The sequence below is a fragment of the Streptomyces sp. CB01373 genome, from assembly GCF_002803075.1.
Taxonomy (GTDB): Bacteria; Actinomycetota; Actinomycetes; order Streptomycetales; family Streptomycetaceae; genus Streptomyces.
Map to the genome: position 1 here is coordinate 1 of NZ_NNBK01000013.1, position 57,671 is coordinate 57,671.

Here is a 57,671-nt window from a genome sequence, read left to right on the forward strand (position 1 = left end):
TTTCTCGACCTGACTCCCAGTCAGCGGGGTTTGTCTTTGCGGCTGTTGGGCCGTTCCGACGTCTCAAACCTTAGCGGACTCTCTCGGCGATTCCCAATCGGGCCCTTCGGGCGCCGATCAAGATCGACGAGTCCCACTCGAAATTGAATTCGGGCGCGCCGAAAACAATCCCGGACGGGAGATCATGCTGGTGGTTTGGGTGCCGCTGCTGCGGCGGATGTGTCGTCGTGGAACCCTTACGGCTCCGCGGCAACCCGGAGAACATTACGGATCCGGCAGGCGACTGTCAAGCGTCCCGGCCAGGGGTTCTCACAGCGTTCTCAGTCGAGGTCGCTGAGCCGTCCGCCGGCGTCCGGCTGGGCGTGCTCCACGCGGCGAAGGAGCCTGATCAGGATCTCGCCGAGGGCCGTGCGCTCGGCCGGGGACAGGTCCTGGAGGAGGTCGCCCTCGAAGACTGTGGCCAGTCGCATGACCTCGAGCCACTTCTCGCGGCCCTCCGACGTCAGCTCCACGATGACGCGGACGCGGTTGGCCTCGTCGCGCTCCCGGGTGACCAGCCCCTCGGCGACCATCCGGTCGATGCGGTGGGTCATCGCGGCGGGAGTGAGGCCGAGACGCTTGGCGAGGTCACTCGGGCCCAGACGGTAGGGAGCGCCGGACAGGACGAGGGCCTTCAGCACCTCCCAGTCGGCGTTGCTGATGCCGAGCGCCGCGGTCTGCCGGCCGTAGGCCACGTTCATCCGGCGGTTCAGCCGGGACAGCGCGGAGACGATCTGCTCGACCTGGGGGTCGAGGTCCTGGAACTCGCGCTGGTAGGCGGCGATCTGCTCTTCGAGCGCAGGCTCCGTGCCGATGCCGTCGATGCCGCCGGGGGTGTCGCCCATGTTCGCAGTATGGCACGGGACTGCTTGGCATTGAAGTCCTTCCAGGTGTACTGTTTAGCTTCGAACTTTAGCTTCGAAGTCTTCAGTTCTAACTACTGACCACTTCAAGCAACCTCCTGTCCACTACTTGCTACCTGCTTCAGAGAGGGTGAACGTGACCAGGGCGATGGGCGCAGCGATGCGCCGGATCCACGTGGGCAACGCACTCAGCGCGTTCGGGCTCGGCTTCACCGTTCCCTACCTGTACGTCTATGTGGCGCAGGTGCGGGGTCTGGGAGCCATGACGGCGGGGATCGTCCTCGCCGTCTTCGCCGTGGCCGCGCTGATCGTGCTGCCGTTCGCCGGTCGGGCGATCGTGCGGCGCGGCCCGCTGCCGGTCCTGCTCGCCGCCCTGGTCACGGCCGCGCTCGGCGCGCTGAGCCTGGGACTGGCAGGCGGAGCCGGAGCCGTGCTGCTGTCGGCGGCGGCGCTCGGCGCGGGGCAGGCTGTGATGCAGCCGGCGCTGGCGACGCTGATCGTGGACTGCTCGACGGCGGAGACGCGGTCGCGGGCGTTCGCGATGCAGTTCTTCCTGCAGAACCTCGGGCTGGGCGTGGGCGGCCTCATCGGCGGGCACCTCGTCGACACCACTCGGGTCTCCTCCTTCACTCTGCTGTTCGCGATCGAGGCGGCGGTGTTCCTGCTGCTGGTCGTACTGATGGCGACGGTGCGGATGCCGCGCTCCCCGCGGATCGCCGACGATCCGGCAGAGGCGGGAAGGACGGCGGGGACCGGCTGGCGGCAGCTCGTCGGGAACCGAGCGATGGTGCAGCTGTGCGGGCTGGGCTTCGTGCTGTTCTTCGCCTGCTACGGGCAGTTCGAGTCGGGCCTGAGCGCGTACGGCGTGGAGGCCGCCGGCATCGACACCTCGACGCTCGGGACGGCACTGGCCGCGAACACGCTGATGATCGTGGTGGCGCAGTTCGCCGTGCTGAAGTTCGTGGAGCGCCGTCGCCGGTCGCGGGTGATCGCGGCCGTGGGGCTGATCTGGGCCGTGGCGTGGGCCGCGGCGGCGTACGCGGGGCTCGGGCACGGCAGCCGGGCGATGGCCACGGCCGCGTTCGTCTCGACGTACGCCCTGTTCGGGCTCGGTGAGGCGATGCTGTCGCCGACGGTCGCGCCGCTGGTGGCGGACCTCGCTCCGGAGGGGATGGCAGGGCAGTACAACTCGGCCTTCGCCCTGGTGAAGCAGCTCGCGCTGGCGCTCGGCCCGGCCGCGGGCGGCCCGCTGGCGGCCTCGCTGCCCGGGCCGTACGTGGTGACGTTCCTGGTGTTCTCGCTCCTGATCACCGTCCTGGCGCTGCGGCTGGGCCGTGGGCTCAGTGCGGCGCAGGACCATCCGTGGGCCGCGCGGAGCCGCGTGGTCGCCCGGGGCGGGGTGGCCGCGGAGCCGGTGGGCGCCGAGGCGTGAGCCGGCGCCCGTCCGCCGGGGTACGGACCCCCGCACCCCGGCGGACGGTCCGGGTCAGCGCGGGCCCCGTCGGCCCGCCGGCCCCGGCAGGGTGAACTCGCACCAGACCGCCTTGCCGCCGCCCGGGGTTCTGCGCGCACCCCAGCTGGTGGCGATGGTGGCGATGATGGCGATGCCGCGGCCCGACTCGTCGCCCGGGTCGGCGCGGCGGCGCCTGGGGAGGTGGTCGTCGCCGTCCGTGACTTCGACGATGAGCCGGCGGTCGGTGCGCCTGAGCCGCAGCCGCATGGGCGGGGTGCCGTGCTGGAGCGAGTTGGCGACCAGTTCGCTGGCGGCGAGGACGCCGAGGTCGTGCAGCTCGGGCGGGAAGCGCCAGCTGGCGAGGACGCCCGTGGCGAACGCACGCGCGCGTGGGGCCGCTTCCACTCCGCCGAGCAGTTCCAGTGCCGCGTTGCGGAACAGTTCGCCGTCCGGGCCGGTGCGGGCGGGGTGCTGGAGGACGAGGACGGCCACGTCGTCGTCGTGGTCGGCCTGGACACCGGCCGAGCGGACCAGTCGGTCGCAGACCACCTGCGGGGAGCCGGTGGCGCCGGCCAGCGCGCGTTCCAGCGCCGCGATCCCCTCGTCGAGGTCCTCGTCGCGGCGTTCCACCAGGCCGTCGGTGTAGAGGACCGCGGTGGAGCCGGGGCCCAGCGGGACCGAGCCGGAGGCGTGCACCCATCCGCCGGTGCCGAGCGGCGGGCCGGTGGGTTCGTCGGCGCGCAGCACGGTGCCGTTCTCGTCGCGGACCAGGATCGGCAGGTGCCCGGCGGAGGCGTACACCAGGCGGCCCTCGTTGGGGTCGTGGACGGCGTAGACGCAGGTGGCGATCTGGTTGGCGTCGATGTCCGCGGCAAGGCCGTCCAGGAGTTGCAGGATCTCGTGCGGGGGCAGGTCCATGCGGGCGTAGGCGCGGACGGCGGTGCGCAGTTGGCCCATGACCGCGGCCGCGCGCACCCCTCTGCCCATCACGTCGCCGATGACCAGTGCCGTGCGGCCGCCGCCGAGGGTGATGACGTCGTACCAGTCGCCGCCGACCGCGGCCTCCGTGCCGCCCGGCTGGTAGGTGGCGGCGATGCGCAGGTCGTCGGGCTGCTCCAGCACCTGGGGCAGGAGCGAGCGCTGGAGGGTGACGGCGGTCTCGCGCTGCCGGCGCTCGCTGGCGCGCAGGCGTTCGGCGGCGTCGGCGTGGTCCGTGACGTCGGTGGCGAAGACCAGGACTCCGCGGCCGTCGCGGTCGTCGCCCTTCGGTTCGGCGACCGGGGTGCACGTGAACGTGTACGAGCGGCCGTCGGGTGCCTTGCGGGACTTCAGGGTGCGGGGCCTGCCGCTGCGCAGCACCTGGTCCAGGAGCGGGAGCAGGCCCAGTTCGCGCAGTTCGGGCAGGGCCTCGCAGGCGGGTCCGCCGAGCGGGCGTACGCCGAAGGCCGCCGCGTAGGCGTCGTTGACGTAGGCGATGCGGTGGTCGGGGCCGTGGACGAGGGCGACAAGGGCCGGGACGCGGTCGAGGACCTCACGTGCGGGGAGTTCGTCGACGGCGGGCACCGGCGCTGTGTCGTCGGTCAGTTGTTCGGCGCGGGCCGCGGGTACGGTGCCGTCCGCCCGCCCGTCCGCGACGGTCGCGAGATCGGGCCGCGCCGCCGCGCGGCGCTGCGTTCCGGTGATGCCGGGGAGCCGGGCGCTCCAGCGCGTGAAGTTCACGAATCCTTGCCTCGTGTCGTCGTCTCAGGCCGGCTCCGGGCCCGGGCCGGGGGTCAGGGGCCGCGCGGCGGTGACCGCACATTCTTACCGTTCCCGGGGTGCGGGGCAGCGGGAATGCGTCATCCGTGCCGGGAGGGCGGCTGCCCGTCCTCGGCCGCGGGCCGGTTGGGCGGTGTGGCCGACCGCGCCGGCATCCGTGGGACGCCGGGGCGTGCGGCGGAGTTCCCCGGTCCGGTCAGGACGACCCTTTCGGGTTGATGTTCGGGTCGAGAGGATGCTTTCCACCGGCAGCGAGTTCGAACTCTGCCCGGGGATGTTCGAGTGAACCCAGGGAGACGATCTCCCGTTTGAAGAGTCCCGCCAGCATCCATTCGGCGAGCACCCGGGTCTTGCGGTTGACCGTGGGCACCCGGCTGAGGTGGTAGGCGCGGTGCATGAACCAGGCGGGATAGCCCTTCAGTTTGCGCCCGTAGACCTGCGCGACGCCCTTGTGCAGTCCGAGCGAGGCGACCGAGCCGGCGTACTTGTGCGCGTACGTCTCCAGGGGTTCGCCGCGCAGCGCGTGGCTGATGTTGTCGCCCAGGGCCCGGGCCTGGCGGACCGCGTGCTGGGCGTTGGGAGCGGTCAGGCCGCCCGGCTCGCCGGAGGTGACGTCGGGTACGGCGGCGGCGTCGCCCGCGGCCCAGGCGTGTTCGACGCCCTCGACGGTCAGCTGGGCGGTGCACTTCAGGCGCCCGCGCTCGTTCAGCGGCAGGTCGCTGGCGGCGAGGATCGGATGCGGTTTGACGCCCGCGGTCCATACGACCGTTCGGGTCGGGAAGCGCTGCCCGTCACTGAGGACGGCGACGCGGTCGGCGCACGATTCGAGGCGGGTGCGCAGCAGGACCTGGATGTTGCGGCGGCGCAGTTCGGTGACCGTGTAGCGGCCCATCTCCTCGCCGACCTCGGGCAGGATGCGGTCCGAGGCCTCGACGAGTATCCACTTCATGTCCTCGGGCTTGACGTTGTGGTAGTAGCGGGCGGCGTAGCGGGCCATGTCCTCCAGTTCGCCGAGCGCCTCCACGCCCGCGTACCCGCCGCCGACGAAGACGAAGGTGAGGGCGGCGTCGCGGATCGCGGGGTCGCGGGTGGAGGAGGCGATGTCCATCTGCTCGAGGACGTGGTTGCGCAGCCCGATGGCCTCTTCGACGGTCTTGAATCCGATGCCGTAGTCGAGCAGCCCCGGGATGGGCAGGGTGCGCGAGACGGAGCCCGGGGCGAGGACGAGTTCGTCGTACGCCAGCTTCTCGGTGCCCCCGGTCTCCTCCGTGGCGAGGGTGGTGAGGGTCGCGGTGCGGTGCGCGTGGTCGACGGAGGTGGCCTCGCCGACGATGATGCGGCACCGGTCGAGGACGCGGCGCAGCGGTACGACGACGTGCCGGGGGGAGATCGCACCGGCCGCGGCCTCGGGCAGGAACGGCTGATACGTCATATAGGGATCGGGGGTGACGACCGTGATCTCCGCCTCGCCCCGGCTGAGCTCCTGTTTCAACCGCCGCTGCAGGCGCAGGGCCGTGTACATCCCGACGTAGCCGCCGCCGACAACGAGAATGCGCGCACGTTCCTTCACCATCCCATGACGCACCCGACTCTCTCGTTTGTCCACAGCCCCGGCGAATTGTGTGACCGTCGGCCAGCGGCGCGGGGTTGGCCGAAACAGCGGTGTGCGAGGGAAGCGCGCAGGTCAGTAGGTGTACGCCGGGGGATGGAAGGGGGCGCAATACGGGCGTATGGGGCTCGTACTCCGATCGGGGGGCGCTCCGTGCGGAACCTGCCCCTTCTGAATTGACTGCCTCTCAACTATGTTCGTGTGTCGACGGGGTGTGGGGGATGTGATCCGGGCGAGCCCGCCGAGTGGCACCTGATCTCGGGGGCAGGCCCGATCGTGCGTGATCCCGTTCCGCGCGCTCCGGAATCAGGGACGGGGAGAGTCTCCGGGGGGAGACGTCATTACCGGGGGATCACTTATGCACATTCAGGGCACTCACTGGTCCACCGCGTCAGCCACGGCGCCCGGTGGCGGCGCGATGGGCACCGCGGCGGGCAACGCGCGCGGGGACGAGCCCCGGCCGGGCCGGACGGCGCCGCTGCGCGTGGACGCACAGCGCAACCTCGAACACGTGCTCCGGGCGGCCCGCGAGGTCTTCGGCGAGCTGGGGTACGGCGCGCCGATGGAGGACGTGGCGCGGCGCGCGCGGGTCGGCGTCGGCACGGTGTACCGGCGTTTCCCGAGCAAGGACGTCCTGGTGCGGCGGATAGCCGAGGAGGAGACCTCCCGGCTCGCCGACCAGGCGCGGGCCGCGCTCGGCCAGGAGGACGAGCCGTGGTCGGCGCTCTCCCGCTTCCTGCGGACGTCGGTGGCCTCCGGTGCCGGGCGGCTGCTGCCGCCGCAGGTGCTGCGGGTCTCGGTCACCGAGGACCGGGCCGACCCCCGGGTGCCGCAGCAGCGCGTCCAGCCGGGCTCCGGGGAGCTCAGGCTCGTGCCCGACACGGCGGGGCCCGCGTCCGGCGCGGCGGAGGACGACGCGGGGGCGGCGGCGCTGCTGGAGGTCGTGGGCCGGCTGGTGGAGCGGGCGCGTGCGGCCGGCGAACTGCGGCCGGACGTCTCGGTGTCGGACGTGCTGCTGGTCATCGCGACGGCGGCGCCCGCGCTGCCGGACGCGGCGCAGCAGGCCGCCGCTTCGGCCCGGCTGCTGGACATCCTGCTGGACGGACTGCGCTCGCGGCCCGTGTGAACCGTGCCCCCCGCGTGAACCGTGCCCGGTGGGCCTCCCCGTACGGGTGAGGACGGTAACGAAACGCGACGGAGCCCCACGGACGAGTGGAGGATTCCCGCGGCCGGGGCCCGGTGGGGGTCGGTGTGGCAGTCTGACCCGGTGTTCGGGACGGTCTGGCCGACAACGGGGGCGTTTGCGCGATGAGCGTTGACGGGCGGGGTGACGGCGTCGGTGACGGCGGGTCGCGGGCGGACGGGCCGGATGCTCCGCAGGTGCCGGCCCAGGGCGGACCGCCGGGTGCCGCGCGCGGCACCGGGCGGGCCAAGGGTGGTTCCCGGGCACAGGAAGGCGTACCGGCCCAGGGCGGTTCACCGGCGCGGGACTCAACCGCGCAGGGCGGTGTACCGGCACAGGGCTCGACGGCGCGGGGCGGCGTACCGGCGCAGCGCGAGCGGTTCGGGAAGAGCACGGTGTCGCCTGCGTCGGGGCCCCTGTCCTCGGCGGACCTGCCGCCGTCCGACGCCGAGCTGATCGGACGGGTGCGCGCGGGCGAGGACAGCGCGTACGAGGAGTTGTACCGGCGCCACGCCGATGCCGTACGCCGGTACGCGCGCACGTGCTGCCGGGACGCCCACACCGCCGACGACCTGACCGCCGAGGTGTTCGCCCGGGTGCTCCAGGCGGTGCGCGGCGGATCCGGTCCCGAGCACGCCGTACGCGCCTATCTGCTCACCACCGTCCGGCGGGTCGCCGCGCAGTGGACCAGCACCACCCGGCGCGAGCAACTGGTCGACGACTTCGCGGTGTTCGCCGCCCGGGCCGCGCGGGTCGCGGAGCTGTCGGACGACGCCGCCGGCTCCTTCGGAACGGGTCTGGACCTCGGCGCCGATGTGCGCGCGATGCACGAGGCCGAGCAGTCGATGGCCATGCGGGCCTTCCGCTCACTGCCCGAGCGGTGGCAGGCCGTGCTGTGGCACACGGAGGTCGAGGACGAGTCGCCGAGCGCGGTCGCCACGCTCTTCGGGCTGGACGCCAACGGCACCCGGGTGCTGGCCAGCCGGGCCCGGGAGGGGCTGCGGCAGGCCTACCTCCAGGCCCACGTCAGTGCCTCCCTCACCGACGACGAGGAGTGCGCCCGGTACGCCGACCGGCTCGGCGGCTACGCCCGCGGCAAGCTGCGCACCCGTGCCGAGCGGGGGCTGCGCAAGCACCTGGAGGAGTGCGCCAGGTGCCGGCTGGCCGCCACCCAGATCGCCGAGGTCGCCGGCGGTATCCCGGCCGTGGTCCCGGTCGCCGTCATCGGCTGGTTCGGCGCCGCCGGGTACGCCAAGGCGCTCGGCATCGTCGCGGGCGGCGCGGGAGCGGCTGGCGTCGCGGGTGCCGCGGCCGGGGGCTCCTCCAGTGGCGGGGGCGCGGTGGCCTCCGAAGGGCTGGGCGCTTCGGTGAAGGCGGGGATCGCGGCCGGTGTGGTCGGCGTCGCCGCAGCGGCGGTCGCGCTCGCGCTGGTCGGCCAACAGGCCCCGGTCGGCAAGCCGGAGGCGCGGCCCGCCCCGTCCGCCCCGGTCGTCGAGGCTCCTCAGCCGCCGGCGCCGACGCCTTCTCCTCCGCCCGCGCAGGCCCCGGCGCCCGAGCCGCCGAGGTCTGCCCCGAAACCGGCCCCGACGCCGACACCGAAGCCGACACCGAGCGCCGTGAATCCTCCGGCACTTCCCGCCGCGGCAGCACCGACCCCCGCAGCGTCCCCCGCACCGGCGTCACTCGCACCGGCGCCCAGGCCGTCACCGACGCCCACCCCGGCGCCCACCCCGACCAAAGAGCCCGCGCCCACCCCCATGCCGACGCCGGCTCCCCCTCCCGAGCCCGAGCCCGAGCCGGTCGTCTACCCGTGGAACGAGCTGAAGTACGACCTCACCGGAGACGGCACCCGCCCCGAGATGCGGATCGGCGCGAGCAGTTGGGTGTGGCAGCGCCGCAGCCTGTCGATCGCCGGCCGGCGGTACGCGCACGGGGTGACCGTGCACGGCAGGTCGTCCGTCACCGTCGACCTCAACCGCGAGTGCTCCGCCTACGACGCCGTGGTCGGTGTCGACGACCTGACGGCCGGGCTCGGCCGGGTCTCCTTCTCGGTGTACGCCGACGGGGTCCCCTTGTGGAACTCGGGGACGATCGCGGGAGGCGACCCGGCCGTCGCCGTCCATGTGAGCCTCGTCGGCCACCGGACCGTACGGCTGGTCGTCGAGCCGCACAGCGCCTTCGACACCGCGGCCCTCTCCGACTGGGCCGAGTCCCGGTTCACCTGCCGGTAGGGGTCGGCCGGCCGCCGGAGGCCAGCGCACCCCGCTGCGGGGCGATGCCCGACGGTACCGCGCGGGCACGCGCGGGCGTGCCGGTCCAGCAGGTGCCGCGACGGGACAGCAGGCGCCGCAGCCACAGCTCGAGGGAGACCAGCTCCGCCAGGCCGTCCAGCGGCAGCGGTTCGCCCTGCGAGGCCGCGCGCAGGGCCTTGCGGACCACCCGCGCCTCGACCAGGCCGGCCTCGGCGAGCAGGGGGGTGGCGAACAGGTCCACCAGGTCGTTGACGGCCACGCGCAGGCCGGTGCGGGACGCCGCCGCGGCCGAGGCGTGCGAGGGAGCGCCCCAGCCGGGGGGCAGGTCGCCCACTCCCGCGCCCTGGAGCACCGTGCGCAGAATCGCCGCGCGGGCACCCGGCTGCACCCGCAGGGCCTCCGGCAGGGCCCGGCAGGCACGGACGACCTGGTTGTCGAGGAAGGGCGTGTGCAGCCGCTGGGAGCGGACCTCGGCCGCCTGCTCCAGCACCCGCAGGTCCGCCGCGTGCCGGGCGAGGGCGGCACGCGCGCGGTAGTCGCCCGGCCGCTGCCCGGGACCCACTCCCGAGCGGTGGGTCGCGCCTTGCAGGCGAACCGATACTTCAGCCAGCGCCTCTCCGGTCAGCCACCGGGCCGCGGGCCCGGGTCTGGCCCAGGTGAGTGCGGCCAGGGAGGCCCCGACGGTGCCCGCGGGCTCGTCGAAGCGGCGGTGCAGCAGCCGTTCGGCGAGCAGGTCGAGCCCCGCGCGGTAGGGCGTGCGCGACAGCCGTCGCGCCGCGCCGTACACGCGCGCGGGGACCATGACCGATCCGTCGGCCTTGGCGAGCGCGGCGACGGGCCGGACCAGATGGCGGCGCTTGCGGTCCATCAGCAGGTCGGCCAGGCGCGCGGGGTGGGCGTCCAGGACCTGCCGGGCGCCGTGGCCGGTGAAGTGGTCCGCGCTGCCCGCCGCGAGCCGTGCGCGGTGCCGTGCCGCCGCGACCAGGGACGGGCCGGGTTCGTCGGTGAGGGGGCCGTCCAGCTCGGCGTAGGGCAGCACGTCCTCGCCGCCGGTCACCACCACGTGGTGCAGACGGGGGTTGGCCGCGAGGGTCCCGGCGCGTTCCAGTTCGGCCTCGCGCCCGGTGGCCGTCAGGTCGTTGAAGGTGACCGCGAGCAGACGCTCACCGGCTCCCGTGCCGTGGCCAAGGAGGGTGCCGGGCCGGCCCGGCAGCCCGGCGGCCAGCAGCGCGAGCGTGCCCGAGGCCGGTCCGCCGGACAGGTCGGCCCCGATGCCCGGCACCGGCATCCCTCGGGCCGCGCGGCGCTCGGCGGGGCCCATGCCGGGCACCGGGCCGGGATCGATGTCGGGTACGTGCCGCGGCGCGGACAGCCGGGCGCGGACGGCTTCCACCAGCGCGTCGCGCACCGCGTCGACCGCGCTGTCCGGGTCGGCCGGCGGCGCGGCCACCGCGAGCGAGGCGACCGGTTCGTAGCCCGCGACCTCACGCGCTCCCGCACGCAGGATCAGCGCGTGGCCCGGCGGAATGCGCCGTACGCCCTCGTAGGGCGTGGAGTCGTCCAGCGCGGCCGGTACGTCGGGGGCGGCCAGCAGGGCGGCCAGATGCCCGAAGTCGAGGTTGGCCTCGACGAGGTCGGCCAGCGGCAGCGCGGCCGTCGCGTACGCCGTGCCGCCGGCCCACGGGGTGTGGAACACCGGGCGGGCGCCGGCGAGGTCGCCGCAGACGGTGACGCGGCGGTCCACCTGTACGACGGCGGTGTAGCTTCCCGGCCAGGCCGTCAGATGCCTGAGCGCGCCACCGCGCGCGGCGAACAGACCGAGCCGCAGCTGTTCGTCGGAGGCCCCGCAGATGCCGAGCACCGCGATCCTCGTCCGGGCGTCGGCCTGCACCACGCGGATCTCGTCCGGGCGCCAGTCGCCGACCGCCCACAGCGGGTCGGGGTCGCCCCACAGGAGCTGGGAGCCCACCGGGTGCAGGGTCTGGCCGTCGTGTCCTGTGGCGCCCGCGGAGCCGATCCCGATGGCGCCCGCGGCGGTGCTGCTCCATCCCACCAACCACCGCATCGAAGCCTCCACCGCCTGTGGGCAACCAGTGCACCGCAACGAACCGGGTCACCATGCTGCCACGAAGGAGGCGCGCCGGAGGGGAGGCGGAGCCGCCTTGGGTGGGGTGTACGCGCCCCCGTGCGCCTGGCCCGGTGGTGGCGAACGCCCGTACCGTGCAAGGTCGCTGCGACTCGAATGCGCCCCCTGATGCGCTCCCCGCGACACCCTTCGCGCCCTCAACTTCCATGGTGGGGGCGGTAATTCGGCATTGGCACACAGGGTCGATTTTCGGCCAATTCCGCACCATGGGGGCACGCGTGCGCACGCTCCGTACTCGCACTGCGCGTCACGCGGACAACACGCAGTCCGGGAGGCGGAGTTCGCCCCCCGGACCGTTCCGCCACCCGCGGGGATGAAGGCGGCGGTGTCCCCCAGCCCACTGGATCCAGTACAGCGGGCCGACCCACGCAGGACCATGGAACCGCTCCCCCGGTGGCCGGAGTAGAGCGCACGGACGGGCGCACGGCCACACAGCAGGTGCACGCCGCAACCCTGCGTGCAGGGCCCGCACTTGAGTGCGGGCCACAATCCCGCCATCCGGAAGAATGCCCCTTAACGCTTGGGATGCGGCGAACTACGCTGGGTTTACGAATGCCGCGTGGTTATGCCAGCGCGACAGCCGTCTGTGTCGAGGGGTGGCGCATGTCCAGGGAGCAACGCGGGCCGAACGAAAAGCTCGGCGCCGTTCTCGCCCTCGCGGGAATCAGCAACGCAGGCCTCGCGCGGCGCGTCAACGACCTCGGCGCCCAGCGCGGGTTGACGCTTCGCTACGACAAGACCTCGGTGGCGCGCTGGGTCTCGAAGGGGATGGTGCCGCAGGGTGCGGCGCCGCACCTCATCGCGGCCGCCATCGGGCAGAAGCTCGGCCGCCCGGTGCCGCTCCACGAGATCGGCCTGGCGGACGCGGATCCCGCACCCGAGGTGGGCCTCGCCTTCCCCAGGGACGTGGGCCAGGCGGTGAAGTCGGCGACGGAGCTGTACCGGCTCGACCTCGCCGGCCGCCGGGCCGGCTCCGGCGGCATCTGGCAGTCGCTCGCCGGATCGTTCGCGGTGAGCGCGTACGCGACGCCCGCCTCGCGCTGGCTGATAACCCCGGCCGACAGTTCGGTGGCGCGCGAGGCGGGCCCTGCGGAGGCCTCCGGCGCACCGGTCAAAGTCGGCCACAGCGATGTGCAGAAGCTGCGGGAGGCCGCCGAGGACGCCAGGCGCTGGGACTCCAAGTACGGAGGCGGCGACTGGCGTTCGTCGATGGTGCCGGAGTGCCTGCGCGTGGAGGCCGCGCCGCTGCTGCTCGCCTCGTACTCCGACGAGGTCGGCAGGGCGCTGTTCGGCGCCTCGGCCGAACTGACCCGGCTCGCTGGCTGGATGGCCTTCGACACCGGTCAGCAGGAGGCCGCCCAGCGCTACTACATCCAGGCGCTGCGCCTGGCCCGCGCCGCCGCCGACGTACCCCTCGGGGGCTACGTGCTGGCCTCCATGTCCCTCCAGGCGACCTACCGCGGCTTCGGCGACGAGGGCGTCGACCTCGCGCAGGCCGCCCTGGAGCGCAACCGGGGCCTGGCCACCGCCCGCACCATGAGCTTCTTCCGGCTCGTCGAGGCACGCGCCCACGCGCGCGCGGGCGACGCCCAGGCGGCCGGCGCCGCCCTCAAGGCGGCCGAGGGCTGGCTGGAACGGTCCCGCGACGGGGACAACGACCCGTCCTGGCTCGGCTTCTACGGCTACGACCGGTTCGCCGCCGACGCCGCCGAGTGCTACCGGGACCTGAAGGCACCCCGTCAGGTCCGCCGCTTCACCGAGCAGGCGCTGTCGAAGCCGACGGAGGAGTTCGTCCGCTCCCACGGCCTCAGACTGGTCGTCTCGGCCGTCGCCGAACTGGAGTCCGGCAACCTGGACGCGGCCTGCGAGCAGGGCGTGCGGGCCGTGGAGGTCGCCGGGCGGATCTCCTCCGCGCGCACCACGGAGTACGTCAAGGACCTCCTGCACCGGCTGGAGCCCTACAGCGACGAGCCACGCGTGGTCGAGCTGCGCGAACGGGCCCGCCCGCTGCTGATGACCACCGCCTGAACCTGCCCGCTCCCCGCGCGCGGCAGGACACCCCGGCCGCGCGGTACCACCGCCTCGAGGGCATTGTCAGTGGCGCAGTGCACTATCGAGGCGGGAGGTGGAGCAGGTGCGGCCGGACATCGCTTACGACTGCGACGTGCTGGTGATCGGAGGTGGCATCGTCGGCCTGTCGACGGCGTACGCGATCACGCGCGCCGCGCCGGGCACCCGCGTGACCGTGCTGGAGAAGGAGCAGGGCCCGGCCCGGCACCAGACGGGACGCAACAGCGGGGTGATCCACAGCGGGATCTACTACCGGCCGGGCTCGCTGAAGGCACGGTACGCGGCGGGGGGCGCCGCCGAGATGGTCAAGTTCTGCGCGGAGTACGGCATCGCGCACGAGGTGACCGGGAAGCTGATCGTGGCGACCGGACGGGACGAGCTGCCCCGGCTGCACGCGCTGGTGCAGCGCGGCCGGGAGAACGGCATTCCGGTGCGCGAGCTGGGCCCCGCGCAGATCGAGGAGTACGAGCCGGAGGTCCGCGGACTGGCCGCGATCCACGTGGGGACGACGGGGATCTGCGACTTCACGGCGGTGGCACGGCAGCTTGCGCGGGCCTCCGGCGCGCGGATCCGGTACGGGGCCAGGGTGGTGCGGGTGGACCGCCGGCCGGAGCTCGGGGTCGCCGTCCTGACCGGGCGCGGTGAGATCGTCCGCGCGCGTGTGCTGGTCAACTGCGCGGGGCTGTACTGCGACGAGGTGGCACGGATGACCGGGGACGACCCGGAGGTGCGGATCGTGCCGTTCCGCGGGGAGTACTACGAGCTGGCGCGGCCGGAGCTGGTGCGGGGGCTGGTGTATCCGGTGCCCGATCCGGCGTTCCCGTTCCTCGGGGTGCATCTCACCCGCGGGGTCGACGGCGGTGTGCACATCGGGCCCAACGCGGTGCCGGCGCTGGCCCGCGAGGGCTACGGATGGGGGACCGTACGGCCGCGGGAGCTGGCGGGGACGCTGGGCTGGCCCGGGTCGTGGCGGATCGCCCGCCGCCACTGGCGGTACGGGGCCGGGGAGCTGCGGCGGTCGGTGTCGAGGGCCGCCTTCACCCGGGCGGTGCGCCGGCTGGTACCCGCGGTGCGGGAGGACGACCTGGTGCCGGCCCCGGCCGGGGTGCGGGCGCAGGCCGTCCTGCGCGACGGCACGCTGGTGGACGACTTCCTGATCAGGGAGGGCGCCCGGACGGTGCACGTGCTCAACGCGCCCAGTCCCGCGGCGACCGCCTCGCTGCCGATCGGGCGCGAGGTGGCGAGGCGGGCCCTGGCCGTGCTGGCGGCGGCATGAAGGGCACGCCGGGCCCCGTCGGCCTTGAGGACCGCTTCGTGCCGGGCCCCCGTAAAATCGTTCCCACTGTGACTGACTCGCTGAACACCCCCCAGGCTCCCGCCCCCGGCGAGCTGCCCCGGCACGAGCCCGGCGTGTCCCTGCGGCACACCCGGGCCAAGGGGGAGCCGCGTTTCCCCGACGGGCCCAGGGCCGATCCGGCCGGCTCGCACTTCGAGCGGCGGATCCGCAGCTTCCAGCCACGCCGGAGCCGGGTGACCGCGGGCCAGGCGGACGCGTTGCAGCGGCTGTGGTCCACCTGGGGGCTGGACATCGACGGGCAGCGGGTGATCGACCTCGCCGAGCTGTTCGGGAACGCCCGCCCGGTGGTGCTGGAGATCGGCTTCGGAATGGGCGAGGCCACCGCCCGGATGGCGGCCGCGGACCCGGACACCGACATCCTCGCCGTCGACGTGCACACGCCGGGCCAGGGCAACCTGCTGAGCCTCGCCGACCGGCACGGACTCGGCAACGTCCGCGTCGGCAACGGCGACGCCATCATCCTGCTGCGCGAGATGCTCACCCCCGACAGCCTCGGCGGGCTGCGCGTCTACTTCCCCGACCCCTGGCCGAAGAAGCGGCACCACAAGCGGCGGCTGATCCAGCCGGAGTTCCTGACGCTGGCCGCCACCCGGCTCAGGCCCGGGGCGCTCGTGCACTGCGCGACGGACTGGGAGCCGTACGCCCAGCAGATGCTCGACGTGCTGACCGCGCACCCGGACTTCGAGAACACCCGGCCCGACGGCGGTTTCGCGCCACGTCCGGGCTTCCGTCCGCTGACCCGTTTCGAGGGCCAGGGACTGGAGAAGGGTCACGTGGTGAACGATCTGCTGTTCCGCCGCGTACCCCGGCCGGAAGACCAGCAGCCGCAGTGACCTCGTGAGGGCCGATGCCGTGGACACCTGCCCCCCGTACCCGACACCTCCCGGCGACGCCCCCGGCGGCCCGTCCCGCCACGCGCACTGGTGGCAGCGGCGATGGGTCAGGTACGGCGCCCTCGTCACCCTGCTGGCGCTGTCCGGGCTCGTCATCCTCGCCCTGGTGCGCCGGCAGACCGGCACCGAGGGGTTCCTCGTCGGGCTCGGGCTCGCGGTGCTGCCCGTACCGCTGCTGACGGCCGCCTTCCGCTGGCTGGACCGGGTCGAGCCGAGCCCCTGGCGGAACCTGGTGTTCGCGTTCGCCTGGGGCGCCTGCGCGGCGGCCCTGATCGCGATCGTCGCGAACAGTTTCGCCACACACTGGATAGCCACGGCGACGGCCGACGCCGACGGCGCCGACACCCTGGGCGCGACGGTGATAGCGCCGGTCGTGGAGGAGTCCGCGAAGGCCGCCGCCGTCCTGCTGGTCTTCCTCTTCCGCAGACGCGACTTCACCGGCATCGTCGACGGGGTCGTCGTCGCCGGCGTGACCGCGACCGGCTTCGCGTTCACCGAGAACATCCTCTACCTCGGCAACGCCTTCGGCACCGACCAGCTCACCGGCGACCGTGGCATCGCCTCCGTCACGGCGGCGACCTTCTTCGTCCGCGTCATCATGTCGCCGTTCGCGCACCCGATGTTCACCGTGCTCACCGGCATCGGCTTCGGCATCGCCGCCATGTCCGGGGACCGCCGCCGCCTGCGGCGCCTGCTGCCGCCGCCGGCCGGGCTGCTGCTCGCGATGGGCATGCACGCCCTGTGGAACGGCTCGACGACCTTCGGCGAGTACGGCTTCTTCGCGGTCTACGCCGCCATCATGGTGCCCGTCTTCGGGCTGCTGACCTGGCTGGTCGTGTGGACCCGGCAACGCGAGCTGAGGACCGTGCGCGAGGAACTGCCCGCGTACACGGCCGCGGGATGGCTCAACCCGGCCGAACCGTTCGCCCTGGCCTCCATGCGGGCGCGCCGGCTGGCCCGCGACCACGCGCGGCGCCACCTCGGCAGGCAGGCGGCGCGGACGGTCGCCCAGTACGAGGCGTACGCGACCTCGCTGGCGTTCCTCCGGCACCGCGGGCGCCTGGGCCGGGCCGGGGCCGACTTCACCGTACGGGAACGGGAACTGCTGCACGAGCTGTGGCGCAGACGGGAGGTGGCGCAGCCCGCCCTGGACCACGCGGCCAGGATGACGACGCCCATCGCCGCGCCACCCTGGCCGGGGTACGCGGTGCACGGGGCCTACGGGACGTACGGGGTGCACGGGGCCTACGGGGTACATCCGCGGCCCCCGGGGTACGGGTCGTACGGGCCGGCGACGCCGTATCCCTACGGTCAGGCGGTGCCGTACCCCTCGTACAACCCGTACCGGACCCCGTCCTAGCGACCCCCGGGGACGGGAGTCACGCCGACGCCCGCGTCAGCTTGCCGAGCTCCTCCTCCGTCAGCCGCAGCTGCGCGACCCCGAGCAGCGCCGGGAGCTGTTCCACCGTCCGCGCCGAGGCGATCGGGGCGGCCACCGTCGGCTGTGCGGCGAGCCAGGCCAGGGCCACCGTGGCGGCCTCGGCGTCATGGGCGCGGGCGACCTCGTCCAGGGCCGTGAGGACCTTCTGGCCGCGCTCGGTCTCCAGGTGCTTGGCCGCGCCCTGCGCCCGCGCGCTGTCCACCGTCGTACCGGGCCGGTACTTGCCGGTCAGGAAGCCGGAGGCGAGCGCGAAGTAGGGGACGGCGGCCAGCCCCGACCGCTCGGCGACGCTCTGCAGACCGCCTTCGTAGGTGTCGCGCGAGACCAGGTTGTAGTGCGGCTGAAGCGCCACGTACCGGGCCAGGCCCTCGCGCTCGGAGAAGTCCAGGGAGGCCTGGAGCCGCTCGGCGGAGATGTTGGAGGCGGCGATGTGCCGCACCTTGCCCGCCCTGACCAGCTCGTCGAGCGCGCCGACGATCTCCTCGACGGGGACTTCCGGCTTGTCGAAGTGCGTGTAGTACAGGTCGATGTGGTCCGTGCCCAGGCGCCTGAGGGAGGCGTCGGCCGCGGCCTTGATGTTGGCGGCGCCCAGCCCCTGGTAGTCGGGGTGCTGGCTGACCTTGGTGGCGATGACGACGTCGGAGCGGTTGCCTCGCTCCTCGACCCACCTGCCGATGATCGTCTCGGACTCGCCGCCCTGGTTGCCGTCCACCCACGCGGAGTAGGAGTCGGCGGTGTCGACGAAGTTGCCTCCGGCCGCCGTGTAGGCGTCGAGGACGGCGAAGGACTGCTCCTGGCCGGCGGTCCAGCCGAAGACGTTGCCGCCGAGGGCGAGCGGGAAGACCTCCAGCTCGGACGAGCCCAGTGTGCGTAGAGAAGTCATGCATGACATCAACAAACGTGCCGGAGCAGCCCATTCCGGACAGGCCGCATCCGGCCGCAAAGGTTGCGCAAACAGGCCCCACGGCTTCGTCGGCGGTGGGGCCGGTCCGTGTCCGTCAGGGGGTGAGACCCCTGTCGCGCAGCCACGCCGTCGGGTCGATCCCGGTGGACTGGCCGCCCGGGTGGACCTCCAGGTGGAGGTGGGGCCCGGTGACGTTGCCGGTGGCGCCCACGCGGCCGATCACGTCGCCCGTGCTGACCTGCTGGCCGACGCTGACGCTGATCGAGGACTGGTGGCAGTACCAGAGCTCGGTGCCGTCGTCGAGGGTGAGGATCGTGCGGTAGCCGTAGGCACCGGCCCAGCCGGCCTCGGTGACGGTGCCGGTGTGGATCGCCTTCAGCAGGGTGCCCGTCGGCGCGGCGAAGTCGAGGCCGGTGTGGTAGCCGGAGGACCACATGGAGCCGGCCTGGCCGAAGGTGGAGGTGAGCGTGTACGAGGAGGTGGGCAGCGTGTACTGCTTGGCCAGCTCGGCCAGCCGCGCCTCCTCGGCCTTCCGCGCGGCCTCCTCGTCCGCCTTCTTCTTGGCGGCGGCGGCCTCGGCCTCGGCCGTCTCCCGCGCCTTCGCGGCTTCGTCGGCGGCCTTCTTGGCGGCGGCGGCCTGGGCATCCGCCTGGGCCTTGGCCTCGATCTGCTCCTGCTGCTGCTCGGCCTGCGCCATGATCCGGTTGCGCAGCACCTCGCCGGCGTCCGAGGTGCCCTGCTCGGTCTCGGTGGCGGTCACGCCGATGCCGCTGAGCGCGGTCGCCGAGCCCTCGGGGGCGGCGTCGGAGTTGTCCTCGAACAGGGAGCCCACGGAGGGCAGGTCGGGCAGCGAGATGGACACCGGCGGCTTGGCGCTGTTGGCGCTGGCCATGCCCCCCGCGCCGACGGCGGCGATGACGCCGACGCCGAGAACGGTGGAGCTGCGGGCGAGCCCGCCGCCGCGCTGCTTGGCGACGCGGTGCCGGCCGCGGACGGGACGGATGGACTCCGCGCTCGGGTTCCATTCCTCCCAGGGGCCCTCATCGGCGCGTCGGCTGTCGTAGCCGAAGGTCTCGCCGTGTTGGCGGCTCGGCGCGAACGGGGCTTCCGGAGCAGGCGGGTTGGACGCCACGAAGGCGCACTCCTTTCCTTCCGCATCGCCTACCGGGTTAGCTGACGGGTTCGGAGCGGGAAGGTCTCCTACGCGCGTAAACAAGCCGTGTTCATACGGCGCTTACGCTCGATTCACCCCAAGTAGGTGGTTCCCCGGTTCCCTTGCGGGATTCGGCGTGCGCGCACGGAGCCGCCTCTTGTGACGGCTGGGACGACCGTGCTGCGTTATCGAACGTTAATAGACTCGGGCCCCTGATTCCAAGCCGTTCGGCTTGATCACTCAACCTTCCGGCCCGACCTTACGGTCCATGAGCACCGAAAACCGGGCGAGTTGACCGCGCTTTCCGGAGCTCTTGAGACGAGGACCCGTGGAGGCGCGAAAACACTCAGGGCCGGAATCCATGAATCGGATTCCGGCCCTGAGCCTTCAGTAGCGGGGACAGGATTTGAACCTGCGACCTCTGGGTTATGAGCCCAGCGAGCTACCGAGCTGCTCCACCCCGCGTCGTTGTGACACCAGTATATGCCATCCGGAAGGCCGCTCGCACCAACCTCTCAGCCGAACAGATGCCGGTTGGGTTCCGTGGCCCTCTCCTCGAACTCCGGCACCACGACGACGACCGCGCCAGCGGCCGCCAGCACCCCGGTGCCGTCGGCTCCCTCGACGAACGTGTCCGGCTCCCGCCACGCCGTCACCACGCGCCGCACCCCGGCGTCCAGAATCAGCCGGGCGCACGGACGCGGCCGGGAGGCGCGGCGGGCGCACGGCTCCAGGCTGCTGTACACCGTGGCGTCCGGCAGCCGCGGATCCGCCGGGTCGACCTTGGCCAGCGCCGCCTCCTCCGCGTGCACGAACGGGTCGTCCCCCTCCCGCGAGTACCCGCGGGCGAGTTCGGTCCCGTCGGCGGCGACCACCACGGCGCCCACGCTGAACGCGGTCCGGGACGGCGGGCACTGGGCCGCCAGTTCGCAGGCGATCCGGAGCCAGTGCCGGTCCGCGGGAGCGGCGCGGCCGGCGGTGCCGGGAGCGGTGGGCTCGTAGCGCACGAGGACGACGTCCTCGATGGTCCGCGTCTCCATCAGCCGCAGCCGCCCGCCCTGGTAGGTCCCCGGCCCGAACAGCCGGGGCGCGTCCGGGTCCCCCACGAACAGGGGGGCGAGCACGAGCTGCACCTCGTCCGCGAGCTGCTGCCGCAGCAGCTGGGTGTGGACGGTTCCGCCGCCCTCGACCATGAGCCGGCGCACCCCTCGTACGTCGTGCAGGTGCTCGAGCAGCCGGGGCCAGTCGAGTTCGGCGCCCAGCGGCACGACGTCGGCGGCCAGGCCCGTACGCCGCAGCCGCAGCGCGCCCTCGTCGGTCGTGTAGAGGACCTTCTCGCCGCCGGTGTGCCAGAAGGGCGCTTCGGGGTCCAGCTCGCCGGAGGCACTGACCGCGACCTTCAGCGGGTACTCCGGCTTCCCTGCGGCGCGGCGGGCGGCCCGCCGCTCGGGCGAGTTCACCAGCAGCCGCGGATTGTCGGCCCGCAGGGTGCCGGCGCCGATCAGGATCGCGTCGGACGACGCCCGCACCTCGTCGACCCGGTCGAAGTCGGCGGGGCTGGAGAGCAGCAGGCGCTCGGGACCGGTGTCGTCCAGGTATCCGTCGAGCGAGACGGCGGCGGACAGCAGGACGTACGGGTGGGGCATCGACGCCCTCTCTCTCGGCGGCGGGCTCGCCTCCAGTGTGACCGACCCCGTCGCCCGCGAACGCGGCACCACCGTGCCGGTGGCCGCGCCCGCGGCGCGAGCGGGCCGCCCACCGGTCGGTTCGGTTCAGTGATCGAGGCGGATGCGGAACCGGAGCCGGCAGATGACGGCGTCGGTGTGGCGGCGGAGGGCGCGGTCGAGGACCGCGCCGCGCTGGTTCTGCAGTAGCCGCTGCCAGGGCCTGGGCAGGTGCATCTCCGGGATGAGGACCACGATCCGGCAGTGCCGCTCCTGGGCGGCCGGCGCGCGCACGTGGTCGACGACGGGCCGGGTCAGGGACCGGGTGCGGCTCTGCAGCACGGTGAGGGGGACCCCGGGCTGCCAGGCGTTCCAGGCGGCGTGGACCTCGTCGGCGGAGGAGGCGGCGCGGTCCTCGGGGTGCACGACGGTGACGGCGCGGGCCTCGTCGCTCAGTGACAGCGCGGCGCTGACGGCCTCGCTGGTGAGCAGGTTGACGGCGCCGACGGGAACGACGACGACCGAGTGGCGCGGCGCGGGCCGTGCGGGGACCTCGCCCAGGTGCAGGGCCGCGCCGATGCGCTGGTACGCGCGGTGTACCGACTCGAACACGGTCACCAGGACGGCGACCGCGGCGAAGACCAGCCAGCCGCCCTCACCGAACTTCGACACCAGTTCGATGACCAGCGCCGCGAGGGTCAGCAGTGCCCCGACGCCGTTGACGGCCGCGCGCCAATGCCGTCCGGGACCCCGGTCCAGGCGCCAGTGCCGGACCATGCCGGCCTGGGAGAGGGTGAAACCGATGAACACGCCGATGGCGAAGACCGGCACCAGTTTCTGGGTGTCGCCCTCGGCCACGACCAGCAGGATCAGGGCGGTGGCGGCGAGCACGACGACGCCGTACCGGTAGACCTGCCGGTCGGCCCGCGGCCCGAAGACGTGCGGCAGATGGTTGTCTCGTGCCAGCAGGGAGGTCAGGACGGGCATGCCGCCGAAGGAGGTGTTGGCCGCCAGCGCGAGCAGCGTCATGGTGGCGAACTGCACGACGTAGAAGCCGGCGTTGTGACCCAGGGACGCCTCGGTGAGCTGCGCCAGTACGGTCTTGGTGCGGCTCGGTGCGACGTGGAACCTGCCGATGAGCAGCGACAGCCGATGAGCATGGCACCGAGCCGCGCGCCGAGCGCGACCTCGGTGCGCTGCGCCCGCCGGACCCTCGGGGTGCGGAAGGTGGGGACGGCGTTCGCGATGGCCTCCACACCGGTGAGCGCCGAGCAGCCCGAGGCGAACGCCCGCAACAGCAGCAGGACTCCGACCGCGGAGACGGCCGAGGCCGTCGGATGGACGGGCGGGACCGCCGGCGTCCGCCGCACCAGCCCGGCCACGACGACAGCGGCGATCGCCACGACGAACACCACGGTGGGAGCGATCATCACCTTGGCGGACTCGGCGACCCCGTAGAGGTTGACCGCCGTGATCAGCCCCAGCACGATCACGCACAGCAGCACCCGGTCGCCGTACAGGACGGGGAAGGCGGAGGTGAGCGCGGCCACGCCGGCGGAGACCGACACGGCGACGTTCAGCACGTAGTCGATGATCAGCGAGGCGGCGGCGACCAGACTGACCCGCCGGCCCAGATGGCGCCCCGCGACCGCGTACGCGCCGCCCCCGTTCGGGAACGCGCAGGCCACTGGCGGCCGGGTCCAGGCGGCGCAGCTTGGCCGTGTGCCGCACCTGTAGGCCGTGGGTGCGCTGCTCGGCGAACGCGGCGCGTTGGGCGGCCTGTTGGGCTCGGCGGGCTCGTACGGCGGCGATGCGGGCGGCTATGGCCTGCTCGGCGTGGCTAGAGCGTGTCTGACGGGTCGCGTCATGCAGACCGTCCCCACCCCCAGAGCTGCCATCGCTCCGCCGCCCGTCCCGCCTTCCCAGCCGGCCGCGAAGGCCTTGGGCGGGCCGGGTCAGCGGCCTCGCTCCCGACAGCCATGTCACCTGAATGGCGCAACATGACGTGCCGCCCACATGGGCGAAGCTCAACCTGGCTAGTGCCCCAACCGAGGCAATCCGTGAAAGGGGAACCGAATGCGCATTCGACGAATCCTCGCCGCCGTCATCGCCACGGCAGCCCTCGCCGGACTCGGCCTCACAGGCGCCGCCACCGCCACCGCACAGGGTGGTGGCAGTGGCTTCACCACGCCTTCTCAGTGCAGGGAGGGCGGCGGACAGCCCTATCTGCACAACACCGTCAAATGCTGGGGCGGTAAATACGACGGGATGACTGTCGACTAAACCCCACAAGGCGCCCCGCAGCCACGCCCCGCGGGGCGCTCCCGCGCGAGCGTAGCCGGGAGAGTCGCAGGGACTGTGCCGACCCGTCGGACACCCCCTAACCACGGGCGCCCCCTCGGCGGGCGAGCTTCCGGGTGAGGCGGTCGAGAGTCTGCTGTTCACGGGCGAGGGCGGCGCGGTGCCGGCCGGAGTTTCCCTCAGCCTCGATGGCGGCCCGGGTGAGCCGGTCGAGAGTGCCAGCGGCCTCGGCGGCGATCCGCACCACTTCGCCGAGTACCGTCGAGGGCCCAGTTCAGGATGCCGGGCATCTCACGGGCCAAGTCGCGTTCGAGAGTGGTGTCTTCGCGACCGAGGTTGCTGATCGTCATGGTGAGGATGAGCAGTCGGGACGCGATCGCGCCGGATGAGTCGCGGAACGCGGGGGGTTCATTGGACAGCAGCATGAACCGCGCCGGAAGGCGCCCGGACCACGGTTCCTTGTGCTTCCGGTCGACAGTGACCGCGTCCTCACCGGAGATCGTCAGTAGCCGCTCGACAATGGTCTCGGCGGGCTGTTCGAGGTGATCGCCGGTACGGGCCTGCGCCGCGGCGAGGCCGTCGGCCTGCGCTGGGATGACGTCGACTTCGCCCGCCGGGTCATCGTGGTCCGGCAGCAGGTCGTACAGGAGTCCGGCCGGAAGAAGAACAAGCAGGCGCCGGTCCCGTGCCCGTACTGCGCCGCCGGGCACCTCGGAATGTCGTTCGGCAAGCCGAAGACCAAGAGCGGCGAGGACCGCGTCGTCGACCTGGACGAGGCCACCGTCGGCGCCCTGCTCGCCCATCGGATGCGCCAGGACGCCGAGCGCGAGCAGTGGGACGAGGCGTACGCCGACCACGGCCTCGTGTTCGCCCGCGAGGACGGCAACCCGCTCCGCCCGGACGACGTAACCAAGCTGTTCGGCGCCCTAATCGACGCGGCCGGCCTGCGCCGCATCCGGCTTCACGACCTGCGCCACGGTCAGGCATCGCTCATGCTCGCCGCGGGCGTAGACGTGGCGATCGTGTCCAAGCGCCTCGGCCATTCGTCCATTGCGATCACGGTGGACACTTACTCGCACTTGCCCGGAGGCGTCGGGCGGGATGCCGCCGAGCGTGCCTCGGCCCTCGTGCCGCGCGCCAGGAAGGCGGCGCCGGCCGGGCCAGCAGCGGGCCAGCGTGACCACTTGGTGACCACCTCGGCTACGGATTCGCCCGCCGAGCAGGCGCCGGGAACGACGGAACCCCCGTCCGACCAGGTCGGCGGGGGTTCCGAGGGCGCGGGCGCCGGTAGGCCCTGTGGGACTCGAACCCACAACCAATGGATTAAAAGTCCACTGCTCTGCCAATTGAGCTAAGGGCCCGGGCGATGTTGCCTACCCGAGCATAGCGGGAGGAGGGCCCGTCGCCGATCGGGTATCGGGGGTGCCAGGCCGGAAGTTCGGCGTGATCGGTGGTGACCGGGTGACGGCCGGGGTCGGAAGATCCCCTTTTGGCTCGCTCGAAAAACCGCAGGGCCCGTACGACAGGAGTCGTACGGGCCCTGCGGGTGAATTCACCCGGCGTCAGCCGTTGCGCTTCCAGCGCGGCTTGTCGTCGCGGCGGCCGAAGGAACCGCCGCCGCCGCCGCTGCGGTGGTCGTCACGGCGGCCGTAGGGGCGCTCGTGGCCGCCGGAGCGGAAGCCGGGCCGGTCGCCCTGGCGGTCGCGGTTGAACGGGCGGTCGCTGCCACGGTGCCCGCCGCGCTCGTCGCGCCGGGCCGGGCGGTCGTCGCGGCGGAAGCCGCCACGGTCGTCACGGCGGTCGTCACGGCGGTCGAACGAGCCGCGGTCGTCACGACGGTCGAAGGAACGGGGCGCACGGTCCCGGTCGCGGTCGAAGCCGCCCCGGTCGTCACGCCGCTCGAAGGAACGGCCACCACGGTCGCCCCGGTCACCTCGGTCGTCACGGCGGAAGCCGCGGTCGTCACGGCGCTCGAAGCCGCGGTCACGGTCGCGGTCGAAGGAACGGCCACCGCGGTCGCCCCGGTCGTCACGGCGGAAGCCGCCCCGGTCGCCGCGGTCACGGTCGCGGTTGAAGCCGCCGCGGTCGTCACGACGGTCGAAGGAACGGGGCGCACGGTCCCGGTCGCGGTTGAAGCCGCCCCGGTCGTCACGCCGCTCACGCCGGTCGTACGACGACGGGGCCGCCGTACGCTCCTCGCGCTCGGCGCCCTCTTCCCGGTCGATGCGCTCGATGTCCCGGGCCGCCGGCTGCTCCGGTACCGACACCTCGGCCACCGCCTGCTCACCGGCCACCGCGGCCGAGCCCTCGGACGTCACGGTCTCGCCGCGCTCGCGGGCGACCCGGGCGACCAGCCGGTCGGCCTCCTCGCGCAGCTCGGACGCACGCCGCTGCGCGCGCTCCAGCTGCTTGGTGAGGTGGGCGACGTCGCGCTCGGCCTGCTGAGCGGCGTTGCCCGCGGACTCGGCCTGCACCTCGGTCATCGACCGGGCGCCGGTGATCTCGGCAACCTCCGGGTCGAAGGCCGCGCCGCCCTGGATGATGTGGCGCGAGGCGTCCACGCCCGCGTCCTCCATCAGGCGGAAGATCTGACGCCGCTGGTGCGGCAGGGACAGCGAGACCACCGTGCCCGTGCGGCCCGCGCGGGCCGTACGGCCGGCCCGGTGCAGGTAGTCCTTGTGGTCGCCGGCCGGGTCCACGTTCAGCACCAGGTCGATGCCGTCGACGTGGATGCCGCGCGCGGCGACGTCGGTGGCGACCAGGACGTTGACGTACCCGTCCTTGAAGTCCGCCAGGGTGCGGGTACGGGCGCCCTGCGTCATGCCGCCGTGCAGCGCCTCGGACTTCGCGCCGGCCTCGCGCAGCTGCTCGGCCACGCGGTCGGCGCCGAGCTGGGTGCGCACGAAGATGATGGTGCGGCCCTTGCGGGAGGCGATGGCCGCGGTGACCGGCGCCTTGTCCTTGGGCTTCACGATCAGGATGTGGTGCGACATGGTCGTCACCGCGCCCTGCGCCGCGTCGACCTCGTGGCTGACCGGGTCGGTCAGGTACCGGTCGACGAGAGTCTTGATCTCGTTCTCCATCGTCGCGGAGAACAGCATCCGCTGACCGCCCGCCGGAACCTGGTCGAGCAGCTCGGTGACCTCGGGCAGGAAGCCCAGGTCGGACATCTGGTCGGCCTCGTCCAGGACCGTGATCCGCACGTCCTCCAGGGAGCAGGCGCCGCGGTTGATGAGGTCGCGCAGCCGGCCCGGCGTGGCGACCAGGATGTCGACGCCCTTCTCCAGGGCGTAGATCTGGTTGCCCATGGAGGTGCCGCCGCACACGACCTTCATGCGCAGACCGACGACGTCGCCGTAGGGCTGGAGGGCGTCGGCCACCTGCATGGCCAGCTCACGGGTCGGGGTGAGGATGACCGCACGCGGCCGCTTCCGCTCGGTGCGTCCGCCGGCCAGCGTGGCCAGGGTCGGCAGACCGAAGGAGAGGGTCTTGCCGGAGCCGGTGCGGCCCCGGCCCAGGATGTCCTTCCCGGCCAGGGCGTCCGGGATGGTCGCGGCCTGGATCGGGAAAGGCGTGGTCACGCCGTTCTGCGCGAGCTTGCGGACGACGCCCTCGGGCAGGCCGAGGTCCGCGAAGGTGGTCTCCGGGGCCTCGTTGTTCTCGGGAGCGTCGTCGGCGTTCTCGGGCACGACGACGTGATCAGTGGAAATGGACATGCGAATGCGAAACCTTCCGGAGTCTCGTCGGCACGCGCCCGTCAACTCCGTGATTCGCGCCACGACCGCCTCGATGCGGTCCGCCACGGCAAAGGAGAGTACGCGCCACACGGCGCGCTCTGCATGGGCGCCGGGCAAATGGGATCAAACGATCTACCACCATACGCACCCTGCACCCCTGAACGCAAACCGGCGGCGCGGCGAAGGCGAACCGGCGGCATCACCGCAGGTCGGCTCAGCCCCTCGTCCGGTGCGGCCGCCAGCCCGGCCTGTACGGACGCTCCCGCTGCTCCAGCTGCGAACCCGTGCCGTCGTGCGCCGAGGGCGAGGGCTCGGACACCGGCGGATCCGACTGGGCCGGCGGAGCGGGCGGCGAGGCCGGCGGCTGCTCGGGCGCGGCGGACGTCTGCGGGGGCACCGGCACCGCCTCGGTCGGCGTCGGCTCGCCCGCCTTCGGCGGCACCCCGCCGTCGCCCGGCGCCGCCGACGCGCCCGCCTCGGCGGACGGCGAGTCGGAAGCGGCCGGCGTCCCGCCCGGCTTCCCCTTGCCCCCGTGGCCATGCCTGCCCTCCCCGCCGCCACCGGCGTGGCCCGCGCCGCCGCCGGACAGCACGCCCTCGCCACCCGGGGCCAGGCCGCCCTTCGCTCCGGCGGAGTGCGACGGCCTGACCGCACCGCCGGCGTCCTCCCCCACGCTCATGCAGCCCGCGGCGGCGGCGACGGCGGCGACCGCCGCGGCGAGACGGACGGATACGTACAAGGGGCGCACGGGCAGCCACCTCCGGGAGAAAGAAGTCGCCGTGCCCAACTCCCTTCACCCGCGCAAGGACACGCGCCCCGCCCCGCGAAGGTCAGCCGTACCCCAGCGCGTGCAGACGTTCGTCGTCGATCCCGAAGTGGTGGGCGATCTCGTGAACCACCGTCACCTCCGTCTCCGCGACCACGTCCTCCCGTGTCTCGCACATGCGCAGCGTCGGCCCGCGGTAGATCGTGATCCGGTCGGGCAGCACCCCCGCGTACCACTCGCCGCGCTCCGTCAACGGGGTCCCCTCGTACAGCCCCAGCAGCTCGGGATCGTCGGCGGGCGGCTCGTCCTCGACGAACACCGCGACGTTGTCCAGCAGCCGCATCAGCTCCGGCGGAATCCGGTCGAGGGCCTCGGCGACCAGTTCCTCGAACTCCTCGCGCGTCATCTCCAGCACACGGTCATTGTCCGGCACGGCCACGCGAGCATGCCGTGCGCGGGCATATCGGGTGTCGGGCCCGGGCATACGCGCCCAATGCCCCGCGTTCCCGTCGCAGACCTGAACCGCCCGCACCCTCTCCGAGGCATACGAAGGGCCGTGCACGCCGCCATGCTGAAGGCGGCGCACGCAGTCGCCCCCCGCCGCCGATCACCGCGCCCAGGTCCGGCGCTGTCACTGGCGCACGAACCGCGCCCCTGGGCGCGCGCCGCCGGACTGGTGGCCGTCGTCCTGGCCGGCGCCTGGCTGGGGCTGCTCGTCGTCGGCAACGTACGGGCCCCCGTCGGCCCCATGAACACCACGATGACCCTGCGCCCCTCCCTGAGCGGCGGCACGAAGATCAACGTCTCCCCCCTCGGCTCCCTGGAACTGGACAGCCACATCGCCCCGGTCCGCCTCGACGTGAACGTCGACCAGCTCGACCCGGCCCGCTCCCAGGCCCTGGTCGACCACCCGGAGCGATTCTCCGGCCTCCAGGACGAAGTGGCGCACGACGTGGAGCACGGCACCCTCGACCTGGCCGTACGGTCCTGCGTGGCCGTCGTCGCCGGCGCCACCGCGCTCGGCCTGGCGGTCTACCGCCGCCCACGCCGCGCTCTGGCGGCCGGCGGCCTCGCCCTGACCCTGCTCGCCGCGTCCGGGGCCACGGCGTACGCCACCTGGAACCCCAAGTCGGTGCTGGAACCGAAGTTCTCCGGACTGCTGTCCTCGGCGCCCTCCGTGGTCGGCAACGCGCGCAGCATCGTCACCGAGTTCGACGTCTACCAGCAGGAGCTGGCGCGCCTGGTGACGAACGTGACCAAGCTCTACGACGTCACCTCCACCCTCCCCGCCTACCAGCCGGACCCGATGACCATCCGGGTCCTGCACGTCTCCGACATCCACCTCAACCCGGCGAGCTGGAAGATCATCGCCTCGCTGGTGGAGCAGTACAAGGTGGACGTGATCGTCGACTCCGGCGACACGATGGACCACGGCACCGCGGCGGAGAACGGCTTCCTGGACCCGATCAAGGACCTGGGTGTCCCGTATGTCTGGGTGCGCGGCAACCACGACTCGAAGGTCACCCAGCGGTATCTGGAGCGGATGAAGAACGTGCACGTCCTCGACGACGGCCGTGCCGAGACCGTCGCCGGACTGCGCTTCGCCGGGACCGGCGACCCCCAGTTCACCCCCGACCGCTCCGGCGCAGCGGGCGCTGAGGCCTCCGAGGAGTTGGCCGGCGCCCGTCTCGCCTCGGCCCTGCGCGACCAGCAGGCCAAGGGCACCCCGGTCGACATCGCCATCGCCCACGAACCGTCCGCGGCCCGCGAGACGGACGGAACCGTGCCACTGGTGCTCTGCGGCCACCTCCACCACGAGGGGACGGAGGTCCTCAGGTACGGCACGCGGCTGCGCATGGAGGGATCCACGGGCGGCAGCGGGCTGCGCGCTGTCGAGGGGAAGTACCCGGCCCCGATCGAGGCGTCGATCCTCTACCTCGACCGGGACAGCCGCCGCCTCCAGGCCTGGGACGCGATCAAGCTGGGCGGCCTGGGCCGGACAACGGCAGAGGTCAGCCGCCACCTGCCCGAGGAGAACAAGCCGGGCGCCACTCCCACCCCGTCCGGCCCCACCCCGTCCACCCCCTCCCCCTCCGGCTCGTAAACGGTTTTGGCGATACCCCCGGCCATCCCCTATGCTTTTCACGTCCCCGACGCGCTGAGAAGCGCCCAGGCGGGCCGATAGCCCTCATCGTCTAGCGGCCTAGGACGCCGCCCTTTCAAGGCGGTAGCACGGGTTCGAATCCCGTTGGGGGCACGCAGTACGGTGTGCGACACTTACGTTCGTTGGTTCGCACACAACCATGGTCCTGTGGAGCAGTTTGGAGTGCTCGCCACCCTGTCAAGGTGGAGGCCGCGGGTTCAAATCCCGTCAGGACCGCTGAGGTTTCACGTGAAACCTCAATGGCTGGGTAGCTCAGTTGGTACGAGCGATCGCCTGAAAAGCGATAGGTCGCCGGTTCGACCCCGGCCCCAGCCACCAGAGAAGGATCCCGCCCGATGGGCGGGATCTTTTTTGTTCGCAGGGACTTTGTCCCCGGGGGCGGTGACGCCGGCCGAGTGCGCACGCGCGAACCGGCGGCGCGCACACGAACCGGGGTGCCGCCCGCGGCGGCCCGCGGCCCGCGAGCTAAAGCGTTCGCCAGGAAAATCCCGGGGATGAGATCCTGGGTCCCGTATGTCTACGCATCCCGCCCCCGCCCTCGGCGCCCTCGCCTCCCGGCTGAACGAGTTGTCGCTGCGCGACGCGCACCGGCTCGGCCGCAGGCTCGAAGGTGCGCGCAAGATTCGCAAGCCGGAGGCGCGTGCCGCCGTTCTCGCCGAGATCGAGGGCGACGTCGGGAAGGCCGAGGAGCGCATGACCGCCCGGCGTTCCCGGGTGCCGGCGATCAGCTATCCCGAGCAGTTGCCGGTCAGCCAGAAGAAGGACGCGATCGCCGACGCGATCCGTGCTCACCAGGTCGTCATCGTCGCCGGTGAGACGGGGTCCGGGAAGACCACGCAGATCCCGAAGATCTGCATGGAGCTCGGCCGGGGCGTACGCGGCATGATCGGGCACACCCAGCCCCGCCGGATCGCCGCCCGTACTGTCGCCGAGCGTGTGGCAGAGGAACTGGACACCCCGCTCGGTGAGGCCGTCGGCTGGAAGGTGCGGTTCACCGACCAGGTGGATCCCGGTGCCACGTTCGTCAAGCTGATGACGGACGGCATCCTGCTCGCGGAGATCCAAACCGACCGCGAGCTGCGGGCCTACGACACGATCATCATCGACGAGGCCCACGAGCGGTCCCTCAACATCGACTTCCTGCTGGGCTATCTCGCGCAGCTGCTGCCGCGGCGGCCGGACCTCAAGGTCGTCATCACCTCGGCCACCATCGATCCCGAGCGCTTCTCACGGCACTTCGGGGACGCCCCGATCATCGAGGTCAGCGGGCGGACGTATCCGGTGGAGGTGCGCTACCGGCCGCTGCTGGAGGACGACTCCGACGACGCCGACCGGGATCAGATCACCGCGATCACGGACGCGGTCGAGGAGCTGATGGCCGAGGGGCAGGGGGACGTCCTCGTCTTCCTCTCCGGGGAGCGCGAGATCCGCGACACGGCCGACGCGCTCAACAAGAAGAGCTACCGGTTCACGGAGGTGCTGCCGCTGTACGCGCGGCTGTCGCACGCCGAGCAGCACCGGGTCTTCCAGCCGCACTCCGGCCGCAGGATCGTCCTGGCGACCAACGTCGCCGAGACCTCGCTGACCGTTCCCGGCATCAAGTACGTGATCGACCCCGGCTTCGCCCGGATCTCCCGGTACAGCCACCGCACCAAGGTGCAGCGGCTGCCGATCGAGCCGGTCTCGCAGGCCAGCGCCAACCAGCGCAAGGGCCGCTGCGGGCGTACGTCCGACGGCATCTGCATCCGGCTCTACAGCGAGGACGACTTCCTCACCCGCCCGGAGTTCACGGACGCGGAGATCCTGCGGACCAACCTCGCCTCGGTCATCCTCCAGATGACCGCGGCCGGCCTCGGCGACATCGAGAAGTTCCCGTTCATCGACCCGCCGGACCACCGCAACATCCGTGACGGCGTGCAGCTGCTCCAGGAGCTGGGCGCGCTGGACCCGGCGCAGAAGGACGCCCGCAAGCGGCTCACGGAGACCGGCCGCAAGCTCGCCCAGCTGCCGGTCGACCCGCGCCTGGCCCGGATGGTGCTGGAGGCGGACCGCAACGGCTGCGTCCGCGAGGTCATGGTGATCGCGGCCGCGCTGTCCATCCAGGACCCGCGTGAGCGTCCCGCCGAGAAGCAGACCCAGGCCGATCAGCAGCACGCCCGCTTCCGGGACGAGACCAGCGACTTCGTCGCCTACCTCAACCTGTGGCGCTACCTCCGCGAGCAGCAGCGGGAGCGGGGCTCCTCGTCGTTCCGGCGCATGTGCAAGCAGGAGTTCCTGAACTTCCTGCGTATTCGCGAATGGCAGGACATCTACAGCCAGTTGCGCACGGTCGCCAAGCAGATGGGGATCGAGCTCAACGACCAGGACGCGCCCGCCGACCGGATCCACGTCTCGCTGCTGGCCGGTCTGCTGTCGCACATCGGCATGAAGGACGTGAAGGAGTCCAAGGACTCCGGGCCGGGCGCGCGCAAGGACGGCGGCCGGAACGAGTACCTGGGCGCCCGCAGCGCCAAGTTCGCGATCTTCCCGGGCTCGGCGCTGTTCAAGAAGCCGCCGCGCTTCGTGATGTCCGCCGAACTCGTGGAGACGTCCCGGCTGTGGGCCCGCGTCAACGCGAGGATCGAGCCGGAGTGGGTCGAGCCGCTCGCCGGGCATCTGCTGAAGCGGACGTACAGCGAACCGCACTGGGAGAAGGACCAGGCGGCGGTGGTGGCGTACGAGAAGGTGACGCTGTACGGCGTTCCGATCGTCGCCCAGCGGAAGGTGAACTACGGGCGGATCGACGCGGAGCTCAGCCGGGAGCTGTTCATCCGCAACGCGCTCGTCGAGGGCGACTGGCGTACGCACCACAAGTTCTTCGCCGACAACCGCAGGCTCCTCAGCGAGGTGGAGGAGCTGGAGCACCGGGCCCGGCGCCGGGACATCGTCGTCGACGACGAGACGCTCTTCGACTTCTACGACCGGCGGGTCCCCGAACACGTGGTGTCCGGTGCGCACTTCGACTCCTGGTGGAAGAGCAAGCGGCACGAGCAGCCGGACTTCCTGGACTTCGAGCGGGAGATGCTCATCCGGGAGTCGGCGGAGGCGGTCACCAAGGCCGACTATCCGGACTCCTGGCGGCAGGGGAACCTCAAGTTCCGGGTGACGTACCAGTTCGAGCCGGGCGCGGACGCGGACGGCGTGACCGTCCACATCCCGTTGCAGGTGCTGAACCAGGTGACGGACGAGGGCTTCGACTGGCAGATCCCGGGGCTGCGCGAGGAGGTCGTCACCGAGCTGATCCGCTCGCTGCCCAAGCCGATCCGCCGCAACTACGTGCCGGCGCCGAACTACGCGAAGGCGTTCCTGGAATCGGCGGTGCCGTTGCAGGAGCCGCTGGCGACCACGATGGCGCGTGAGCTGAAGCGCATGGTCGGTGTGCCCTTCGAGGCCGAGGACTTCGACTGGTCCCGGGTCCCCGACCATCTGAAGGTCACGTTCCGGATCGTCGACGAGCGGCGCCGCAAGCTGGCCGAGGACAAGGACCTCCAGGCGCTGCAACTGAAGCTGAAGCCCAGGGCGCGCGAGGCCCTGTCCCAGGCCGCGGCGGCGACCGCGGAGCGGCAGGGCGGGGAGTCCCTTGAGCGCAAGGGCCTGACCGACTGGACCATCGGCACCCTGGCCCCGGTCTTCGAGACGCGCCGGGCCGGCCAGCCGGTGAAGGCCTACCCGGCGCTCGTCGACGACGGCGACACCGTGTCCGTGCGGCTCTTCGACACCGAGGCCGAGCAGGCCGAGGCGATGTGGCGGGGCACGCGGCGGCTGATCCTGCGCAACATCCCGGTCAACCCGGCGAAGTTCGCGTCCGAAAAGCTGAGCAACCAGCAGAAGCTCGCACTCTCGGCGAACCCGCACGGCTCGATCCAGGCGCTGTTCGACGACTGTGCGACGGCGGCGGCGGACCGGCTGATCGCGGACTTCGGCGGGCCGGTCTGGGACGAGGAGTCGTACCGGAAGCTGTACGACAAGGTGCGTGCCGAGATCGTGGACACGACCGTGCGGACGGTGGGCCAGGTGCAGCAGGTGCTGGCCGCCTGGCAGGCCTGTGAGCGCCGTCTGAAGGCCGTACGCAGCCCCGTGCTGCTGCCGAACCTGGCGGACCTGCGGGCTCAGCTGGACGGCCTGGTGAAGCCCGGTTTCGTGACGGCGTCCGGGGTACGGCGCCTGCCGGACCTGATGCGCTATCTGGTGGCCGCCGACCGCCGCCTCCAGCAGATGCCGACGAACGTCCAGCGGGACACCACGCGCATGGAGAAGGTCCATGAGATGCGGGACGAGTACGCGTGGCTGCTGGAGCAGATGCCGCGAGGCCGGCCGGTGCCGTCCTCGGTCCTGGACATCCGCTGGATGATCGAGGAGCTCCGGGTGAGCTACTTCGCGCACGCGCTGGGCACGGCGTACCCGGTCTCCGACAAGCGGATCGTGAAGGCGATCGACGCGGCCGCTCCGTGACGGACCGTGCGCACTGAGTGAGTTCGACCCCGGGCCCCCGCTCCTGTAGAGTCTCTTTTCGCAGCGCAACGCACGAATGGCGCCGCGAAACCTGGTCCTGTGGAGCAGTTTGGAGTGCTCGCCACCCTGTCAAGGTGGAGGCCGCGGGTTCAAATCCCGTCAGGACCGCTTCTGTCAAGAGGGCCCGTACCCCCGAGGGGGTACGGGCCCTCTTCCCGTGCGCTCACGCGCCCCGTCCACGAAGCCGCTTCCGGAGCATCACAGGGGCGCCGGGACGCCCTGCGGCCCGCCGCCGTGTCTTGACGGCGTCACATTCCCTCGGTACCCAGGGAACAGGCCCCGCTCCCCCGCGGTCCACTGGAGGTGGCGTATGGCGGCATCGGCCAGGCACGAGACGCGGGCGCTGCTCCGCGCACACCTCGCGGCGGCCTCGTCGTACCGCCACCTCACCCGCCGCTGCGCCGTCTGTCACCAACTGCTGCGCCTGGAGATGGCCGGCGCCCCACGGACGGCCTCCAGCGCGACTGGCGAGGCCGTGGAGGACGACAGCGCCCCGACGGCGTGAGCCGGCCCGTGACGCGCGCCGGATCCCCAACTCCCTTGCGGGCATGCGGCGATGGAACCGGATCTTCCATTAGCGCAGAGACCCGGTCGGCAACAAGCGCCTCGGCATGTGACGGGTGTCACCGAATGAGTTTCTGAAAGTGCGGTATTTACTCCCGCCCTACACGGGGTCAATTTAATATGTGCAATTGCACTGCCCTGCGCGTTGCTCCACAGATGATCCGCCGAGCCTCCCCAGACTCCGACAAGCCCGCTCACAGAGCCACCCCGTGGGTCCGGAAGGCACACAAAAAAGATCGCGCTGGACCCGGCGGAGTCCAGCGCGATCGACGACGCACCCTTGTTCACTTGCCTGCGGAGCTCTGATGGCTTGGGCGTGGGGCCTGTTGGGGCAGGACCCGCGTCGCTTGGAGCTGCGGTTCCGGACGTCTCGACCAGTTGGGGGACCAGCCGGTTCGTCCGGTTATTCGGTTGTTCAGGCCTCGCTGCGCTGCTGCGGAATGCCCGCGAGCAGTGCGCGGACCTCGGCCTCGCGGTAGCGGCGGTGCCCGCCGAGCGTGCGGATCGACGTGAGCTTGCCGGCCTTCGCCCAGCGCGTGACCGTCTTCGGGTCGACGCGGAACATGGTGGCGACCTCAGCCGGGGTCAGCAGCGGCTCGGCATCAGGGGTGCGAGCGGTCATGAGCGGCCTCCTCGGGAGAACCGAACCTTCTCGGTTCTTTCCTCTAAATTCTGCACCTTGACCCGCGTTGCCCGAAATGGCGGACGCGAGTCGAGTCGGTTATAGGACGAACGGCTTGTCCTCGGCACTACAACTACACCATCTGTCCAGCCGCGTCGGCCAAACCGATGGAATTGCCCTCCCAGGTGTTCATCAGCGACGGAAGCCGATGGACCATGCCATAGCGGACAGTCACGCCACTGTGACGATCAGTCACAGCGCGATCAGGAGGCACCAGACCCCCCAAAGAGTGCAATGCGGAGATTCCGCCCATAGTGGAGCACAGTTGGACGGAAGGAGCCCTCCCCGGACTCCTTGTCCTATTTTGGCACGAGGAGTGGCAAGCGGCGCAAGAGTCGGGTAAGTGCCGTCCGTCACCCTTGACGTAAACGCCCGGATCAGAACCTACGTCCCGTCAGCTCCCGGAAACGCCCTTGACGGTACGCTGTTCGCGACCCCGTTCGGCCGTGATCTGCGTCACCTCGGACGCCGCTCCTGGCAGGCCGTCAGTTCGCGGACCGCCGGTCGCGCACCGCCCGCCAACGCTCCACCAGCCGCCCGTACGCCTCCCCCGCGGCCGCCCCGTCGCCCTGACGCAGCGCCTCGACCCCCTCGGCCACGTCGGCCGCCGAGTGGTCGCCCTCCAGTTCACCGGCCGGCAGCGCGTGCACCAGGCCGCCGTAGTCGAGTTCCACCAGCGAACGCGGGTGGAACTCCTCCAGCCAGCGTCCGACGTCCACCAGGCCGTCGATCATCGGCCCCTCGTCGACGGCGTCCTTGAGGGCCCGCAGCCCGCGCGCCACCCGCCGCCGCGCCTGCACCATCGGCGTCCGGTAGCGCAGCACCGGCACGTCGCCCCCGAAGCCGGCGGGGCTCCCGGAGTCCCCGGAGCCCTTGACGTACTCGCGTTCCTCGTCGGAGACCAGCACGAACCAGCTCAGCGGCACCTGCCAGGTCGCGGTGCGGATCCAGGGGCGGGCGTCGGGGTTGTCGGCCAGCCAGCGCTCGTAGTCCTGGGTGGCCTGGTGGCGCACCAGCGGCGGCAGCACCGCGTCCAGCACGGCGGCCGGGAACTCCTCGGCGAGGCCGCCCAGGGCCTGCCAGCTGCGCAGCCGGGTGCGCCAGGGGCAGACGCAGACCACCCCTTCGACGTCGAGCACGAACGCGTCCGGACTCTCGTGCACCGGGACCGGCACCGGCGGGGTGGGCAGCAGGTCGGCCAGCGAGCGGCGCAGTTCGTCCTGGCAGGAGGGGCGGTCGGGGCGCCGGGCATAGCGCGCCCAGTGGCTGCGCTCCGGCTCCGGGAAGGCGGCCAGCGGCTCGTACACGCGCAAGTAGGTCGCGTACGGAACGACCACGGAGGACACCTTGGGCACGCCTGCTCCCTCCCCACCGGACCGGACCCGAAACCCGCCCGGCCCGCACCCGGGTGGACGGAAAACCACAGCAAATCGTCCCACGCCCGGGTGGCGGCGTACTCCGGGGGAGGGTGATCGGGACCACGAGGGTCATGGATGGCGGAGTCAGGGTCTAATCTCCTGCTGAGCGGCCCACCGGCCGCCGCCCACCACCCCTCCCGCCGCCCCCGCCACCACAACGTGCGGAGGTTCTCGGAGGGTCAGTCCCCGCTCGCCGCTACTTACCCGGGAGTCACCACCGTGACCGACGTGACCAACGGCGTCCTGCACACCCTGTTCCACTCGGAGCAGGGGGGCCATGAGCAGGTCGTGCTCTGTCAGGACCGCGCCAGCGGCCTCAAGGCCGTCATCGCCATCCATTCCACCGCCCTGGGCCCCGCGCTCGGCGGTACGCGCTTCTACCCGTACGCGAACGAGGAGCAGGCCGTCGCCGACGCGCTGAACCTCGCGCGTGGCATGTCGTACAAGAACGCCATGGCCGGCCTCGCCCTCGGCGGCGGCAAGGCCGTGATCATCGGTGACCCGGAGAAGATCAAGACCGAGGAACTTCTGCTCGCCTACGGGCGGTTCGTCGCCTCGCTCGGCGGGCGCTACGTCACCGCGTGTGACGTCGGCACGTACGTGGCCGACATGGACGTCGTGGCACGCGAGTGCCGGTGGACCACCGGCCGCTCGCCCGAGAACGGTGGCGCGGGCGACTCCTCGGTGCTGACCGCCTTCGGCGTCTACCAGGGCATGCGGGCCTCCGCCCAGCACCTGTGGGGCGACCCGTCGCTGCGCGACCGCAAGGTCGGCGTCGCGGGCGTCGGCAAGGTCGGGTACTACCTCGTGGAGCACCTGGTCAAGGAGGGTGCCCAGGTCGTGATCACGGACGTGCGGCAGGACGCAGTACGGCGCGTCACCGACCAGTACCCCGCCGTGGCGGTGGCCGCCGACACCGACGCGCTGATCCGGACCGAGGGGCTGGACATCTATGCCCCATGCGCTCTCGGCGGCGCCCTGAACGACGACACCGTGCCGGTGCTGACCGCCAAGGTGGTGTGCGGCGCGGCGAACAACCAGCTCGCCCACCCGGGCGTCGAGAAGGATCTGGCCGACCGCTCGATCCTCTACACGCCGGACTACGTGGTGAACGCCGGCGGTGTCATCCAGGTCGCCGACGAACTGAACGGCTTCGACTTCGACCGGTGCAAGGCGAAGGCGTCGGAGATCTTCGACACCACGCTCGCCATATTCGCACGTGCGAAGGAAGACGGGATTCCGCCGGCCGCCGCGGCCGACCGGATCGCCGAGCAGCGGATGTCGGAAGCCAGGGAAGCCCGGACCGCCCGCTGACGGTACGGCGGACGTCGCACGTCCGTGCGGTACCTGCCGGTGGACGGTTGGAGAGAACTCTCACTTCCACCGGCGGGTCGTCCGCGGATAAGTGGTTAAAATCGCCACTGACCAGCAAGGACAGGCTTCCTCGACGGTCCTGTGCACACGCGCGTCCGGTGGGCGACGTACCGTATGGGCGCGGGCTCAGGTACCGTGGAAGCCCTACGGACCGGTCTCTCCACGGAGAGCCCGTTCCGGATCATGAACGCGTGTCAGACTCTGGGGCCATCGAGCCCCGTCGTTGAGGGGGTCGAGCCATGGGGCGCGGCCGGGCCAAGGCCAAGCAGACGAAGGTCGCCCGCCAGCTGAAGTACAACAGCGGTGGGACGGATCTCTCACGCCTGGCCGAGGAGCTGGGCGCATCGACGTCGAATCAGTCGCCGAACGGCGACCGCTTCGAGGACGATGAGCAGGACGACGACGTGTACTCACGGTACGCCGAGTTGTACGAGGACGACGGCGAGGACGAGGACGACAACTCCTCGCGGCAGCACCGCCGCGGCGCATAACGCCCGCGGCGGCTCAGCCGTATCCGGCGTGCCGTAGGCATCGCACCTCACCCGGTCCGGGGCTCACACACCGGACCGGGTTTCGTGCGCCCGCTGACGGCCGCCGACGCCCACCGGGCATCGGCGGCCGGAGCGTGCCGGTCACGGGAACTCACTCGTGGTCCCCCACCAGGGCCGCGCCCGTGGTGTGCGCGCCTCGGTCGGTGATCTCGCCGGCCACCCAGGCGTCGAGACCTCGGTCGGCCAGGGTGGCGAGGGCCACGTCGACCGACTCCTCGGGCACGATCGCGATCATGCCCACACCCATGTTGAGGGTCTTCTCCAGCTCCAGCCGCTCGACGTCGCCGGTCCTGGCGACCAGGTCGAAGACGGGGGCCGGGGTCCAGGTGGCGCGGTCGACCACGGCGTGCAGACCGTCCGGGATCACCCGGGCCAGGTTGGCGGCGAGCCCGCCGCCGGTGACGTGGCTGAAGGCGTGCACCTCGGTGGTCCGGATCAGGGCCAGGCAGTCCAGCGAGTAGATCCTGGTCGGCTCCAGCAGCTCCTCGCCGAGGGTGCGGCCGAGGTCTTCGACATGCGCCTCCAGCGGCAGTCCGCCCCGGTCCAGCAGCACATGCCTGACCAGGGAGTACCCGTTGGAGTGAAGCCCGGAGGACGCCATGGCGATCACCGCGTCACCCTTGCGGATGCGATCCGGGCCGAGCAGCCGGTCCGCCTCCACGACGCCCGTGCCCGCGCCGGCGACGTCGAAGTCGTCCTCACCGAGCAGCCCCGGGTGCTCGGCGGTCTCGCCGCCGATCAGCGCGCAGCCGGCCAGGACGCAGCCCTCGGCGATGCCCTTGACGATGGCGGCGACCCGCTCGGGGTGGACCTTGCCGACGCAGATGTAGTCGGTCATGAACAGCGGCTCGGCACCGCACACCACGATGTCGTCCATGACCATGGCGACCAGGTCGTGACCGATGGTGTCGTACACGCCGAGCCTGCGGGCGATGTCGACCTTGGTGCCGACTCCGTCCGTGGCGGAGGCGAGCAGCGGGCGCTCGTAGTGCTTGAGGGCGGAGGCGTCGAAGAGGCCGGCGAAGCCGCCGAGGCCACCGAGCACCTCGGGGCGGCGGGTCTTCTTCACCCACTCCTTCATGAGCTCTACGGCGCGGTCGCCCGCCTCGATGTCGACGCCGGCGCTCGCGTAGCTGGCGCCAGTGGTCTCGGAAGACATGACCTTGGGAACCTCTGTGTCGTCTTGCGTGCTTACGGACGGCGGATCGCGTCGGTCGCGGCCGTGGCGGCCGGGCCGGCGGCCAGCTCGGACTCCAGCAGCTGCTTGCCGAGCAGCTCGGGGTCGGGCAGTTCCATCGGGTACTCGCCGTCGAAGCAGGCGCGGCACAGGTTCGGCTTGGCGATGGTGGTCGCCTCGATCATGGCGTCGATGGAGATGTACGCCAGCGAGTCGGCGCCCAGGGAGGTGCCGATCTCGTCGACGCTCATGCCGTTGGCGATGAGTTCGGCCCGGGTGGCGAAGTCGATGCCGAAGAAGCAGGGCCACTTCACCGGCGGCGAGGAGATCCGGATGTGCACCTCGGCGGCGCCGGCCTCGCGGAGCATCCGTACCAGGGCCCGCTGGGTGTTGCCGCGCACGATCGAGTCGTCGACGACGACCAGGCGCTTGCCCTTGATGACTTCCTTCAGCGGGTTCAGCTTCAGGCGGATACCGAGCTGGCGGATGGTCTGCGAGGGCTGGATGAAGGTCCGGCCGACGTAGGCGTTCTTCACCAGGCCGCTGCCGAAGGGGATGCCGGAGGCCTCCGCGTAGCCGACGGCGGCGGGGGTGCCGGACTCCGGGGTCGCTATGACGAGGTCGGCCTCGACGGGGGCCTCCTTCGCCAGGCGGCGGCCCATCTCGACCCGGGAGAGGTAGACGTTCCGGCCTGCGATGTCGGTGTCCGGGCGGGCCAGGTACACGTACTCGAAGACACAGCCCTTGGGCTTCGCTTCCGCGAATCGGGAGGTGCGCAGACCGTTCTCGTCGATGGCGACGAACTCGCCGGGCTCGATCTCGCGGACGAAGCTGGCGCCGGTGATGTCCAGCGCGGCGGTCTCCGAGGCGACGACCCAGCCGCGCTCCAGGCGGCCCAGGACAAGCGGGCGGATGCCCTGCGGGTCACGGGCGGCGTAGAGGGTGTGCTCGTCCATGAAGACGAGGCTGAAGGCGCCCTTGACCTGCGGGAGGACGGCGTGGGCCGCCTCCTCGATGGTCAGCGGCTTGCCGTCGGCGTCGACCTGGGCGGCCAGCAGGGCCGTGAGCAGGTCGGTGTCGTTGGTGGCCGCGACGCGGGTGGAGCGCCCGTTGTTGTCCTTCGGCAGGTCGGCGACCAGCTCGGCGAGCCGGGCGGTGTTGACCAGGTTGCCGTTGTGTCCGAGGGCGATCGATCCGTGCGCGGTGGCGCGGAACGTCGGCTGGGCGTTCTCCCACACGGAGGCGCCGGTGGTCGAGTAGCGGGCGTGTCCGACCGCGATGTGACCCTGGAGGGAACCGAGCGAGGTCTCGTCGAAGACCTGGGAGACCAGTCCCATGTCCTTGAAGACGAGGATCTGGGAGCCGTTGCTGACCGCGATGCCCGCGGATTCCTGGCCCCGATGCTGGAGGGCGTACAGCCCGAAGTACGTGAGCTTCGCGACCTCTTCACCCGGGGCCCAGACTCCGAAGACGCCACACGCGTCCTGGGGGCCCTTCTCTCCGGGGAGCAGGTCGTGGTTGAGTCGTCCGTCACCACGTGGCACGGTTCCGAGTGTAGGCGAGGTCGACCACTGGTCCGAATTGGGGGATGCGCGCAGGTCCGGGGCCACTTTCCCCGTCGCCTCGCACGCGCCGTCGGCGTTTCAGCAGGTCAGGGCGCTGTGTCGATCATCCGTCCGCCGGGTGGGGTACCGCCGGGAAGGCGCCGCGGACTTTTCCTGGCGGACATGAGTGAGGTGTCGCACACCATTGGGGCCGTGGATGCCTCGGGGAGCGGGTTCAGGCCAGGAGCGGCAGCAGCCCGCCGAGATCGGCGCGCTCCCCGCTCGCGCTGACCTGGGCGGCCGCCACGGCGTCCCGCCACGCCAGCCGGCCGGCGGCCAGCCTGACCCAGGTCAGCGGGTCGGTCTCGACGACGTTGGGCGGGGTGCCGCGGGTGTGCCGGGGGCCTTCCACGCACTGCACGACGGCGTACGGCGGGATGCGCACCTCGGTCGATCCGCCGGGCGCACGGGCGGCGAGCGCGTCGGCGAGCAGCCGGGTGGCGGCGGCCAGCGCCTGGCGGTCGTGGGGGATGTCCAGGCCCGGCACGGCGGCGTTCAGGTCGTCGGTGTGGACGACGAGCTCGACGGTGCGGGTGACGACGTAGTCGGCCAGCGGCAGGGCGCCCGCGCTGGTGCCGAGCAGCCGGGTGCCGGGGTGCGCGGCGAGAGCGGCCGTGAAGTCCCGCTCGGTGGCGTCGAGGTAGGCGCCGAGGTCCGGGTTCCGCTCGGCGAGTTGGCGGGCGTGGGCGGCGATGGCGGCGGCGTCGGCGCCGATGGCCGACGGCCAGTCGAGCAGGGCGCCGTCCTGCCGGGCCGGCTCGGGTTCCTCGAGCAGCCGGCCGACGGCCGACAGCGCCATGCCGACGTGGGCGGCCAGATCCCGCACGGTCCAGTCCCCGAGCCGCGTGGGCAGCGCGAGCTGCTCGGCGGTCAGCACACGCACGGCATCCCGCACATGCCCGAACTGCGCCAGCACGGCACCACGGGTCCGCTCGGGGTCGTAGGTCCGGGACCGGGAGCGCTTCTTGACCGGGCTCATGCCGGCGAGCCTATGCCTTCACGGCGGCGCGGCCGTCCCGGCCGTGACCGGCGGCCGAGACGGTGGCGGAACGCGCGGGCAGGCCCCGCCCTGAACCGGGCGGGGCCTGCCCGCGTACGTCGACGGGGCTTACGCCAGCAGCGCCGGGATCGTTCCCTCGTGGGACTCGCGCAGGGTGGCGAGGGGGAGTTCGAACTCGCCCTGGAGCTCCACCGTGTCGCCGTCGATGACGCCGATGCGGGTGGCGGGCAGGGCCCGGGCGCCGCACATGTCGTTGAAGCGGACCTCCTCGGAGCGCGGCACGGCCACGACGGCTCGGCCGGCCGACTCCGAGAACAGGAAGGTGAAGGCGTCCAGGCCGTCGGGTACGACCAGACGCGCGCCCTTGCCGCCCAGCAGGGCGGACTCCACGACCGCCTGGACGAGGCCGCCGTCGGACAGGTCGTGCGCGGAGTCGATCATGCCGTCGCGGGAGGCGGAGATCAGGATCTCGGCCAGCAGGCGCTCACGCTCCAGGTCGACCTTCGGGGGCAGGCCGCCGAGGTGGTCGTGGACCACCTGCGACCAGGCCGAGCCGCCGAACTCCTCGCGGGTGTCGCCGAGGAGGTACAGGAGCTGGCCCTCCTCCTGGAAGGCGACCGGGGTGCGGCGGGCCACGTCGTCGATCACGCCGAGGACGGCGACCACCGGGGTCGGGTGGATGGCGGCCTCGCCCGTCTGGTTGTAGAGCGAGACGTTGCCGCCGGTCACCGGGGTGCCCAGTTGCTTGCAGCCGTCCGCCAGACCGCGCACGGCCTCCGCGAACTGCCACATGACCGCCGGGTCCTCGGGCGAGCCGAAGTTCAGGCAGTCGGAGACCGCCAGCGGCTTCGCGCCCGTGGTGGCGACGTTGCGGTACGCCTCCGCCAGCGCGAGCTGCGCGCCCGTGTACGGGTCGAGCCTGGCGTAGCGGCCGTTGCCGTCGGTGGCGAGGGCGACGCCGAGGCCGGTCTCCTCGTCGATCCGGATCATGCCGGAGTCCTCGGGCATGGCCAGCACGGTGTTGCCCTGCACGAAGTGGTCGTACTGCTGGGTGATCCACTTCTTGGACGCCTGGTTCGGGGACGCCACCAGCTTCAGGACCTGGTCCTTCAGCTCCTCGGACGTCTGCGGACGCGGCAGCTTGTTCGCGTCGTCGGCCTGGAGGGCGTCCTGCCACTCCGGGCGCGCGTACGGGCGCTCGTAGACCGGGCCCTCGTGGGCGACCGTGCGCGGGTCGACGTCGACGATCTTGCCGCCGTGCCAGTAGATCTCCAGCCGGTCGCCGTCGGTCACCTCACCGATGACGGTGGCGATGACGTCCCACTTCTCGCAGATCTCCAGGAAGCGGTCGACCTTCTCCGGTTCGACGACCGCGCACATGCGCTCCTGCGACTCGCTCATGAGGATCTCCTCGGGCGAGAGCGTGGAGTCGCGCAGCGGGACGTCGTCCAGGATGACGCGCATGCCGCCGGAGCCGTTGGAGGCCAGCTCGCTCGTCGCGCAGGACAGACCGGCCGCGCCGAGGTCCTGGATGCCGACGACCAGCTTCTCGGCGAAGGCCTCCAGGGTGCACTCGATGAGCAGCTTCTCCTGGAAGGGGTCGCCGACCTGGACCGCCGGGCGCTTGGACGGCTTCGCGTCGTCGAAGGTCTCCGACGCGAGGATCGACGCGCCGCCGATGCCGTCGCCGCCCGTACGGGCCCCGTACAGGATGACCTTGTTGCCCGTGCCCGAGGCCTTGGCCAGGTGGATGTCCTCGTGCCGCATCACGCCGATACAGCCCGCGTTGACCAGCGGGTTGCCCTGGTAGCAGGCGTCGAAGACGACCTCGCCGCCGATGTTGGGCAGGCCCAGGCAGTTGCCGTAGCCGCCGATGCCCGCCACCACGCCGGGGAGCACCCGCTTGGTGTCGGGGTGGTCGGCGGCGCCGAAGCGCAGCGGGTCGACGACGGCGACCGGGCGCGCGCCCATCGCGATGATGTCGCGCACGATGCCGCCGACGCCCGTGGCCGCGCCCTGGTAGGGCTCGACGTAGGAGGGGTGGTTGTGCGACTCGACCTTGAAGGTGACCGCGTAGCCCTGGCCGACGTCCACCACACCGGCGTTCTCGCCGATGCCGACGAGCAGGGCGTCGCTCTCGGGGGCCTTCTCGCCGAACTGGCGCAGGTGCACCTTGGAGGACTTGTACGAGCAGTGCTCGGACCACATCACGGAGTACATCGCGAGCTCGGCGCCGGTCGGGCGGCGGCCGAGGATCTCCACGACCCGCTCGTACTCGTCCTTCTTCAGGCCGAGTTCGGCCCAGGGCAGCTCGACGTCGGGGGTCGCGGCCGCGTGCTCGACCGTGTCCAGAGGCGTCCTGCTCATGCGGTGACCAGCTTCTTGAGGATCGAGGTGAAGAACGGGAGACCGTCGGTGCGGCCGGTGCCGATCAGCGGCTCGGTGGCGTGCTCCGGGTGCGGCATGAGGCCCACGACGTTGCCGGCCTCGTTGGTGATGCCGGCGATGTCCCGCAGCGAGCCGTTCGGGTTGACGTCGAGGTAGCGGAAGGCGACGCGGCCCTCGGCCTCCAGCTTGTCCAGCGTGTACGCGTCGGCGACGTACCGCCCGTCCATGTTCTTCAGCGGGATGTGGATCTCCTGGCCTGCGGTGTAGTCGCTGGTCCAGGCGGTCGACGCGTTCTCCACCCGCAGCTTCTGGTCGCGGCAGATGAAGTGCAGGTGGTCGTTGCCGAGCATCGCGCCCGGGAGGAGATGGGCCTCGGTGAGCACCTGGAAGCCGTTGCAGATGCCGAGCACCGGCAGTCCGGCCCGCGCCTGCTCGATGACGCTCCCCATCACCGGCGAGAAGCGCGAGATGGCTCCGGCCCGCAGGTAGTCGCCGTAGGAGAAACCACCGGGCAGGACGACCGCGTCGACCTGCTTGAGGTCCTTGTCCTTGTGCCAGAGAGCGACCGGTTCGGCACCGGCGAGGCGGATCGCCCGCTGGGTGTCACGGTCGTCCAGGCTGCCCGGGAAAGTGACGACGCCAATACGAGCGGTCACTTCGTGGCCCCCGCGACTACGTCATCGGACTCGACCTTGACGGTGAAGTCCTCGATCACGGTGTTGGCGAGGAAGGATTCGGCAAGATCGTGAATGCGGGCGAGCGCGGCCTCGTCGACGGGCCCGTCCACTTCCAGTTCGAATCGCTTTCCCTGACGGACGTCGGAGATGCCTTCGAAACCCAGCCGCGGCAGTGCGCGCTGCACCGCCTGGCCCTGGGGGTCGAGGATCTCCGGCTTGAGCATGACGTCGACTACGACGCGTGCCACTGGCACTCCCGGTGTGTGGTGCTGAGCAGGTTCCTTCAGACTACCCGTACAAAATTTCTACGCGAGTAGACTCGTAGGAAACTACGTGACGGCCGTCACGGCCCCACGCCGACGGCCGGTCGTCGTGAAAAGTTCTGGGAAAGTTCGGGTTCGGCCCCTGATCCGGTATTGCGCCGGGACACGCGGACAGATTTAGTCGGGCTTCCCCTTGCAATGCCCGGCACTGTACAAATGAATTGGCAACAGCCGATACTTTTCCCGATAACAGGCGGACAGTCGGCATCTTTGAACATCTCCGCACGTCATGCACGACATGACGGACCAGATGGACCGCAGAGGTGCCGCACGAAGGGACCGATATTCGTGGCGCAGCGTGTCGTGGTCACTCTCTTTGACGACATCGACGGCTCGGAAGCGGCGGAAACGATCGCCTTCGGACTGGACGGCAGGTTCTACGAGATCGACCTGAACCAAGCCAATGCCAAGAAACTGCGTAAGGCGCTCGCACCGTACGTGGAAGCCGGCCGCAAGCGGTCGAAGTCGGGCAAGACGTACCGGCAGACGGAGGTCGCTCCCGATCCCGCCGCCGTCCGCGCCTGGGCGCAGGCTCACAAAATGGACGTGCCGGCGCGCGGCCGCATCCCCAAGAAGGTCTACGAGGCGTTCAGCGCGGCCCAGTGACGGGTCGCCGCCGGGGGCGCCCCGCCGTGAACCAGGGCCCGTCAGCGGGCCCTGGGGGCAACCGACTTGCGCAACCCCCCTGTTGATCAGCTAATGTCTGGAGCACGCCGAGGGGCGAGGCCGGAAGGCCGAGGCCCACGGAGTCCATGCGGGTGTAGTTCAGTAGTAGAACATCCCCCTTCCAGGGGGAAGGCGCAGTGTGCAATTCCTGTCACCCGCTCTGCACCGCCGGTCCGGACCACTGATGTGGATCAGGTAGGCTGGTGCTCGCGCCGATCGGTGGGAGCCGGTCGGAGGCAATGCGGACGTAGCTCAGTTGGTAGAGCGCAACCTTGCCAAGGTTGAGGTCGCGAGTTCGAGCCTCGTCGTCCGCTCGGGAAAAAGACCCCGGTCCATCGGACCGGGGTCTTTTCGTTGTTCTCTCTCCTGCGTCCGCTCTGACATTTGTCATGCGGGGTGATGACACCGCGCACTGCTGCGGCGCTCCGGCCGCCGGGACGCTGGATCCATGGACACGGACGAGCACGTGATTGAGGTGACCGGCCTCCACCGGGTGTACGAGGGCGGATTCGAGGCGGTGCGCGGGATCTCCTTCCATGTGGAGCGGGGGGAGATCTTCGCGCTCCTCGGCACCAACGGCGCCGGAAAGACCTCGACGGTCGAACTCCTGGAGGGACTGGCGTCACCGGCCTCGGGGCGCGTGCGGGTGCTCGGGCACGACCCGTACGCGGAGCGGGCGCTGGTACGGCCGCGCACCGGTGTGATGCTCCAGGAGGGCGGCTTCCCCTCCGAGCTGACCGTCGCCGAGACCGCGCGGATGTGGGCGGGCTGCGTCAGCGGGGCCCGCCCGCCCCATGAGGCGCTCGAACAGGTCGGTCTCGGGCGGCGCACGGACGTACGGGTCAAGCAGCTCTCCGGCGGTGAACGGCGTCGCCTGGACCTGGCACTCGCGCTGCTCGGCGAGCCCGAGGTGCTGTTCCTGGACGAGCCGACGACCGGGCTGGACGCCGAAGGGCGCCGGGACACCTGGGAGTTGGTGCGGGCGCTGCGCGACCGCGGCACCACCGTGCTGCTCACCACGCACTACCTGGAGGAGGCCGAAGGGCTCGCCGACCGGATCGCGATCCTCCACGAGGGACGCATCGCGACCGCCGGTACCCCGGCCGAGGTCACCGCCGCGCAGCCGTCCCGGATCTCCTTCGACCTGCCCGCGGGGTACTTCCTCGGCGACCTGCCACCGCTCGCCGGACTGGGCGTGTGCGAGCACGAGATGGACGGCCGCGCCGTACGGCTGCGCACCCACGAACTCCAGCGGACCGCCACGGAACTTCTGCTGTGGGCACACCGGGCCGGGATCGAACTGGCCAGGCTGGATGTCCGGCCGGCCTCGCTGGAGGAGGCGTTCCTCGACATCGCGCGGGACGCCGCCGCGCCGCGGACGAAGGAGTACGCCGCATGAGCACCGCCGTCACCACCCCCGCCGGCCGGATGGCCGCGCTCGCGCGCGCCGAGCTGCTTCTGCTGGCCCGCAACCGGAGTGTTCTGGTGGCGGGCGTGCTCCTGCCGCTGGTGCTGCCCTTCACCGTCCGGTCGGCGACCGCGCAGATGAACCTGGAGGACGCCGGGCTGACCGTCGGGCTGGTCATCCTGCCGGCCGCGATCGGCTTCTCCCTGCTGCTCGCCGTGTACTCCACCCTGGTCGGCGTGTTCGTCGCCCGGCGTGAGCAACTGGTCCTCAAGCGGCTGCGCACGGGCGAGCTGCGGGACACCGAGATCCTCGCCGGGGCCGCCCTGCCGGCCGTCGCCACCGGCCTCGTCCAGTGCCTGCTGCTGACCGGCGCCTGCACCGCGCTGCTGCACGTCCCCGCCCCGCGCTCGCCCCATCTCGCCGTCGTCGGCCTGCTGTTGGGCCTGCTGCTCGGCGTGCTGCTGGCGGCCGTCACCGCGGGCTTCACCCGGACCACCGAGAGCTCCCAGGTCACCTCGCTCCCGCTGCTGCTGGTCTCGATGATCGGCTCCGGGCTGACCGTGCCGCTGGAACTGCTCCCCGAGCGGCTCGCCCGGTGCTGCGAGCTGCTGCCGCTGAGCCCGGTGACCACGCTGGTCCGCGGCGGCTGGACCGGAGACCTGAGCGGCTACGACGCCCTGCGGGCCGTGGGTATCGCGCTGGCCTGGATCGTGCTCGCGGTGTTTGCTGTACGGCGCCGGTTCCGCTGGGAGCCGAGGCGCTGAGAGACGGCGCGGAGGGGACGGGAAGAGGTGGGGGACGCCATGCGCGGGCCCGTCGGCTGGTGGCGCGGCAAAAGCACGACAGCCAAGGTCGAGACGTACACACGGTGGTCGTTCCACATCTTCGCGCTGATCGAGGCGGTCATGGGCGGGCTGATGGTCCTGGGCCAGGTGGGCCCCCACCCGGCGGCCTGGCTGGCGGCGGCGGTCACCGGGCACGCCGCGCTCTGCGCGGTGACCGCGTCCCGTGCGCTCGACTGGACTCGCGGCAGGCGTGAGCAGCCCCTGCGGCTGCTGTGGACGCTCGGCGCGGTCACCGCGGTGCTGGCCGTCCTCGCGCTCGGCGTGCACGCGCACGGCCAGGGCGAGAACGTGGACACCGCGGCGGGCATGGCCTTCGCGTGCGTGCTGGTCTTCGGCGCCGGCATCATCGCCCTCGGGGTGCGCACCCGGCGCCGGGTCGCCGCGGTGGTGACGGGCTTCGCGGCCGGTTCCGGAATCATCGCCTTCCCTCTGGGGATGCCGGGCCCGGCCGCACTGGCCAACGTGGTCATGGTGCTGGTCGGGGGCGCGTCCCTGGCCTTCACCTCCGTCTTCTCCGTCTGGCTGCTGAACGCCGTCTACGCCCTCGACGAGGCGCGGGAGACCCGGGCCCGGCTCGCCGTCGCCGAGGAGCGCCTGCGGTTCGGGCGGGATCTGCACGACGTGATGGGGCGCAACCTCGCGGTGATCGCGCTGAAGGCGGAACTGGCCGTGCAACTGGGCCGGCGCGGCCGGCCCGAGGCGGTGGAGCAGATGATCGAGGTGCAGCGGCTGGCCCAGGAGTCGCAACGCGAGGTCCGTGCCGTGGTCCGCGGCTACCGGGAGGCCGACCTCGCCGCGGAACTCGCGGGCGCCCAGGGCGTCCTGGCGGCGGCCGGCATCGACTGCGCGGTCACCGGCTCACCGGCCGGTCTGCCCACGCCGGTGCAGTCCGCGCTCGGCTGGGTCGTCCGGGAGGCCGCCACGAACGTGCTCCGGCACGGAGACGCCCGGCGGTGCACGGTGTCCCTGCGCGTGGCCGACGGCCGGGCCGAGCTGACCGTCGAGAACGACGGGGTGCCGGAGTCCCCCGCCGGTGACCGGCCGGGCTCCGGGCTCGCCGGTCTTCGTGAACGGCTGTCGGAGCTCGACGGCACCCTGCGGGCGGGACCCGCGGGACGCGGCCGGTTCCGGCTGACCGCCGAGGTGCCGCTGCCGCCGCCCGCCGCCGGTCCCCAGACCGCACGTCCGTTGAGCGAGGCCACCCGATGACGACGTCCCCCGTGCCCGTCCGGCTGCTGCTGGCCGACGACGAACACCTGATCCGCGGCGCGCTCGCCGCCCTGCTGTCCCTCGAGGACGACCTGCTGATCGTCGCGGAGGCGGCGAGCGGACCGGAGGCGCTGGCCATGGCCCGGGCGCACGCGCCGGACGTGGCCGTGCTTGATCTGCAAATGCCGGGCGCGGACGGTGTGAAGGTCGCCACATCCCTGCGGGCCGAAATGCCGGGCTGCCGGGTGCTGATCGTGACCAGCCACGGACGGCCCGGACATCTGAAGCGGGCGCTTGCCGCGGGTGTGCGCGGGTTCGTCCCGAAGACCGTCAGCGCCCAGCGGCTCGCAGAGATCATCCGCACCGTGCACTCCGGAAACCGCTACGTCGACCCGGAGTTGGCCGCCGACGCGATCTCCGCCGGGGACTCCCCGCTGACCGCGCGGGAGGCCGAGGTGCTGGAGTTCGCCGCCGACGGGGCACCGGTCGCGGAGATCGCCGAGCGGGCCGCGCTGTCCCCGGGGACCGTACGGAACTACCTGTCGTCGGCCGTGACGAAACTCGGCGCGGAGAATCGACATGCGGCAGTACAGCTCGCACGGGAGCGAGGTTGGGTATAGTTGGCCTCGCGCCACGGCGCAGTGCGGACGTAGCTCAGTTGGTAGAGCGCAACCTTGCCAAGGTTGAGGTCGCGAGTTCGAGCCTCGTCGTCCGCTCGGGAAAAAGGCCCCGGTCCATCGGACCGGGGCCTTTTCGTTCCCTACGCCCAGCTCGTCCCCGTCAGCCGCTCGTACGCCTCCACGTACTTCGCCCGCGTCGCCTCCACGACCGGCTGCGGCAGCGACGGCGGGGGCTGCTCGCTCCTGCGGTCCCAGCCGGACTCGGCGGACGTCAGCCAGTCGCGGACGTACTGCTTGTCGTACGACGGCTGCGCGCGGCCCGGCTGCCACTGGTCGGCCGGCCAGAAGCGGGAGGAGTCCGGGGTGAGCACCTCGTCGGCGAGGACGAGCGCCTCCCCGTCGAAGCCGAACTCGAACTTGGTGTCGGCGAGGATGATCCCGCGGTCGCGGGCGATGTCCCGGGCCCGGCCGTAGACGGCGAGCGTGGCCTGGCGCAGCTGGGCGGCCGTCTCCGCGCCGACCTGGCGGGCCACCTCCTCGTAGGAGACGTTCTCGTCGTGCTCGCCGACCTCGGCCTTGGTGGCCGGGGTGAAGATCGGGGCGGGCAGCTCGGAGCCGTCGGTCAGGCCCTCGGGCAGGGCGAGGCCGCAGACCGTGCGGGTCTGCTCGTACTCGGCCAGGCCCGAACCGGTGAGGTAGCCGCGGGCCACGCACTCCACGGGGACCATCCGCAGGGACTTGCAGATCAGGGTGCGGCCCGCCCAGTCGGCGGGAGCGCCCTCGGGCACCTCGGTGGACAGGACGTGGTTCGGGGCCAGGTCGGTGAGCCGGTCGAACCACCACAGGGACAGCTGCGTGAGAATGCGGCCCTTGTCGGGGATCTCGGTCGGCAGCACCCAGTCGTAGGCGGACATGCGGTCGCTGGCGACCATGACGAGGTCGCCCGCCTCGTTCTGGTACAGGTCGCGCACCTTGCCGGTGTGCAGATGCACCAGGCCCGGAACCTGGATCGGCTCGGGCTTTTCGACGAATCCGGACACGGTTCCTCCCCGTGGTTCTGTCCAATGGACCGATTCTCCCGTATCGGACATCGATCCCCGGCAGCGGGTCAGTCGCGCTTGCAGATGCGGTCCAGGAGGTTGGCGGTGGCGCGCTGGATCCGGGCGTCGACGTGGCCGGGGCGGTCCAGGGCCGGGGACCAGGCGAAGGTCCCCGCGGCGAAGACGAGGGCGCCGGAGGGCGCCCGGTACAGGGACGTCTCCTGGTGGCGCGTCACGCCCTCGCCGTCCGTGTACGGGGAGTGCGCGAGCAGGATGCGGTCCTGGTACTCGGGCAGCGGGGTGCGCGGGAAGTAGCGGTCGGCCTCTCCCGCGACCAGGCCCGCGATCTCCTCGCCCTCCTCGGCCCTGGTCGCCTCCCACAGCCAGTGGTCGGCGTTGCGGACGATCAGCGGGTGCGGCTCGGGGACGCGGCCGGCGTACTGGATGCCGACCAGTTGCTGCTCGGGCCGGTCGATCTCCCGCCACAGCACCGACCGGCCGGGGCCCTTGCGCTTGCGGCAGGTCAGCAGGCGGTCGGGGACGCCGGACGGGGAGGCGCCCAGTTCGACCTGCCAGTACATGGTGTTGGCCGAGAGGAAGACCAGGGACGTGCCGTTCTCTCGGGCGAGTTCGACGGTGCGGCGCATGCTCACCGACCAGTACTCGTCGTGGCCGGGGAAGACCAGACCGCGGTAGCGGGTGGGGTCGACACGGCCGGCGTGCAGGTCGCGGGCGTCGGCGTAGGCGAGGTCGTAGCCGTAGCGCTCGGCCCAGCGGATGACGTCGTAGGCGTGGCCCACGTGCAGGGGCAGGCCCGCCCCGGCGTAGGGGCGGTCGAAGGAGACCGTGGTCGCGGCGTCGGCCTCACCGAGCAGCCGCCCGTGCTCGTCCCAGGCGTGGTAGAGGCTGGCGCCCGTGTGGCCGTCCTCCGGGTAGAGGTTGTAGGCCTGCCAGGTGATGTCGGGCAGGAGCAGCAGCAGGTCCGCGGGGCGGTTGTCGCGGACGGTGAACGGGATGTGGGAGCGGTAGCCGTCGTCGGTGGTGAGCACGGCCACGTAGGCGCCGACGCTCCAGTGGGACGGCACCTGCAACCGCCACGAGAGCCACCAGTGGTGGCAGGAGACGGTGCGGTCGGCGGTCAGCGGCGGGGGCTGGACGATGCCGGACAGGCGCGGACTGGTGGTGATCTTGGCGGCGCCGTCGCCTCCGTAGTGCCCGATGCGGTAGATGTCCACGCCGAACTGCTGGGGCGGGTCGACGGTGACGTGGAAGTCGATCGCCTCGCCGGGAGTGACGGCACCGGTGGAGACGAAGCCCTTGATCTGCCGGTGGACGTCGTCGGCCGAACGGGGACCGCCGCCGGAGGCGCGGGGAGCGGGCACGCGGGGGCGGCCGGACCTGGTCCGCGGGGGCGGCGTCTGCGGGGGCGTCTGCGGGAGCGGGTCCACGTACCAGGGGACGACGTGCCCGGTGTCGTCGAAGTACGTCTCGCTGCCGCGCAGCCAGGGGACGGGGCCCAGGCCGAAGGGGTCCGTCACGGCGTGCGCGAGAGCCCCCGACTCCCAGCGGCGGATCTGCTCCGATCCCATGCCCGATCCCCTCCCTCGTGCCCCCGTGGTCCGTCCTGCGGCGGTGCGGATCTGTCGGTCCTGTTCCGGCTGTCGTATGTCGCACGGACTTGCCACGTGCGTTATCGGTCCCAGCACATCACATAACGCGCGCATGCTGTCACTATTCGTTGCGAATTGGCCGAAAGTGGAAGCGGGGGATCCGGTAGCGCGGCCGCCGGGTCGGCTTCGGTCCAGGTCAGACCAGCCGTACGGGCTTTTCCGGACGTATGCCCGAGTCGACCAGCCAGTTCCGCAACGGGACCGGGTCGCCGTCCTCGACCAGGGCGAGGACCTTGGGGCTGAGATCGGCGGCCCTCTCCCCGTTGATGAGGAGAGCGGGGCCGTCGAGCCAGTCGAGGCCCGGGGAGGCGTCGGCGGTGTCCATCGCGGCGCAGCACACCATCGCGGTGACGTGGTCGGCGAGGAGTTCGCGGCCGGTGCGGTGCGGTTCGAGCGGGAAGAGGGGCAGCGAGTCCTCGCTCCGCGGCGGCGTACCGGCGACCTGCCCGGCTCCCGTCGGCGCCGTACCCGCCGGGGGCTCCGACGCCTCCTCGCGGGCCAGCTCGGCGCTGATGCCGGCCGCGAGCGCGGCACCTCGCTCGCTGCCGAGGCCGGGGTTCTCGTCCGGGGTGAGGGGGTCTTCGGGGGCGGCGGGCTCGCCGGGCTGCGTGTGTACGCCGGGGGGTTCCCCGTGATCCAGATGTTCCCCGTGTCCTGGGTGTTCCAGGCGTTCCAGGCGTTCTGGGTGTTCGTCGTGTTCTGGGTGTTCGTCGCGTTCTGCGGGCTTTTGGCGCTTGGGGCGCTCGCGGTGTCCGTGGTGCCCGCCGTGTCCGCCCTGCTCGTCGGGCTCGTCGGACGGGTGGTGCGCGATGTGTGCCTCGTCGTCGTGGGCCGGTCGGGTGTCGTCGGCCGGTTCGTCGGCCGGGAGGACCGTCCGCTCGCGGAGCTTGCCGGAGGTAGCGGAGGGGGCGGCGGGGGACTGAGCGGACAGGTGCTCCAGGACCCGGGCCAGGGTCGGTCCGTGCGGATCGGCGGCGGAACCGGGGGAGCGGCGGACGCCCAGGCGGTCCAGAACGCGGTGGAGGCGAGCGGCATCCGTACGCCATTTGCGGTCGACGACCTCGTCCGGGTACTCCTGCCAGTCCACCGGGCACCAGTTCCGGCCGCGCTCGGCCGGGCCGCCGTGGAAGAGACGCGCGGCCAGCAGCGAGGCGGCCTCGTCGACGGCGCCGGGCTCCTCCAGCAGGTCGCAGGCCGGGCGCTCACCGAGCCGGGAGGTGAAACCCTCGGCCAGGCGGTCGCGGCGGGACAGTTCGGTGAGGGCCGCGACGACACCGGCGTCGAGGCGGGAGGGCCAGCGGCCCATGCGCCAGGCGGGTAGCGCGACCCTGGTGAGCAGCCGGTCCCAGCCCGCGTACGCCAGGCCCACCTGCTCCTGGGCGGCGATCCTCAGCCCGTAGTCCACAGCCTGTGCGCGTTCCGCCGCCGCGGCCGCCACGCCGCGCTCCATCAGGGCCGCGTGCTCCCGGCAGCCGTGCAGCATCAGCCGGGCCACCCAGCCGAGTCCGGCGTACACCGAGCGGACCAGAGGGGGGCGGCCGGGTGCCGAGGCGACGGCCACCGCCGCGTCCAGACCGCGGACGAAACGCCGGGCCGCGGCTATGTCCGGGTGCGCCGAGGGTCCCGTACCGGCGACGACCGGGGCGAGCACGGCCCGCAGCTCGCCGACGCGCATCCACCACAGGAACGGGGAGCCGATGACGAGCACGGGCGCCTGCCCCGTACGGCCCGGACGGGCCGGGGACAGGCCGCGCGGCGCGTCCGGCTCGCCGTGCGGGTGATCCTGCCCGGCGGGTGGGCCGTGGGCCGGGTGCGTACGGTCCTCCAGCCAGCTGTCGCAGTCCGGGGTGAGCTCTATGGCCGACGGGGCGGGGACGCCGAGGCGGTCGGCCAGCTCGCGCACCAGGCGGTACAGGTCCGGGGCCGACTTCTCGGCTATCGGGACGGTCGGGGTCATCGCGGGGCGGGCCCGGGCCACGACCAGCCCGATGCCCGCGGCCAGGAGCAGGACGACGACCGCGACGGCGCCGACCACCCAGCGGGCGAGGTCCCAGCCGCGGCCCACGAGGTGCCCGGTCGAGCCGCCGGCGAGCAGGATCACGGCGAGGGCGGCGGGCAGCAGGGCGACGGCGAGCGCCCGGCTGCGCACGCGCAGCACGGCCAGGGCCCTGGAGCGCGCGGCCTGGACACCGACCTCCACACCCATACCGGTCACGACCGCCCGTCACCCCCTCCCGACTGTCCTGGCGTTGCTCATTCCCCCACTGTGGCACCCATGACTGACATCGCAATGCCGGTGGGCCAAGTGCCGGAATGCCTGCGCGCACACTAGTTGGGCCCCCGGCCCGCGTCAGCCGGATGGAGTATTGGTCACTCGATGGAATGGCTTTGGTCAGAGCCGGACGACAGAGCGCAATGATCAGGCCCCGACTCGGGGAGCCGGGGCCTGCTGTTCGGGAGACGTGCTGTTCAAGACCTGCTGTTCAGGACCTGTCGTCCAAGAACAGGGCCGGTGCGGAGGGGGCGGGTGTCGCGTCAGGCGTCCGCCGCGGCCCTCGCCGCGATGTCCGAGCGGTGCTGGGACCCGTCGAGGCGGACCCGGGCGACGGCGGTGTACGCGCGGTCGCGGGCCTCGGTCAGGTCCTTGCCGGTCGCCGTGACGGACAGCACGCGGCCACCCGCGCTCAGCACGGTGCCGTCCTCGCGCCGCGTGCCGGCGTGCAGCACGTACGCGTGCGGGGCGTCCTGCGCGGCCACCTCGTCGAGGCCGGTGATCGGGTCACCGGTGCGCGGGGTGCCGGGGTAGTTGTGGGAGGCGACGACCACCGTGACGGCCGCGTCGTCGCTCCAGCGCAGGGGCTCCAGGTGGGCGAGGCCACCGGTGGCGGCGGCCATGAGGACTCCCGCGAGCGGGGTCTGGAGGCGGGCGAGGACCACCTGGGTCTCGGGGTCGCCGAAACGGGCGTTGAACTCGATCACGCGGATGCCGCGGCCGGTGATGGCGAGCCCCGCGTAGAGCAGCCCGGAGAACGGCGTGCCGCGGCGGCGCATCTCGTCGACGGTGGGCTGAAGCACGCTGTGCAGGACGTCGTCCACGAGCTTGGGGTCGGCCCAGGGCAGCGGCGAGTACGCGCCCATGCCACCGGTGTTGGGGCCCTTGTCGCCGTCGAGCGCCCGCTTGAAGTCCTGGGCGGGCTGGAGCGGGACGACCGTCTCGCCGTCGGTGACGGCGAAGAGGGAGACCTCGGGTCCGTCGAGGTACTCCTCGATCACCACGCGGTCACAGGCCGCCGAGTGCGCCCTGGCCGCCTCGATGTCGTCGGTGACGACGACGCCCTTGCCGGCGGCGAGACCGTCGTCCTTGACGACGTAGGGGGCGCCGAAGGCGTTGAGGGCCTCGTCGACCTCCTCGGCCGTCGTGCAGACGTACGAACGGGCCGTGGGCACGCCTGCCGCGGCCATCACGTCCTTGGCGAAGGCCTTGGAGCCCTCCAGCCGCGCGGCCTCCTTGGAGGGACCGAACACCGGGACGCCCGCTTCACGCAGGGCGTCGGCGACCCCGGCGACCAGCGGGGCCTCGGGGCCGACGACCACGAGGTCGGCACCCAGCTCGGCGGCCAGCGCCGACACCGCCGCGCCGTCGAGGGCGTCGACCTGGTGCAGCTCGGCGACCTCGGCGATGCCGGCGTTGCCGGGCGCGCAGTGCAGCGCGGTGACGGCGGGGTCGAGGGACAGGGAACGGCACAGGGCGTGCTCGCGGGCGCCGCTGCCGATGACGAGGACCTTCACGGGGTCAGCCTAACGGCAGCGGCCCGGGGCCCTTTGTGCGGGCCGCCGAGGAAAGGACGGAAGGGCGTTTGTAGGTTCCTCCGGGCAGGGAAAGGCGCGGGCAGGCCGAGCCGGACCGCTCGAGCGGGCGGGCCGGGCACGGGCCTGCTCCCCTACTCCGTCGAGTACTCCTCGACCACCGTGGCGCCGAGCTCCCGCACGATCAGTTCGTGACCGGACAGGGCCGACTCGTCGAGATCCGGGTCGTCGTCCTCGGGGATGTCGTCCTCGGGGGCGACGGGAGGCGGCTCGGGGGCGGAGAACGGCTGTGCCGGAGAAGGGGCGGGCGTGGGTGCCGCGGCGGACGGCGGCCGGTTCGGGGC

The 57,671-nt window shown here is 72.1% G+C and carries 42 protein-coding genes, 9 tRNA genes, 2 pseudogenes and 1 riboswitch (1 of these 54 running past the window's edge); of the genes and pseudogenes, 26 read left to right on the forward strand and 27 right to left on the reverse strand.

Translation table 11 applies throughout. The features are described 5' to 3' along the window. Positions 1–320: 320 nt before the first annotated feature. Positions 321–884, reverse strand: a complete 564-nt coding sequence (locus tag CG719_RS21745) for a MarR family winged helix-turn-helix transcriptional regulator (RefSeq protein ID WP_100570358.1) — start codon at positions 882–884, stop codon at positions 321–323. A gap of 178 nt (positions 885–1,062) precedes the next feature. Between CG719_RS21745 and CG719_RS21750 the strand changes: the two genes are divergently transcribed. Beyond that, a complete protein-coding gene (locus CG719_RS21750; RefSeq protein WP_199836739.1) occupies positions 1,063–2,334 on the forward strand; it encodes an MFS transporter in 1,272 nt (423 codons plus the stop codon). Positions 2,335–2,388: 54 nt separating this feature from the next. On the opposite strand, the gene CG719_RS21755 is transcribed toward CG719_RS21750, so the two are convergent. Continuing rightward, positions 2,389–4,074, reverse strand: a complete 1,686-nt coding sequence (locus CG719_RS21755) for an ATP-binding SpoIIE family protein phosphatase (RefSeq protein WP_100570360.1) — start codon at positions 4,072–4,074, stop codon at positions 2,389–2,391. A 235-nt stretch (positions 4,075–4,309) separates the two neighbouring features. Then, positions 4,310–5,686, reverse strand: coding sequence for an NAD(P)/FAD-dependent oxidoreductase (locus CG719_RS21760; protein WP_100570361.1), 1,377 nt, complete (start codon positions 5,684–5,686; stop codon positions 4,310–4,312). Positions 5,687–6,080: 394 nt separating this feature from the next. Between CG719_RS21760 and CG719_RS21765 the strand changes: the two genes are divergently transcribed. Further along, on the forward strand, positions 6,081–6,848 hold the full coding sequence (locus CG719_RS21765) for a TetR/AcrR family transcriptional regulator (protein ID WP_100570362.1): 768 nt from the start codon (positions 6,081–6,083) through the stop codon (positions 6,846–6,848). Positions 6,849–7,030: 182 nt separating this feature from the next. Next, positions 7,031–9,136, forward strand: coding sequence for a sigma-70 family RNA polymerase sigma factor (locus tag CG719_RS21770; protein WP_100570363.1), 2,106 nt, complete (start codon positions 7,031–7,033; stop codon positions 9,134–9,136). Here CG719_RS21770 and CG719_RS21775 read toward each other — a convergent pair. Next, the gene (locus CG719_RS21775) at positions 9,123–11,222 is read right to left on the reverse strand and encodes an asparagine synthase-related protein (protein ID WP_100570364.1); all 2,100 of its coding nucleotides are present in this window, start codon (positions 11,220–11,222) and stop codon (positions 9,123–9,125) included. The two genes, CG719_RS21770 and CG719_RS21775, sit on opposite strands and share 14 nt — an antisense overlap. A 684-nt stretch (positions 11,223–11,906) precedes the next feature. Here CG719_RS21775 and CG719_RS21780 point away from each other — a divergent pair. The 4 genes from CG719_RS21780 (at position 11,907) to CG719_RS21795 (ending at position 16,983) form a co-directional block, all read left to right on the forward strand. Next, positions 11,907–13,331, forward strand: a complete 1,425-nt coding sequence (locus CG719_RS21780) for an MFS transporter (protein WP_100570365.1) — start codon at positions 11,907–11,909, stop codon at positions 13,329–13,331. Positions 13,332–13,428: 97 nt separating this feature from the next. Further along, the gene (gene lhgO / locus CG719_RS21785; RefSeq protein ID WP_100570366.1) at positions 13,429–14,649 is read left to right on the forward strand and encodes an L-2-hydroxyglutarate oxidase; all 1,221 of its coding nucleotides are present in this window, start codon (positions 13,429–13,431) and stop codon (positions 14,647–14,649) included. 68 nt (positions 14,650–14,717) lie between these two features. Beyond that, positions 14,718–15,563: a tRNA (guanosine(46)-N7)-methyltransferase TrmB gene (trmB, locus tag CG719_RS21790; protein WP_100570560.1), complete on the forward strand. Its 846-nt coding sequence runs from the start codon at positions 14,718–14,720 to the stop codon at positions 15,561–15,563. Between the two features lie 19 nt (positions 15,564–15,582). Beyond that, positions 15,583–16,983 carry a PrsW family intramembrane metalloprotease gene (locus tag CG719_RS21795; protein WP_100570367.1) on the forward strand — a complete coding sequence of 467 codons (1,401 nt, stop codon included), beginning with the start codon at positions 15,583–15,585 and terminating at the stop codon, positions 16,981–16,983. Positions 16,984–17,002: 19 nt separating this feature from the next. Here CG719_RS21795 and CG719_RS21800 read toward each other — a convergent pair whose 3' ends face one another. The 5 genes and pseudogenes from CG719_RS21800 to CG719_RS21820 all read right to left on the reverse strand — a co-directional run. Continuing rightward, positions 17,003–17,947: an aldo/keto reductase gene (locus CG719_RS21800; protein WP_100570368.1), complete on the reverse strand. Its 945-nt coding sequence runs from the start codon at positions 17,945–17,947 to the stop codon at positions 17,003–17,005. Between the two features lie 115 nt (positions 17,948–18,062). Beyond that, complete coding sequence (locus tag CG719_RS21805) at positions 18,063–19,100, reverse strand: M23 family metallopeptidase (RefSeq protein WP_100570369.1); 1,038 nt, start codon at positions 19,098–19,100, stop codon at positions 18,063–18,065. Positions 19,101–19,111: 11 nt separating this feature from the next. Next, a riboswitch (cyclic di-AMP (ydaO/yuaA leader) is annotated at positions 19,112–19,268 on the reverse strand. 244 nt (positions 19,269–19,512) lie between these two features. Further along, positions 19,513–19,586 (reverse strand) — tRNA-Met (locus tag CG719_RS21810). A gap of 50 nt (positions 19,587–19,636) precedes the next feature. Next, entirely contained in the window at positions 19,637–20,767 is a 1,131-nt protein-coding gene (locus tag CG719_RS21815; protein WP_100570370.1) for a dihydrofolate reductase family protein, read from the reverse strand. Positions 20,768–20,893: 126 nt separating this feature from the next. After that, positions 20,894–22,473 (reverse strand): annotated as a pseudogene (locus tag CG719_RS21820) (APC family permease); the annotation flags it as partial. 388 nt (positions 22,474–22,861) lie between these two features. Here CG719_RS21820 and CG719_RS21825 point away from each other — a divergent pair. Continuing rightward, entirely contained in the window at positions 22,862–23,068 is a 207-nt protein-coding gene (locus tag CG719_RS21825) for a hypothetical protein (protein ID WP_100570371.1), read from the forward strand. A 560-nt stretch (positions 23,069–23,628) separates the two neighbouring features. Continuing rightward, positions 23,629–24,108, forward strand: a pseudogene (locus CG719_RS37570) (tyrosine-type recombinase/integrase); the annotation flags it as partial. On the opposite strand, the gene CG719_RS36615 reads toward CG719_RS37570, so the two are convergent. From CG719_RS36615 to CG719_RS21850, 5 genes are all read right to left on the reverse strand, one after another. Then, positions 24,013–24,270 carry a hypothetical protein gene (locus tag CG719_RS36615; RefSeq protein ID WP_234375700.1) on the reverse strand — a complete coding sequence of 86 codons (258 nt, stop codon included), beginning with the start codon at positions 24,268–24,270 and terminating at the stop codon, positions 24,013–24,015. The pseudogene CG719_RS37570 and the gene CG719_RS36615 overlap by 96 nt on opposite strands. Before the next feature lie 104 nt (positions 24,271–24,374). Continuing rightward, positions 24,375–24,447: transfer RNA gene (locus CG719_RS21835), tRNA-Lys, on the reverse strand. A gap of 201 nt (positions 24,448–24,648) precedes the next feature. Beyond that, entirely contained in the window at positions 24,649–26,802 is a 2,154-nt protein-coding gene (locus CG719_RS21840) for a DEAD/DEAH box helicase (RefSeq protein ID WP_100570372.1), read from the reverse strand. Positions 26,803–27,037: 235 nt separating this feature from the next. Then, positions 27,038–27,571 (reverse strand): hypothetical protein, encoded by a 534-nt coding sequence (locus tag CG719_RS21845; protein WP_100570373.1) that lies wholly within the window; start codon positions 27,569–27,571, stop codon positions 27,038–27,040. 82 nt (positions 27,572–27,653) lie between these two features. Beyond that, the gene (locus tag CG719_RS21850) at positions 27,654–28,004 is read right to left on the reverse strand and encodes a metallopeptidase family protein (RefSeq protein WP_199836727.1); all 351 of its coding nucleotides are present in this window, start codon (positions 28,002–28,004) and stop codon (positions 27,654–27,656) included. Positions 28,005–28,157: 153 nt separating this feature from the next. On the opposite strand from CG719_RS21850, the gene CG719_RS21855 reads away from it, so the two are divergent. The 7 genes from CG719_RS21855 (at position 28,158) to CG719_RS21885 (ending at position 34,809) form a co-directional block, all read left to right on the forward strand. After that, positions 28,158–29,693: a metallophosphoesterase family protein gene (locus tag CG719_RS21855; protein WP_100570561.1), complete on the forward strand. Its 1,536-nt coding sequence runs from the start codon at positions 28,158–28,160 to the stop codon at positions 29,691–29,693. A gap of 80 nt (positions 29,694–29,773) precedes the next feature. After that, positions 29,774–29,846, forward strand: a tRNA-Glu gene (locus tag CG719_RS21860). Between the two features lie 48 nt (positions 29,847–29,894). Further along, positions 29,895–29,969 (forward strand) — tRNA-Asp (locus tag CG719_RS21865). A gap of 25 nt (positions 29,970–29,994) precedes the next feature. After that, a tRNA-Phe gene (locus CG719_RS21870) sits at positions 29,995–30,071 on the forward strand. A 195-nt stretch (positions 30,072–30,266) separates the two neighbouring features. After that, on the forward strand, positions 30,267–34,244 hold the full coding sequence (gene hrpA / locus CG719_RS21875; protein WP_100570375.1) for an ATP-dependent RNA helicase HrpA: 3,978 nt from the start codon (positions 30,267–30,269) through the stop codon (positions 34,242–34,244). A gap of 93 nt (positions 34,245–34,337) precedes the next feature. After that, positions 34,338–34,412: transfer RNA gene (locus tag CG719_RS21880), tRNA-Asp, on the forward strand. Between the two features lie 202 nt (positions 34,413–34,614). Beyond that, positions 34,615–34,809 (forward strand): DUF6274 family protein, encoded by a 195-nt coding sequence (locus tag CG719_RS21885; protein WP_100570376.1) that lies wholly within the window; start codon positions 34,615–34,617, stop codon positions 34,807–34,809. Between the two features lie 474 nt (positions 34,810–35,283). On the opposite strand, the gene bldC is transcribed toward CG719_RS21885, so the two are convergent. Then, positions 35,284–35,490, reverse strand: a complete 207-nt coding sequence (gene bldC, locus CG719_RS21890) for a developmental transcriptional regulator BldC (RefSeq protein WP_003949541.1) — start codon at positions 35,488–35,490, stop codon at positions 35,284–35,286. Positions 35,491–36,035: 545 nt separating this feature from the next. Further along, entirely contained in the window at positions 36,036–36,905 is an 870-nt protein-coding gene (locus CG719_RS21895; RefSeq protein ID WP_100570377.1) for a hypothetical protein, read from the reverse strand. A 282-nt stretch (positions 36,906–37,187) separates the two neighbouring features. Between CG719_RS21895 and CG719_RS21900 the strand changes: the two genes are divergently transcribed. Both CG719_RS21900 and CG719_RS21905 read left to right on the forward strand, forming a co-directional pair. Next, complete coding sequence (locus CG719_RS21900; protein WP_100570378.1) at positions 37,188–38,282, forward strand: Leu/Phe/Val dehydrogenase; 1,095 nt, start codon at positions 37,188–37,190, stop codon at positions 38,280–38,282. A 299-nt stretch (positions 38,283–38,581) separates the two neighbouring features. After that, positions 38,582–38,833, forward strand: coding sequence for a DUF3073 domain-containing protein (locus CG719_RS21905; RefSeq protein WP_100570379.1), 252 nt, complete (start codon positions 38,582–38,584; stop codon positions 38,831–38,833). Positions 38,834–38,984: 151 nt separating this feature from the next. Here CG719_RS21905 and purM read toward each other — a convergent pair whose 3' ends face one another. The 6 genes from purM to purS all read right to left on the reverse strand — a co-directional run bounded on the left by purM (position 38,985) and on the right by purS (position 45,987). Then, a complete protein-coding gene (purM, locus tag CG719_RS21910) occupies positions 38,985–40,052 on the reverse strand; it encodes a phosphoribosylformylglycinamidine cyclo-ligase (protein ID WP_100570380.1) in 1,068 nt (355 codons plus the stop codon). A 32-nt stretch (positions 40,053–40,084) separates the two neighbouring features. Next, a complete protein-coding gene (gene purF, locus CG719_RS21915; RefSeq protein WP_100570381.1) occupies positions 40,085–41,614 on the reverse strand; it encodes an amidophosphoribosyltransferase in 1,530 nt (509 codons plus the stop codon). A 235-nt stretch (positions 41,615–41,849) separates the two neighbouring features. Beyond that, entirely contained in the window at positions 41,850–42,653 is an 804-nt protein-coding gene (locus CG719_RS21920) for a sterol carrier family protein (RefSeq protein ID WP_100570382.1), read from the reverse strand. A 129-nt stretch (positions 42,654–42,782) separates the two neighbouring features. After that, positions 42,783–45,041, reverse strand: a complete 2,259-nt coding sequence (gene purL, locus CG719_RS21925; protein ID WP_100570383.1) for a phosphoribosylformylglycinamidine synthase subunit PurL — start codon at positions 45,039–45,041, stop codon at positions 42,783–42,785. Next, the gene (gene purQ / locus CG719_RS21930; RefSeq protein WP_100570384.1) at positions 45,038–45,718 is read right to left on the reverse strand and encodes a phosphoribosylformylglycinamidine synthase subunit PurQ; all 681 of its coding nucleotides are present in this window, start codon (positions 45,716–45,718) and stop codon (positions 45,038–45,040) included. Before purQ ends, purL begins: the two co-directional genes overlap by 4 nt. Beyond that, entirely contained in the window at positions 45,715–45,987 is a 273-nt protein-coding gene (gene purS / locus CG719_RS21935) for a phosphoribosylformylglycinamidine synthase subunit PurS (RefSeq protein WP_100570385.1), read from the reverse strand. Before purS ends, purQ begins: the two co-directional genes overlap by 4 nt. 363 nt (positions 45,988–46,350) lie before the next feature. On the opposite strand from purS, the gene CG719_RS21940 reads away from it, so the two are divergent. From CG719_RS21940 to CG719_RS21975, 8 genes are all read left to right on the forward strand, one after another. Then, positions 46,351–46,668 carry a histone-like nucleoid-structuring protein Lsr2 gene (locus CG719_RS21940; RefSeq protein WP_100570386.1) on the forward strand — a complete coding sequence of 106 codons (318 nt, stop codon included), beginning with the start codon at positions 46,351–46,353 and terminating at the stop codon, positions 46,666–46,668. A gap of 148 nt (positions 46,669–46,816) precedes the next feature. Next, positions 46,817–46,888 (forward strand) — tRNA-Gly (locus CG719_RS21945). 81 nt (positions 46,889–46,969) lie between these two features. Next, positions 46,970–47,042 (forward strand) — tRNA-Gly (locus tag CG719_RS21950). 134 nt (positions 47,043–47,176) lie between these two features. Beyond that, a complete protein-coding gene (locus CG719_RS21955) occupies positions 47,177–48,127 on the forward strand; it encodes an ABC transporter ATP-binding protein (protein ID WP_100570387.1) in 951 nt (316 codons plus the stop codon). Next, positions 48,124–48,900, forward strand: a complete 777-nt coding sequence (locus CG719_RS21960) for an ABC transporter permease (RefSeq protein WP_100570388.1) — start codon at positions 48,124–48,126, stop codon at positions 48,898–48,900. The genes CG719_RS21955 and CG719_RS21960 overlap by 4 nt, the downstream gene beginning before the upstream one ends. A gap of 39 nt (positions 48,901–48,939) precedes the next feature. After that, positions 48,940–50,190, forward strand: a complete 1,251-nt coding sequence (locus CG719_RS21965; protein WP_100570389.1) for a sensor histidine kinase — start codon at positions 48,940–48,942, stop codon at positions 50,188–50,190. Then, the gene (locus CG719_RS21970) at positions 50,187–50,810 is read left to right on the forward strand and encodes a response regulator transcription factor (RefSeq protein ID WP_100570390.1); all 624 of its coding nucleotides are present in this window, start codon (positions 50,187–50,189) and stop codon (positions 50,808–50,810) included. Before CG719_RS21965 ends, CG719_RS21970 begins: the two co-directional genes overlap by 4 nt. A gap of 23 nt (positions 50,811–50,833) precedes the next feature. Further along, positions 50,834–50,906 (forward strand) — tRNA-Gly (locus tag CG719_RS21975). Between the two features lie 44 nt (positions 50,907–50,950). Here the strand turns inward: CG719_RS21975 and CG719_RS21980 are convergent. The 5 genes from CG719_RS21980 to CG719_RS22000 form a co-directional block, all read right to left on the reverse strand. Then, positions 50,951–51,850, reverse strand: coding sequence for a phosphoribosylaminoimidazolesuccinocarboxamide synthase (locus CG719_RS21980; RefSeq protein WP_100570391.1), 900 nt, complete (start codon positions 51,848–51,850; stop codon positions 50,951–50,953). A gap of 68 nt (positions 51,851–51,918) precedes the next feature. Further along, the gene (locus CG719_RS21985; RefSeq protein ID WP_100570392.1) at positions 51,919–53,439 is read right to left on the reverse strand and encodes a N,N-dimethylformamidase beta subunit family domain-containing protein; all 1,521 of its coding nucleotides are present in this window, start codon (positions 53,437–53,439) and stop codon (positions 51,919–51,921) included. Positions 53,440–53,656: 217 nt separating this feature from the next. Continuing rightward, positions 53,657–55,735 (reverse strand): hypothetical protein, encoded by a 2,079-nt coding sequence (locus CG719_RS21990; protein ID WP_100570393.1) that lies wholly within the window; start codon positions 55,733–55,735, stop codon positions 53,657–53,659. Positions 55,736–56,055: 320 nt separating this feature from the next. Next, positions 56,056–57,309, reverse strand: a complete 1,254-nt coding sequence (gene purD, locus CG719_RS21995; RefSeq protein ID WP_100570394.1) for a phosphoribosylamine--glycine ligase — start codon at positions 57,307–57,309, stop codon at positions 56,056–56,058. Positions 57,310–57,461: 152 nt separating this feature from the next. Next, positions 57,462–57,671 carry the 3' portion of a DNA polymerase III subunit gamma and tau gene (locus CG719_RS22000; RefSeq protein WP_100570395.1) on the reverse strand. The gene runs 2,064 nt beyond the window's last position, so the window shows 210 of its 2,274 coding nt (coding positions 2,065–2,274); its start codon lies beyond the right edge, outside the window; it ends in the stop codon at positions 57,462–57,464.

Excerpts from the sequence above, each read along its gene's own strand:
- hrpA (WP_100570375.1), top strand. The coding sequence starts at position 30,267 with ATGTCTACGCATCCCGCCCCCGCCCTCGGCGCCCTCGCCTCCCGGCTG.
- CG719_RS21970 (WP_100570390.1), top strand. The coding sequence starts at position 50,187 with ATGACGACGTCCCCCGTGCCCGTCCGGCTGCTGCTGGCCGACGACGAA.
- CG719_RS21825 (WP_100570371.1), top strand. The coding sequence starts at position 22,862 with ATGCGCATTCGACGAATCCTCGCCGCCGTCATCGCCACGGCAGCCCTC.
- CG719_RS21780 (WP_100570365.1), top strand. The coding sequence starts at position 11,907 with ATGTCCAGGGAGCAACGCGGGCCGAACGAAAAGCTCGGCGCCGTTCTC.
- CG719_RS21855 (WP_100570561.1), top strand. The coding sequence starts at position 28,158 with ATGCTGAAGGCGGCGCACGCAGTCGCCCCCCGCCGCCGATCACCGCGC.
- CG719_RS21750 (WP_199836739.1), top strand. The coding sequence starts at position 1,063 with ATGCGCCGGATCCACGTGGGCAACGCACTCAGCGCGTTCGGGCTCGGC.
- CG719_RS21985 (WP_100570392.1), bottom strand. The coding sequence starts at position 53,439 with ATGGGATCGGAGCAGATCCGCCGCTGGGAGTCGGGGGCTCTCGCGCAC.
- CG719_RS21885 (WP_100570376.1), top strand. The coding sequence starts at position 34,615 with ATGGCGGCATCGGCCAGGCACGAGACGCGGGCGCTGCTCCGCGCACAC.
- CG719_RS21955 (WP_100570387.1), top strand. The coding sequence starts at position 47,177 with ATGGACACGGACGAGCACGTGATTGAGGTGACCGGCCTCCACCGGGTG.
- CG719_RS21765 (WP_100570362.1), top strand. The coding sequence starts at position 6,081 with ATGCACATTCAGGGCACTCACTGGTCCACCGCGTCAGCCACGGCGCCC.
- bldC (WP_003949541.1), bottom strand. The coding sequence starts at position 35,490 with ATGACCGCTCGCACCCCTGATGCCGAGCCGCTGCTGACCCCGGCTGAG.
- CG719_RS21745 (WP_100570358.1), bottom strand. The coding sequence starts at position 884 with ATGGGCGACACCCCCGGCGGCATCGACGGCATCGGCACGGAGCCTGCG.
- CG719_RS21840 (WP_100570372.1), bottom strand. The coding sequence starts at position 26,802 with ATGTCCATTTCCACTGATCACGTCGTCGTGCCCGAGAACGCCGACGAC.
- CG719_RS21965 (WP_100570389.1), top strand. The coding sequence starts at position 48,940 with ATGCGCGGGCCCGTCGGCTGGTGGCGCGGCAAAAGCACGACAGCCAAG.
- purL (WP_100570383.1), bottom strand. The coding sequence starts at position 45,041 with ATGAGCAGGACGCCTCTGGACACGGTCGAGCACGCGGCCGCGACCCCC.
- CG719_RS21775 (WP_100570364.1), bottom strand. The coding sequence starts at position 11,222 with ATGCGGTGGTTGGTGGGATGGAGCAGCACCGCCGCGGGCGCCATCGGG.
- CG719_RS21815 (WP_100570370.1), bottom strand. The coding sequence starts at position 20,767 with ATGCCCCACCCGTACGTCCTGCTGTCCGCCGCCGTCTCGCTCGACGGA.
- CG719_RS21960 (WP_100570388.1), top strand. The coding sequence starts at position 48,124 with ATGAGCACCGCCGTCACCACCCCCGCCGGCCGGATGGCCGCGCTCGCG.
- CG719_RS21905 (WP_100570379.1), top strand. The coding sequence starts at position 38,582 with ATGGGGCGCGGCCGGGCCAAGGCCAAGCAGACGAAGGTCGCCCGCCAG.
- CG719_RS21760 (WP_100570361.1), bottom strand. The coding sequence starts at position 5,686 with ATGGTGAAGGAACGTGCGCGCATTCTCGTTGTCGGCGGCGGCTACGTC.
- CG719_RS21770 (WP_100570363.1), top strand. The coding sequence starts at position 7,031 with ATGAGCGTTGACGGGCGGGGTGACGGCGTCGGTGACGGCGGGTCGCGG.
- CG719_RS21920 (WP_100570382.1), bottom strand. The coding sequence starts at position 42,653 with ATGAGCCCGGTCAAGAAGCGCTCCCGGTCCCGGACCTACGACCCCGAG.
- purM (WP_100570380.1), bottom strand. The coding sequence starts at position 40,052 with ATGTCTTCCGAGACCACTGGCGCCAGCTACGCGAGCGCCGGCGTCGAC.
- CG719_RS21800 (WP_100570368.1), bottom strand. The coding sequence starts at position 17,947 with ATGACTTCTCTACGCACACTGGGCTCGTCCGAGCTGGAGGTCTTCCCG.